Here is a 57,671-nt window from a genome sequence, read left to right as displayed (position 1 = left end):
ATCATGTCAATATGGCGCAGTCGTCGAATGACACCTTTCCAACGGCGATGCATATCGCCAGCGCGCTGGAGGTGAAGAGGTATCTTTTACCTAGAGTGGAAGCTTTGACTTCGGCGATCGAGGACAAGGCAAAGCAGTGGCATGATGTCGTGAAGATTGGCCGTACGCATCTGGAAGATGCTGTGCCTCTTACGGTTGGCCAGGAGTGGTCGGGCTATGCGGTTCAACTTCGCGATGCGATGGCTTTGATCGACAGGTCTCTGGAGGGGATCTATCAACTGGCTGCGGGCGGTACCGCAGTCGGTACCGGGCTGAATGCTCCTCCACACTTTGGGGAGGATATCGCTGCGAAGATAGCGGAGCTGACGGGGATGCCCTTTATCACCGCGCCAAACAAGTTTGCCGCGCAAGGTTCGCTCGACGCGATGGTAAACGCGCATGCCGCGCTACGCTCTCTTGCTGTTGCTCTGATGAAGATTGCAAACGATATGCGGTGGCTGGCTTCCGGTCCGCGCTGTGGCCTCGGCGAACTGGTGCTGCCGGCGAATGAGCCTGGCTCTTCGATCATGCCCGGTAAGGTAAATCCGACGCAGTGCGAGGCAATGGTGATGATCTGCATTCAGGTTATCGGAGATGATTCGGCCGTAGCTTTTGCCGGCTCGCAGGGCAATTTTGAGTTGAATGCGATGCGGCCGATCATCATCAACAACTTTCTTCATTCGGCGCGGATTCTGGCCGATGGATGCGAGAAGTTTCGGATATTTTCAGTTGAGGGGACCATGCTGAATGAAAAGCGCATCGCCCAGTTTGTCCAGAATTCCCTGATGCTGGTGACCGCGCTCAGTCCCGTGATCGGCTACGACAAGGCTTCGAAGATTGCCCACAAGGCGCTCGATGAAGAGACGACGTTGAAGCAGGCGGCGCTGGCGACCGGATGGATCGACGAAAAAACCTTTGATCAGGTGATTGATCCGAAGAAGATGGTCTTTCCCAATGGCTGATGTAACGTAGTTTGTTTTGCGAACCGAGGCCTGTCCGAGGTAAAGTTCGATAAACATCAAAATTTCTGTGTTCGCCTGAATCTTTATAGATGTTGAATTCATCTATTAATACGGTCGTACATATTGCATCCAAACTAACGATCGGTAAAAGGAGAGATTCATGGCGACGCAGACTTATTCGAAGCTTTTTGAGCCGGTAAAGCTTGGTGCGATCGAACTGGGCCACAGGGTAGTAATGGCGCCGCTGACGAGGCTTCGTTCTGAAACACCAGGTGATATTCCCGGCGACCTGATGCTTGAGTACTATACGCAGCGCGCGTCAAACGGCGGGTTGATTATCTCGGAGGCCACGACGGTCTCGGTTACGGCCCGCGGATATCTCGGGGCTCCTGGAATTTATTCGGAGGCGCAAGTGGCAGGGTGGCGGCGCATTACAGACGCGGTCCATGCCAAGGGGGGAAAGATCGTTGTTCAACTCTGGCATGTGGGACGAACCAGCCACGTGGACTTGACCGGCGGGGCTATCCCCGTTGGACCGTCCGAGGGTGTTCCGTACGAAGGAGTGTCCTTCACCAAGAACGGGTGGGTTCCTGTCACACCGAACCGCGCCTTGAAGGTCGAGGAGATTCCGGCGTTGCTGGAGGATTATCGTAAAGCCGCTCTCAACGCGAAGGCTGCCGGGTTCGATGGAGTTGAACTCCACGGTGGCAACGGCTATCTGTTGGACCAGTTCCTGCAAAACGGCAGCAACCGGAGAACAGATGAATACGGCGGCTCCGCAGAAAATCGGGCGCGCTTGCTCTTTCAGGTGCTGGAGACGGTTCTCGCAGTATGGGATAAGAGCCAGGTCGGAATCAGGCTCTCACCCAGCACGCAGTTCAACGGCATGTCAGACTCTAATCCAGCTTTGATCTTCGATTACGTGGCGGAACAAGCAAACAAGTACTCCATCGCCTATCTTCACGTCATCGAGCCTCGCATCAACGGGAGTGCTGAGATCGGTGAGGGACTTCCGCCAGTGGCTGCGGGACAGTTTCGAAAGCACTTCAAAGGACAGATTCTGGCGGCGGGCGGTTTCGATGGAGACAGCGCGGAAGCGATTCTCGAAGAAGGCGATGCGGACCTGGTTGTGTTTGGCCGATTCTTCATCGCCAATCCAGATCTTCCCGAACGGCTGAAGCAGGGAGCGTCGCTGAATCCTTATGACCGGGACACATTTTACGGTGGGGATGCTCGTGGGTACATCGACTATCCGTTTTATGAAACGGCAGTGGCCTGAGCGGCACGTAGCTTCAAGACAGCCACCCGTTGAACAGGGACCAGCCTCACGATCGAGGCTGGCAACCCTAACGATTACGCAGCAGCTTTTGATCTTCAGCGTTGATCTTCGCGGCTAGTTTGGCGTGATCGGTTACAGTCTGATCGCCATACGCTTCGGCCCATTCCGCATAGGACTCACGCAATACACCGGATCGGCCGCAATAGCCAGCGATGATCGCCGGTTCGCTGGTTCGTGCATGAGCTCGGGCCAAAAGAGCCCCACATGCCCAGCAATAAAAATTGAAGGCATCTCCACTCATCCACTCGATGGGAACAGAAGCTTTCAGATTTTTCATTTGTCTGACGTAGTAAGGCCGCTTTTCAATCTCAGTCCATCCCAACATTACATCGCTCGCTGCCTGAAGCGTTCGTTGTCCGACGACAACGCGCTGACCCTCATGGATGAACTCTGCTTTTCTCGACGGAAGGTAGGCCGCATGCGCGGGTGATAAAGCTTCCTTGATTTGGAGAAAGAGCGGATCGTCATCGTTCTTGCCCATCAGTAACGCGAGATACGTCCTGGTGCCAACTGATCCCACTCCCACTACCCGGTGAGCGACATCCGCAACACTGTAACGAGAGAGCATGTGCCGGCGCTCACGGGAGAGCGTGAGGGAGTAATCCTCCAGTGCTGTGATGATCTTGTTTCTCAAAGCAGCGCTAACGTGGGTCAGGATAGGAGGATCTTCGCGGAAGTGCCACTGACCATTGGCATTCTTATCTGCAACTTTTGTAAGCAGAGTACGGTTGTCCGAGTGGAGTGCTTTGTCGGTAACTTTCCGCATGACTGCAAGCGCCTTTTGGGGAACTTTGCGCAGAATATTCGCCTTTCCCGGAGTTGCATGCAGGTACCAAATGTCCAGAGTTCCCATTGGCTCCAGTCTCTCCATATTCTCCTGATATCCTTCAACGGCCAGCATCACCGCTACTCGCCGCTCGTTCCTCGTCAGACCATTTTCGCGGCCAGCCACATTGACGCTGGCCGTCAGCCGCTTAAGGTCCCACTCCCAGGGGCCGATTACGGTTTCATCGAAGTCGTTGATATCGAAGACGAGTTCTCGTTGAGGCGTTCCATAAAATCCGAAGTTGCTCAGATGTGCATCGCCAGCAAGCACTACGTTGCAGCCGATGGTGGGAGTCGTGGACAGGTCATACGCCATTACGGCTGCTGCACCTCGCAGAAAGGCAAAGGGAGAGGCCGACATTCGTTGCATGCGAAGAGGGACCAGATTCTGCTGACGGTCAACGTTACTTTTAGCAAGGATCGAAAGGACGTCGCCGCGTTTGGCTGAGGGCTTCCATTGTCCATGTATTTCACGCGGAACGTGTTCTCGCATTTCGGTTCCTTGCTTGTGGAGAGCTTCGATCGTTGGCTGCGGCTTACGGAGGTTGACGCGCTCCGTCGTGACCTTTTTCTTTGCGTGGTGAACCGGCATATTGATTCCTGCTCCCAAGGTTTTTTTCAGAGAGGAATATATCGGAGTTCAAGCATAAGGGATTCGTTCACCTCACGCTCAGCTTTAACCTTCCAAGCGACGCATTACGGTGCGAAGTTTCCACTTGCGGTTTTGCTACCGAATAAACGAAAGTCCTAACCTGGATGAGGTGCTGATGAGATTCAGATAGCTTTGCGGTCCGTCCGTAGCGTACTGCTCTCGTTTGCAGGATATGGCGTCCTCTTCCCGGGACCCTTTCCGAAAGGGCCGGCCGCAGGGAACTGATGGGCCTTCGCTGTGCTGCGATACACTAAACAGGCGTCTGTCTCGTGCCTAATGACAATTTTCCTAATGCGAAATGTGTTTCTCGGAATTGCTGCGATCCCCTTCATCTACTACGCTCTCGCGATCTTCAGTTCGCTCCGTTTTTTTTTGGCTACACGAGCTAAAGGAGACAGGGCCGGCGCGTTTTTGCCGCCAGTCAGCAATCTGAAGCCGGTGCGGGGCCTTGATCCAGAGGCTTATGAGAATTTCGCCAGCTTTTGCCGACAAGACTATCCGAACTACGAAGTTTTGTTCTGTATCGGCGATACCAACGACCCTGCTTACCCTGTGCTACAGCGAATCGTCAGCGACTTCCCGGACTGTCAAATCCGCATTGTGATTGGGTCGGGCCGCATTGCGACCAACGACAAAGTTGCAAAGCTGGCACGACTCGTCGAGGAAGCCTCCCATGAATACCTTGTGATCAGCGACAGCGACGTGCGGGTTGCGCCGGACTATCTGCGCAAGGTCGTTGCGCCATTGGAGGATCTTAAGACAGGGGCGGTGACGTGCTTTTATGTCCCGATCAAAGAATCGACCTGGGTGCAGCGTCTGCAGGATATTGGGATGCTTTCCGACTTCTATCCCGGAATTCTTGTGGCAAAGCAATTGGATGGAGTGAAGTTTGCTCTCGGTCCGACGATTGCGACAACCCGCACGCGGCTTCAGGCCTTTGGCGGCTATGCCTCGATCGAGAACCGTCCAGCAGATGACCTGCTGGTGGGGCGATTGATCGCTGAGCAAGGCTACGAAGTGGAGCTTCTCCCTTACACCATCTCCACAGTCGCAGACTATCAGTCACTCAATGAACTGTTTCACAAGCGTTTGCGGTGGATCACGGTCATGCGTCACATGCGCCCTTGGGGACATCTTGGCCTGATCTTCACGCTGGGGCTGCCCTGGGCGATTTTGGCAGTGGCGCTGCTTCCTACGTTTCTGGTCGCCGCGATTTATCTGGGCGGATATCTCGTCGTCCGCGCTGTGTTGACCGTGCTGGTGGGGTCCTGGGGACTTAACCAGCCGGGTATCTGGAAAAAACTGGCGCTCATTCCGCTGTGGGACGGAATGGCCAGCTTGATCTGGTTGACGAGTTTCACGCGTAAGACGATTCGGTGGCGAGGACAGAATTACCTGATGCGTGATGGAGAACTTGTCCTGCCTCTTGAGGTGTGAGCTCAGAATGCGGAGTGGGCGCGTGCTTAGATGGCATTCTTTACCAGCAGCGGCTGTTTGCTCATTTCGCTTCCGATGCGCCGCTGGTTTTGCGTGCTCCGCCAATTGACTTGAGGCGCGAACAACGACGGGTCGATCCGATCGCGATAACGCAGTGCGATATTGATCAGCGAATCGACAAGCGAATCTGAGAGTGTGTGCGGCTGTAGCCCGAGATCGGCCAACTTGGAATGCTTCGCGTTGTAATAGTGCGATTCGGCTTCGACACGAGGGTCGGGAAGATGATCAATTTCCACCTTGAGACCCATCTGTCCGGCGACTGCCTGGACGGTCTCCGCCAGGTCGAGGACCGAGAACTGCTCGGTGAATTGGTTGAAGACACGGAATTCACCTGAGTTGGCGGGGTTCAGGCAAGCTAGCTCTACGCAGCGGACCGTATCGCGAAGGTCGAGAAATCCGCGTGTCTGGCCGCCTTTTCCGTATACCGTGAGTGGATAGCCAATCGCCGCCTGGGCGCAGAAGCGGTTCAGAACGGTTCCAAATACCTCGTCGTAATCAAAACGGTTGATCAAAGCCTCGTCCATCGATACTTCATCGGTGACGGTACCGTATACAACTCCCTGATTGAGGTCGGTCGCGCGCAGGCCCCAAGCCTTGCAGGTGAACATGATGTTGTGGCTGTCATGTACTTTTGAGAGGTGATAGAAGGAGCCGGGTTGTTTGGGGAAGGGGAGGGTATCTTTTCGGCCGTTGTGCTCGATGGTGAGGAATCCTTCTTCGATATCAATATTCGGCGTGCCGTATTCACCCATCGTGCCCAACTTGACGATATGACAGTCCGGTTGCAACTCACGGATGGCGAAGAGCAGGTTTAGAGTCCCAACCACATTATTTGTCTGGGTATAAACCGCGTGCTTGCGATCGATCATTGAGTAGGGCGCGGACCTCTGCTCCGCAAAGTGGACGACTGTGTCGGGCTGAAAGGTCTTGATGGTAGAGGAGAGGAAATCATAGTCCGCGACATCGCCAACGAAGAGTTCGATTGGGATGCCTGTCAATTGATACCAGACCGCTAATCTCTCAGACAAAGGACGGATCGGCGTTAGGGTCTGAGCTCCGAGCTCGAAGTCCCATTGCCGGCGGATAAAGTTGTCGACGATCGCAACGGAATGCCCCTTGTTTGCAAGATATAGGGCAGTTGCCCAACCACAATAACCATCACCACCGAGAACAGCAATCCGCATTTTTTCTCCTAATTTATGGGCTTCTACCAGTATACCGACGTAAGATTGAAAGCTTTGGTTTCAGAAACTTTGTATATTTCCGATCACAGCGACCATTGAGCAATGAAAACACAAGTCGAAGTGTGCCTATGGGGCGTTAGGAAGCACTGAAGACGAAACGGGATGATTGGTGATCAAAACCTTACCCCCGCTCTCTTCAAGTAAATTCAGTTGATCTTTGCCTACTAACGACTCTAGATGATCGACGCCTGTGTCTTTGGCGAAGATGTAGTACCTTTCGGGTCTTTGCCAGAGGTCCCGGAATTGGTTGTCGTCCAGAAAAACGCTAGGGGCATTTGGAGCGTAGGAACCGTAGACGAGATTATTGAATCTGCCATTGAGGAGCAAGGCAGTCCTATCCGTATAAAAGAACACGGACGAGAACCAATAGTAGTGATGGTCGACGATTAAATTTCCCTCGGGGGACTGCAGTAGCTTATTGACCAGAGGGCGGGAAGAGAGATAGGGGTCGAAATCGATCATCGCCAGGCGGGCAGCGTGAAAGAAGACCACCATCATTATGGCCACGGTCACGTATACTTTTTTGCCTGCGGTTTGGAGTGTGCCGATGGCTCCAATTAGAAATGAAGCCGCAGCCAAGGCAAGCGGTATCCTCAGGTAGGCAAATGACTTAAGAGTCAAATCCTCCATGTGTCCGAGCGACAGCGTGTACGCCTCCGGGTTGGAACTGAGAGCCTGTGAGATATCCCCAGGAGTAGGGACGTGGCGTACTGCAACCAGGATGGCGATCGCAGCCAGCGCCGCGATCGAGCAGATCACGGTCAGGAATCGCGTTCCATGCCGGACAATTCTCCCGTTAAAAGCGATGCCAGAACCGATCAGAAGCGCTAATGCCGGATAGCACGGCATAGAGTAGTACTCCTGCGTCGTGGAGAAGGTGAAAAACACGAGGACGAAGCCCGTCCAGCAGAGGGCGAGGAGTCTGGTTCTTCCCGCTCGATCAACGGGGCGGTATGAGAGCTTTAGCGCTGCGGGCAGGTATACGCTCCACGGGAAGAGCCAAACCAGGTTGAGCAGCCAGAAATAAAGGCGCGGCACCGTGTTGTAGTCACGCGGGGAACGAAGATTGAGGAATCGGAGGAGTTGCTCATTGATAAAGAAGAACCAGAAAAAGCCGTGATACTCTCCCGGAACACTCTTCATCGTGAAACTGAAATAGGGTGGATTCCGGAGCGTAGCAAGGATATGCCATGGTGCAGCAATCAACAGGATGATGGCCAGGCCACTGAGCGGCCGAAGTCGTTTCCACATCCGAGCGGAGAAGAGTTGACGGGTGCACAATAAATAGATGATGGCCGCAGCGGCCGGGAAGACAATTGCAATAAGGCTTTTCAGAAGCAAACCGACGCCCAGGCTTGCGGCAAGGATTGCTGCCCATGCTCGTGGATTCGGCTCCTCCTCATCGAGAACTCGAAGAAACGCCCACATGGCCAAGACGATGGTTAGAGTGAGCACTACATCCGGCACGAGGATGCGTGTGAAGAGAAAGAGTCCGATGCAGGTGGACATGCAAAGGCCAGCATAGAACCCTGCGCGGCGTCCGAAGGCCCAGACTCCGAATGCAGCAGTTGTGACGCAAAGAGCAATCGCAGAGAGTGCAATCGGAATACGTGCGGCCCAGTCATGGACGCCGAATACTTTATAAGCGACTGCGATCATCCAGTAGATGAGGGGAGGTTTTTCGAGATAGGCCACTCCATCCAGGCGCGCTGTGACCCAGTCGCCGGAGCTGATCATATTGTGAGCAATCTGCGCCTGCACTGCATCGACGTCGTCCATCAGTGATGGAGGAGAGAGAATGCAACCGAGATAAACGGCCGCTGCGAAAAGTACGACGAGCCAGAAAAGCTGGCTCCGATTTACAGCCCTGCTGCGATCACCTGTCTCTTGGAGGCCAGAGACGGTTTTGACTGGATTTTCCATCGTTTCATCCACATGAATAACATGATCAGCCCCCACAAGTGATAGCCGATGTTTATCCTTCTGTTCAAGTGTTGCTCGGTGTAGTTACGGATCGCTTCAAAGTTAAACAGCTCCGAGTGCTCCGATTCCGCCGATGCCAGCGTCTCCATTAACATCGCGCGGAGAGGTCCTCGAAACCATTCGTGTGCCGGAATATCGAAGCCTATCTTCGGACGCTGAAGGATGGGTGTGGGCAGCTTCGATCTCATCACTTCTTTGAGGAGATACTTCTGGTTTGTGCCACGGATCTTGAGGTCAACTGGCAAGGTAGCTGCAAACTCGACGATGCGGTGGTCTAGGAATGGAGGCCGAACCTCAACGGAATGTGCCATGCTCACGCGATCCGACTTAACCAGGATGTCGTCCGGAAGATAGTACTGCTGGTCGAACTCAAGGAATGGAGAGATCCCGTCCCCGGGAAGGCTGGCTCCCAAACGAGCGAGGACATCCCGAAGGGCACCGGGTAGCGGAACGCGCAGGAGGGTAGCCTTTTCTGCATCGGAGAAGGTCCCGTTCCAATACACATGGGCTCGCTCTGGCGGCATGAGACTACCTTGAAGGAGGCGTTTCAACTTGTATTCGATGCTGATTTTTTCCTTCGAGGCAGGCCAAAAACGTAAGGCGCGAAGAGCTAGATCGATTGCCGAGGGAGGGATATTTTTCAGCTGGCGGGCGATACGGTTTGCGCGATAAGTAAGGTAACCACTGAAGATCTCATCGGCTCCTTCTCCGCTGAAGGCCACCGTACATTGTGTCTTGCATAGTTTCGAAAGAAACCAGACTGGCAATGCCCCGGAATCCGCGCTGGGTTCATCGGAGTAGTAAGTAATGTCTTCGATGGCCCCCTCTAAGTCCTCCTCCGGGCACAGATCCAGCTGCTGGTGATCGGTTCCGTAATGCTCGACCACTTGGCGGATATATTGCGACTCGTCGAAGCTTTGGCCGTTGAATGTAATTGAAAAGGTCCGAAGTTGTGAGCTGGACGCCTGCGCGGCGTAGTGAAGGACGGTTGAGGAATCCACTCCTCCACTAAGCCACACACCAAGAGGAACGTCGGACATGAGATGCTCACGAACCGACTGATTCAAGAGGAAATCGAGCTCTGTTTTTGCGTCTTCGAACGAGATCGGTTTGGGGATGATCTCCGGGATGCGCCAGTATGCGTGTTTGTTCGTTCGGCCGTCCCGCCATTCGAGCCAGTGGCCGGGCGGGAGCTTCTCAATCCCATCGACCAGAGTCCATGGACACGGGACATAGTTCATGGACAGATAACAATCCAGTCCCTCAAGGCTTAGCTGGCGCTCGATTTCGGGATGGACGAGAATTCCCTTGAGCTCGGAAGCAAAGAAGATGTCCTCGCCCCGCTCGGCGATATAAAGCGGCTTGATCCCCAGGCGGTCGCGCGCGAGAACTAGACGCTGCTTGGAGTTGCTCCAGATGGCAACCGCGAACATGCCACGCAATCGCTCGAAACAATTGGTATCCCACTCGAGAAACGCCTGAAGAACAGTTTCCGTATCACAATGGGTTTGGAAGCGGCGGCCGAGGGATTCGAGTTCGCGGCGGACTTCGAGGTGATTATAAATTTCACCATTGAAGACGATTACTGAATCGCGGTCTTCGGAGAAGATAGGCTGATCGCCGGAAGCCAGGTCAACAATCTTGAGGCGGGTTGCACCGAGGGAGCAGGCTCTCGATCGAAACACTCCCTGCTGATCCGGGCCGCGATGAAAGAGGGTACTCGTGGCACTCTGTATGCGCTCTTGATCAGGGCGCCAGTCTTTCGTTGTGAATCCAACAATGCCGCACAAGTGTCTATGCCTCTTCCATGCACGCTGGTGTTGAAGTCCAGACATGCTGAACGGATTGACGTTTGGACCAGTGGCCGTATAGTTTGTGCCGAGAACCCATAACCACCATCATGCTACCATCACATTCTGCCAAGCCCATTCAACTAAAAGCACACACGTCCCACTTTGTGGATTAACGCAACTGCAGCGAAGCAGATGTGGCGTAGATCAAAAAAGAAGAGAAGCAAGAGCTTTCTAAGGGTGGAGCAGCGATCTGACCAGATATAACCTATAAAATAAAAGATGTCTGCCGAGCGGTGGCAGCGAACCACACCAATGACGCCACAAAAGCCTTTGCATCTTAAGACCTACTTACTGATCGCAGTAATGGTGATCGCCGGTCCACTGGGCAACGTTCTGCTAGGCAAGGGAATGAAGCATATCGGTGAACCAGTCATCTGGCCTCCCTTGCAACTGCTCCACACTGGGCTGAATATCTTTACATCCGCGTCGATCTGGTTGGGAATCACGTCGCTGATTACATTCTTCGTAGCCTACATGCTGGTGTTGTCGTGGGCCGATTATAGCTTCGTGCAGCCTGCATCCTCGCTGGCTTACGGCATGGTCGCGCTACTCGGGTATCTGATGTTGGGTGAAAGAGTCTCTCCGTTGAGATGGGCCGGCATCGCGGTTATTTGCCTGGGCGTTTTTGTGGTCGGCCGCACCAATCCTCGCACGACGAGGCAGGTTTAGGTTGCCGCATTTCATTCTGTTCACGCTGATCGTTGTCGCCGGAACGGGCGGCGAGTTATGTGTCTCCCGCGCGATGAAGGTTGTTGGAGAGGCCCCAAGTTTGCGTCCAGCGGAGGTCGCAAAGGTAATTCTGAGAGCACTGCGCGTCCCTTGGATGTGGCTTGGGGGTGGAATGATGGCGGTAGCGTTCTTTGCCCTACTGGTAGCCTTGTCAATCTACGACGTGAGTTTCGTCGTCCCTGTAACGGCGTTGAGCTACGTGGCGGGTGCTTTTGGAGGGGTCGTGTTTCTGCGCGAACATGTAGACTTTCAACGCTGGATCGGAGTCTTGCTGGTTGCGATCGGCGTCACACTGGTGTTTTTGGGAAAGAACTAACCGCCTCGAGGTTGTCGCTTTGTGTTACGGCTTAGGCGCGGCCGGCTTAGGAATTCGCAAGGTCCACGAACCTCCGAACACAATTGTTCTGCCCTCGGGACGTGAGATCGCTTTGTACTCGTTTAGGTACTTGAAGAAGAAGTTGAGATTTTTGGGGGGAAGTATGAAGTTGCTCTGGAGGCCTACTGCGTGAACGGAGTAGAACGGCACGCTACTCGCAGGTAGATTGCCTATCGTTCCGCTGTTAGCAGAGACCTGCCACTGGTCGTATCCGATTACACCGAGTTGAAGCAGTCTGCTAAAGTCTTTTTTGAGTGGAAGGACTTGGCCCGCTCCCCACTCAGTAGTAAAGGTTTTTCCCGGCGTCAGCGCAGTTCCTGTCTTCTGTCCATGTGTCTCCCAATCGGTGGACAAGTTTAAGCTGGTTCCCTTGTTCTTTGTAACGTAAACAGTTGTGCCAAAGGTTAAATCGTTGCCCCAATATCCCGAGCCTACATTGTTACTCGCTCCAGCAACGAAGCGTCCGGTCGGGGCGACGAACGCGTAGCCGGCGACGATGTCGGCCCGCTTGAGATGCCAGCCGAGGTTGACGGGCTGGACCCACAAGTCTCCAAATCCTGATCCTCCACCAGAAGCACCCAGATTAGTTCCGGAGATGTCGGCAACCAGACTGCCGTTTGCGACATTGACAGAGATGTAGGGAGCGAAAGATGCGCCTAAAATCTTCTTCTTTAGGACAAAGTAGAAGATGTTTTCGTCGGCCCAGAAGCCGTAAGTACCGACCACATTGGGGCGATGGTTTCCATTCGCGTCATTCAGTGAGCTTGCGGAGTAGTTGAGCGCTAAATTGGCGTAGGTCAGTCCGGGGGAAGGAACTACGCCAGCATTCAGCCCGAATTGTCCGGGCACATACTGGCCCTTCTGTTGAGCATGCAATGTCGCTACGCTTATGAACGCAAAAATCGTAAGAGCCCAAGGTGAAGATGAACGACGGTTCAATATTTTGTCCATGTCTTTTCCTTTACTTTTGCGACGTTTCCTGCTCACTCAGGGCCACAAGCTCCGGGTAGCTTAATAAAGTAGGTTGCGAGCTACGAGTGTATTCCGCACTACGATCGTTCTGTGCCGATGCGCTGCAACACAAGATTAGTGTCAGGAGCAGGACAAAACGGGCCAGGACAGCAGTGTCAAAGACGCAATCCGCTACTGGAAGATAGACGATCTTGCTTTGAGCTGCCAAGGCTTTGTCAAACTTCGCCACCGATTCCTCCGATTAAACAGGATCTGACAGGGAGGCTATCTTCAGCGAAGCTTCGGAGCTACTAGCAAAACTTCTAGCCTCTGACTGGTATTCATTGAAGTCAAAACTGGGGTGAATGTCGGATTGTAGATGTCACTTATTCACCTACCAGGAAGCAATCTCTTCGCCTTGTATTCTCTGAGGACAGCATCACTATTCGTATCGATGACGTGATTCTAGAAGGCCGAGAGAGTGTGTGATGGACTGCGTTCCGCCTATCGCGATCTTTCATACATACGTGATCACTACTGTAGAGGCATACAGAAACTGCGATGCTTTGTGACTCAATCCGTCCGCATAGGCAAGGTCATGAACAGCAACAATTGAAGATTCTCCTTGTCAGGAGCTAGCCGCTCTGACGGCAGGCGTGAGGCCTCAACGCCGGTGGATGAGGAAGCATGTCGACTCGAGTCGATGGCTTGGCTTCCAGGAATTCGTGTTGGGTCATACGAGATAGTCGATGTGCTCGGCGACGGCGGAATGGGTAAGGTGTTTCGCGTGCGGCATCTGATCTCAGACCGCACGGAGGTGATGAAAGTACTGCTCGCAGCGTCTTCCGCGAGCCAGGAGATGCTGGATCGGTTTACGAGAGAGATTCGGGTGCTGGCCACACTGAATCATCCAAACATTGCCGTGCTGCATACTGCATTTCATCATGAAGACAGCTTGTGATGATTATGGAGTGGAAGGGATGGATCTGCGGCGCGCGCTGGCAGCGGGTATCACGCTGGACCAGGCGGTGGCCTATATACGTCAGCTGCTCACTGCGTTGGAGTATGCGCACTCGCGCGGAGTGATTCATCGGGACATCAAACCGTCGAATATCATGGTGACGCCCGGGGGATAGGTTAAGGTGCTTGATTTCGGGCTGGCGCTAGCAGCCCCCGAAGCGCGGTTGACGATGACCGGGGCGCTGGTCGGGTCGATGCACTACATAGCGCCGGAGCAACTATCGGGCGAAGGGCACGATGCGCGGTCGGATCTGTATGCGGTGGGTGTGACGCTGTACGAGATGGTTACGGCAAACTGCCGATTGAGGGCACCAGCTACGCGCAGGTGATTAGTGGGCTTCTGCAGCACAGTCCGGTATCGCCGAGCCGGATTAACCCGCTGATCCCCGCCGAGTTTTCGGCCGTAGTGATGAAGGCGCTGGCTAAAGAGAAGCGAGAGCGGTGGCAAACCGCGAGGGAGTTTCTTGCGGCGCTCGATGCCTCGCAACTGGGCCAGGCTTCACAAGTCAGGGTTTTTGCTGGTTCGACGCCTACGTTGACAGGTGCGGCAGAGGGAGTGATTGCAGAGAGTTCGAAGTACGAACCGGATCAGTTGAGCGAGATTACGCTGAAGCTGGCCCACTATGTCGGGCCGATCGCGAGCGTGCTGGTAAAGCGTGCTTCCAGTAGTGCGAATGATCTGCAGGCGCTTGTGGAGCAGGTAGCGCAGGAGATTGAGGAGGCGGATGCGAGACGGAGATTTCTCTCCTCGGTGGGCGGACGGTTTCGCAAGAGCGGCCTATTGTAGCTAGCCGAGCATTCGCAAGGCCTTTACTACGGTGACTACCAGGCGATTGAAGGATGCGGTGAGCTGGGCCATTTCATCCTTGCCGCGAACGGGTAGTTCGGGCTGGTCGAGCTGGCCGAGACTGACACGGTCGGCGACCGCGGAAAGCTTGCGCAGCGGCAGGATGATGAGGTAGTAAAGCACGAGATCGATAGCGAGCAGTATGGCAGCAAATGTCGTGACCAGAGACCAGAGGAGAGTTTTGAACGCCCTTGACGCAATCTGGATAGGGACAGCCATCGGCACGGAGACGATTTGGGCACCAACGATTTCGTTGAGTTTCCACCCGAAACCGTTCGTCGATCCATATTTTTCGACCATGGTTTTTGGAGCGACGGAGGGCAGTGTATGGCACTCCAGACAGCCTGACTCCGTCTTGATGGGGTGAGCGAGATAGAGCGAAGGGCCAGTAGCGGTTTCCCGCTCGCCGACGAACTCCTTCAAGTCCGCCTTGTTGCGAAAGGCATCAATGACATCGATCTCCCAATCGACGGCACGGTCCTGGAGGTTGGTAGGGTTGAGCGTGGCCTCCTTGTACATGTATTCGGGAAATTTTTGGCGCAGGCGAGCGAAGGTGACCGTCGCACCGTAAAACGGAATGGCCTGCGGGGAAGGAGTGAGCTACCCAGGAGACAATGGCGAGACCGATGGCGACAACGGCGACGACAATCAGGTTGAATTTGAGTAGAAGTTTCATGGTTTCTCCAACAACGCATTGCTCTTACAGCGTCAGGCGGTTCTGTCGATGACCAGGAGGGTGCAGTCGTCGTCTGCCGGGGCACCCTCGCAGATCGCCACAAGCTCGTTGACCCTCGGCTGAATGTGACGCCGAATTCCGTGTTCGCTCGCACGGAATCTCGCCCGCTCACAACTCTGATCATGGAGATCAACCCTCTCTCCGGGCTAAGAGAGAAGCCGTCTTTCATGAAAATGTTCAAGATGCTCTCTTCGATTACGACAGCGCAGAGATCAGAGCCGACGCCCAAGCTGCAATCGAACATGCTGCTCAGTATCTGAAAGAAAATCCATCTATTCGGGTGCAGGTTGGCGATTACGCGGATGGGCGCGGCTCAGCCGAATACAACCTGGCGCTTGGGGAAGAACGCGCAAACGCCGCGCGCAACGCGCTGATTGCAGCAGGGGTTGATGCAGATCGAATTCAGGTCATCAGTTACCGAAAGGAAGCAAATATGCACCGCTGAGACCGAGAGCTGCTGGCAGCAAAATCGCCGTGCTCTGCTTTCCAAATGCATCCCTAACGGGAAGCACGGCCATTCCCGGCTTCCGCGGAAAGCAATGACGGAAACAGTTCGAGCATGAGCCTTCACAGGGTTCGGCTGAGAGGGGCTCAATCGTTCCAGGTCAACTGGTCGGAGGTCTTCGGTTCCGATCCCGCACGCGATAAGCTGCCACTTTGTTGCGGTTTCCACATATTTCCATGCTGCACCAGCGCCGATTGTGTGACTTAGTCTGGTCGGAGAACCAAAGCGAGCAGGTGTCATCCTCGCAGCGTTTTATGAGATCAAAATCGGCTGTCGTGAGGAGTTCGGCAGCAGCTTCCGCTACAGGCGCTAAAATTGATCCGGCCGTCTCTTGCCGTCTAACCGTCTCAATCTCCACTGCGTTGGGTCCTCTCCAAACCAACTGTGGGTAGCTCCGGCTAGCCGCTAAGATACTGTTAAGGATAAAGGGATCTCCCCGCTGTCCCATCTTTCGCGATTCGACAAGGGACCGGACGCTCTCTCGCAGCCTTCGTGCGGAGCGTAGCAGCGCGACCGATCCGGTCCTGCCGTCAATTCGTGGAGTTCGTGGAGTCGGATATCCGGCTTGCCTTAGCCAGATGAGCACATCCTCGTCGCTCTGCAAGAGGTCCAGAAACGCTGCATTCACTCTCATTCGAGTATTGAGGAAGTCCAAAGCAGGGTGCCCCGCTAGAAACAGCGCGTGAGGTCTCCCTGATTCTTCGGGGCTCACGGTGTGTGCATTCATATCAGCGACTGTAACCGGCAAAAGGAACGTTTGCAAGTGTTATAAATCACTCTCAGACTACAATTAAGCTCTCTGCGCGAGCGGGACATGGTGCCTGCAGACGGGCATTGAGAAAGGAGGGCCAATGGAGTCAGCAATAAAATCTCCCGCGAAGCTGGCATCGAACACGCAAGGCGAGCAGAATACTTCAGGCCTGCTTTCCTCCGACGCGGTGCTCGACATTCTCCGATTGATTCGACTGATTGGAATGAGATTCGTCTCTATACTGGCATGGGGAGGCAGGACGCCCATGGACGCAGATGACTTGAGGATTGTGGACGCCGTGGCAAGAATCGGCAGCATGAACCGGGCGGCAGCTGAACTGAACATGGTGCAATCAAATGTCACCTCCCGCATTCGCCTCCTGGAGGAAGAGCTCGGTGTTCAGCTATTCGTCAGGCATAGCCGTGGTGTGGAGCCGAGTGAAGCGGGTCTACGCCTTCTTTCCTATGTGGAGCAGATACGTGCACTGTTCCAGCAAGCCATCACGGCGGTCAAAGAGGATGGAACTCCAAAGGGCAAACTGCGTATCGGAATGCTGGAGACCACAGCTGGATTGCGGCTTCCCACACTCGTAGCCCAATATGCACAGGAATATCCGAGGGTTGAGTTGGCCGTCATGACGGGGACTACGACATCTCTGATTAATCAGGTGGTGGAACACGAATTGGATGGTGCCTTTGTGGCTGGACCTGTTCACCATCAAGAACTGAGCGAGGAATTACTATTCCTAGAAGACCTTGTCCTCGTAAGCCCTTTATCCGTACGGAACTTCGGTGACCTCGCCAAAGTTGAAAACCTCAAAGCAATCGTGTTTCGACAGGGTTGTTCTTACCGTCAAAGGCTCGGCTCTATCCTCGATGGGCTAGGTATTCGTTACACGGTGATGGAATTTGCATCTCTCGATGCGATCATTACCTGCATCACCGCAGGCGTTGGCATAACGTTGCTACCGAAGACGCTGGTGGAGAGACTCTGGACAGATCAGTCCGTCACTGTGCACGAACTCCCAGTGGATCAGGCACAGGTAGAGACTGTATTTGTTAGACGACATGATCGCTATTCGACGAGCGCACTCAACGCTTTCTTAGGAATGAGTCGTCAGATCTCGAACATTGGGACCCTCGATCGACAAGTGGAAGCTATCGACTAAAGCGATAGCGGGTATCAGAACAAATCGGGCCTCGTAGCCCCCTCCTCTCACATCTATATTGGAGCTTGAACGCAGCAGGTGGCCGCATCAACGCGCGGCATCGTCAACGTCGAGGATCGTCCTCATGTTGCCATCTGCGGTACTGGCAGTATTGGTTTCGATAGGAGCAATAAATGGCAAACACTCAAAAGACGGTAATCGTGACGGGCGCCTCCCAGGGAATCGGCGCTGCAGTCGTAAAAGCGTTCCTGGAACGCGGCTATAACGTAGTGGGCACCTCTCGCAGCGCGTCAAAGTCGGCTGAGTTAAAGGCTTCCGACAAGCTTGTGTTGGTGGACGGAGATATCGGTCAGGCTGCCACGGCAAAGAAGGTGGTCGATGCAGCTGTTCAGAAGTTTGGCTCGATTGATGCGGTTGTCAACAACGCTGGCATTTTCGTGGCGAAGCCCTTTGTTGATTACAGCGCCGACGATTTCCGTTCGCTGGTCTCGACGAATCTCGAAGGCTACATCTACATCACCCAGCTCGCGGTCAAGCAGATGCTCGCTCAGAAGTCGGGCGGAAGCGTCGTGGCCATCACGACATCGCTGGTTAAAAATCCCATCGCTGGCGTATCGGCATCCGTGCAAATGATCACGAAGGGCGGTCTCGAGTCCATCACGGTCAGCCTGGCGTCAGAGTATGCGAAGGAACACATTCGCTTCAATGCGGTTGCACCCGGGATCGTTGATACCCCCCTTCACAAAGACAACCCAAAGGACTTCCTCAAAACCTTGTCGCCGATGGGCACGATCTCCACTTCGGAGGAAATTGCAAGCGCAGTGGTCTATCTCACCGAATCGCGTCAGATCACTGGGGAGGTGCTGCACGTAGACGGCGGTCAGCACAACGGCAAATGGTAAGCCCAAAGGGCACGCAGCCGGCTAGCGCGGAGCGCCGGCTGCAGGACCTTTGGATCGTGCTCCCCAATGCGCCCCACCCCCTTGGCGCCTACGTTGAGGCCGTCCAGGCAGGCAGCCTTCTCTTCCTCAGCGGAATGCTGCCGGTCAAGGATGGCAAGCTTCAATTCGTTGGGCGGCTAGGCAAAGAGCTCGACGAATCTGCCGGGCGGGATGCTTTGCGAACCGCGACTCTGAATGCTCTTTCCGCTGCGAAGGCGCACGTAGGGTCGCTGGACCGCGTGACGAGGGTTGTCAGCGTGAAGGTCTACCTGGCAACACACGGAGACTTCTACAACCAGCCTATCGTCGCCGATGCAGCATCAGAGCTTCTCCGCGATGTATTTGGAGAGGACAAGATGTCCGTGCGGTCCGTATTAGGAGTAACCGCCTTGCCTCTCGGTGCGCCGGTCATGCTTGAGGTAACGTTCGAAGTCGAGAACGAAGAAGGCGGAAGCTAAGCTCCCGCCTTCTTTGTGGAATATAGAGGATCCTTATGGCAGCTCGAGTGGGCTCAAAATTGTGGACGGGCAATCGACTGACTTCACGCTTGGGACTTCAATATCCAATTATTCAAGGCCCGCTCGGAGGGTTGTCCTCTCAGCGGCTTACAGCATCTGTTTCGAACTATGGGGGACTCGGGTCGTTCGGTGCTCATGGACTCAAACCGGAGGCTATTCGCAATGTCATTCGCGAGATCAAGGCCCTCACAACAAAACCATTTGCGATGAACCTGTGGGTCTCCACGGAAGACGAAGGGGCCGTCGCCTCGACGGAAGAGGCATTTCATCGCAGCCTCTCTCCTCTGGCAAAACATATTGAAAGTGTCGGAGGAGCCACGCCCTCCTATCGCCCGTACGAACCGATTCGTTTCGAAGATCAGGTGCAGGTTCTCCTGGACGAAGGGATCTCCGTGTTCAGTTTTATTTATGGCATTCCCTCCAAACAGATTTTGGATGAGTTCCGCCATCAGGGAATCGTGCTGATTGGAACGGCGACCACCGTAGACGAAGCGATTGCCTTGGAACAAGCGGGAGTGGACGTGATTGCGGCCTCCGGCTTTGAGGCAGGCGGCCATCGCGGCTCTTTTCTGCAACCGTCCGAAGATTCCCTGACGGGGACGATGGCACTTGTGCCGCAGGTCGTCGATGCCGTACGACTTCCCGTCGTCGCCGCAGGCGGAATTGGAGATGCGCGCGGGATTGTGGCAGCCTTCGCTCTCGGAGCCGAAGGTGTGCAGATGGGGACGGCCTTTCTCGCGTGCGAGGAGTCGGGAGCGAACACGCTTCACCGTAAAGCGCTCCTCAGCGGTCAAGCTAGGCAGACTGCTCTTACTCGAGGGTTCACCGGAAGACTTGCTCGCGGCATCAAGAACCGCCTGCTCGACGAACTCAACCAAAATAATATAGAGATCCTGCCTTACCCCCTTCAACGTGCGCTCGTGCGGCACTTATCGATTCCGGCCGAGAAGGCAGGGAGACCCGAATTGCTTCCTCTCTGGTCCGGACAGAGTGCGAACCTAGCGCGGTGTACGCATGTGCGCGCACTACTAGACACGCTGGTAAAGGAGATTTCTGAGATTGGCGGTGCCGTCCAAAGTTGGAGCGCACATCGTCAGCTTGAAGAAGCGCAAGAGTGACTGGGTCCTCCACTGACCGGATACCATCATCGTCCAAGAGCCGTAGACGTCCTTTCAGGATGATGTGATCGCCGTGAAGCTTATCCTTGCACTGCAACACGGACCGAGCATCCTTGTCGCGCACAGCTATGGAGGAGCGGTAATTACGGAAGCGGGAAACGACCAATCGGTTGTTGGTTTGGTGTATCGCGGCCCACATGCCGGATTCAGGCGAGAAAGAGTCGGACGACGAAAAGCGCTTTCCGAGCGACCTCGCCAAATCGGGCGCCATAAAGAAATGCCCGACGGTTTCACATATATTGACCCGGCACAGTTTCGAGAATTGTTCGCAGCCGACCTTCCCGGCGACAAAGCCGCATTCATGGCGCGCGCGCAGGTGCTCAACTTTGCGTACAACTTCTCAGCGACGATCACCACGGCTGCCTGGAGAACCAAACCGATCAGTCTACGTCTCGCATCCCAAGGAAGTGGCAGATGTAATTGAGAGTGCAGCGCGTGCGGTCTCGAAGTAGCTCGGTCTCCGTAGGGAGTCCCCCGCACCCGGAGGACCAAGTGAAACTTCTCGAAATTCAGTCGTCACCAAAAGGCGAATCTTCCGACTCGATCACTCCAAGCGTCGGAGCGAGGCGACGGAGGACGAAGACTTAAACTCGGGAAAGCGCTGATTTATGCAACCGTATATTGATTGAGGAAGCCATCGCGAAAGGCAGAGTCACGGTAGGCTTCCGTGCCTCCGGGCCGTAGTGTAGACAATGCACCCGTTACGTTGCCCATGGCTGCGGCACGCAACGGGTTCTCGTCTTTGAGGTAGAAGTTCAGGAAGCCTGCGTTGAAGCTGTCCCCAGCGCCGATCGTGTCGACCGGTTCCACTCGGAGCGAAGGCACCCAGTCCCGCTTCTTCCCCTGTTGCACGACAGCACCGCGAGCGCCACACTTTACAACGATCAAAGGAACGCGGGGGGCCAGAGAGTCGAGCGACTCTTCAAGGGTGGGTTTTCTGGCGATCCGCAATATTTCATCTTCATTTGGCAGAAGAACATCGATTCGGTCGAGGAGCTGATCGAGAACGCCACCCCAAGTATCGTTAGGGTCGTCATTAGTATCCAGGGAAAGTGTCAGCCCAGCCTTTTTCAATTGGTCAAAGAGCTCGGGCAAGTCGGGTTGAAGACCTGTCTGTAGGAAAAGTGAGGAGAGATGAAAGTGACGCGAGGAGGTAAGGTAGGCCAAATCCAGATCCGCGATGGTCATCTCGGCCATAGCTCCGAGATAGGTCAGAATGTGACGTCGCTGCCCATGAGGCAGAAGCACGGTTACGCCGGTTCCCACGTCCTCTCTGGAGGTGATATGGGATAGATCCACGCCACTTTCGCCTAGACGGGCTAAAGCTATGTCTCCCATTTCATCGCGACCGACCTGGGAGATGAATCCTACCCGGCCGCCAAGCGCAGCAAGGTTATGAGCAAGAATCGAGGAGGATCCCCCAAGAGTCACCTTGAATCCGGAGCCGAGAAGCTCTCTTTCCGTGGACATCTGCTCCGGCAGGCCATACAAGATGAGGTCGAGGTTGGTTTCGCCTGCAATCGTGATGTCGAAACGTCTTTGATGTTCGCCTCGTGGCCTGGTGAGCATAAAACCTCGTATTGTTTTGTTGCGTTATGCTGAGTATAGTTATTATTATTACTTTTGTTTAGCTTCGATTTTGATTCAGTATGCATTATTTTCCACTATAAAGGAATCCTGTGATATCCCTTTCAAGTTTTGTTGATTTGCCTGTCGAAGAACAAAAGGCCCGCGGTCTTTTGTTTACGCCGCGTGAAATAGCGCAACAGCCAGCCACTTGGGAGACGACGGTTCAGATATTTCGGCAACATCAGGAACGGGTCTGCAGCTTCCTGGAAGAGGCAGGTGTTCGGGACAAGCTGGAAGACCGACCAGTGGTTATGCTCGTTGGAGCCGGCACTTCGGATTATATTGGCCACGCACTGGAGCTTTTGCTGAGGCAAAAGTGGGGCTGCGAAGTGTCAGTATGTGCAAGCACGGACCTGTTGCCCAATCTCGAGGAGTATGTAGTTCCGGGACGAAGATATCTCTGGATTTCGTTCTCGAGGTCGGGAGATTCGCCTGAAGGGGTTGCAGTAATGGAACAAGCCATCCAGCAATATCCCATGATCTCTCAGCTGGTGGTGACTTGCAACGCGCAGGCTCGGATGATTGCGATCTGCAAAAAAGCAGCCCTGTCTTGCGTAGTGGTGTTGGATGATGCCGTGAATGACCGTAGCCTGGCGATGACGAGTTCTTTTACGAACATGATCGTAATGGGGCAGTGTCTGGCGCACGCCTGGTCGATTGAGGAATATTCGACGATCGTCGAGCGGCTGGTTCGGGGGGGCCGACGATTTTTACAGAACGCAGAGAAGGAGGCCGAACGTGCCGCATCGCTGGGATTCTCGCGGGTGTGCATGGTCGGGACCGGCTCGTTGGCGAGTGTCGCGGAAGAGTCTGCGCTGAAAGTTCTGGAGATGACGGCGGGACAAGTCAAAACTATGTCGGAGACAGTGCTTGGACTTCGGCACGGGCCAATGGCGGCGCTCGATAAGCAGACTTTATTTCTGTGCTTTGTTTCGGGCGAGAAGCGCAGGGCAAAGTATGCAAGTGATCTGTTGCGTGAGATCGGGGAAAAGGGAATCGTAGCGGAGCGGATCGCGATTGGGCCGACGTCGGAGAAGTCGGAGATTGAACCTCACTGCGAGTCGTATCTCGCCATTGAGGAGGATATTGCGGATGCGTATCGGCCGGTATTAGATGTGATCTTCGGACAACTGCTCGGTCTATATTGCTCGGTAGCCCGCGAGCTAAAGCCTGATTCGCCCAGTCCGAGTGGGGTCATTAATCGAGTTGTTCAGAAGTTCAGGATCTATTGACAGCGATGCGATCGCCGCTTCAGGATTTTCCCTCAAGGCGCAGGTCGGGAGTTTCGACTGGAATCTACTCTGTCTGTTCCGCACATCCATGGGTAATTCGTGCGGCGGCTGAGCAGGCCGCGGAGGCACATTCGCTATTACTGGTCGAGGCTACAAGCAATCAGGTGAACCAGTTTGGTGGCTACACTGGCATGCGGCCGGCAGGATTTCGAGACTTCGTGCTGGGATATGCAGCCGCGGCGGGACTCGAAACAAGATCGCTAATACTTGGCGGCGACCATCTCGGTCCCAATCCGTGGCGCACCATGCCTGCGGATGAGGCGATGAAGCATGCTCAGGACATGATCGCGGAGTACGTTCAGGCTGGATTTACAAAGATCCATCTGGACGCGAGCATGTCCTGCGCCGGTGATCCACCGCAGCTCTCTGATGAAGTTGTAGCGCAGCGTGCGGCGCAACTATGCAGAGCCGCAGAAAATGCAGGTACTCCGGGCGGCGGCCCGGTATATGTCATCGGAACTGAGGTTCCCGTGCCTGGCGGTGCGATGCACTCTGTCCAGGAACTCGATGTGACCTCGATCGAAGCTGCGGAATATACGCTCGCAGTTCATAAGCGAGTCTTCGAAGAGCAGGGACTGGCTGAGGTTTGGCCGCGGGTAATAGCTCTTGTCGTGCAACCGGGCGTTGAATTCGACCATGATTCGGTTGTTGCGTACGATCGCGTAAAGGCGAAACCGCTCGTGGATTGGCTTCGAGTGCAACGCGAAGAATTTGTATTTGAGGCGCACTCGACTGACTACCAGCTACCGAATGCGTATGCGGAGCTGGTCGAAGATGGTTTTGCAATCTTGAAAGTAGGGCCTGCACTCACATTCGCCATGCGAGAGGCGCTTTGTGCGCTCGAAGATATAGAGTCGCAGTTGATTGCGGAGAATCAGCAGTCCTTTCTCACTTGCACGATCGAGAAGATCATGCTGCGAGAGCCAGCGAACTGGAAACCCTACTACCAGGGCACTCCCGCAGAGCAGAAACTATTGCGGCTCTACAGCTATAGCGACCGTATTCGTTACTACTGGCATCTACCCGAGATCGATGAAGCAGTTGATAGGTTGATTGCGAATCTCTCTGCGGTGACCATACCCGAGAGCATGTACAGCCGCTATCTGCCGTTGCAATACGCGCGGCTGCGAAATAAAGAAATAGAAGGTGACCCAGTGTCCTTGATCGTAGACCGCATTCGGGACGTGCTGCGTGTCTATGCTGCTGGCTGCAACCAAGTCGCACCTCTTTAGTCTTTCCTTTTAATTCGGAATTGCCTATGCGAAAGCTCCGTGGTACTGTTCGGAAGTTGTCACATTGGTAAACTGAACTTTATGCAGCGAAAAGTCGCTCCGAAAGCCTCGTCAAAAGTGCCTCCTGCGGAGTCCGAGAGTGGCACGCAAATGCTCATCGAAGAACGTCGCCAGCATATCCTTTCGCTGGCACAGCAACATGGCCGGGTTCTCGTCGAGGATCTGTCGGAATCCCTGGGAATATCCCGGATAACAATCCGTAAGGATCTCGACTATCTTCAACGCAGAGGCGTGTTGCAGAGAACTCACGGTGGTGCCTTGCTTCCACAGTCGGGGACGCTTTTCGACCCGTCGCTCAAGGAGAAGGAAGGGCGTCACCTGCAGGAAAAGCAGCGGATAGCGGTCGCTGCCGTGAACCTTATCCAGGAGGGCCAGTGCGTTCTGCTCGACTCAGGGACGACTACTACGGCGATCGCCAGGACGCTGAAGAAGTTTTCCCATCTGACCATCATTACCAATGCGGTAAATATCGCCGCTGAGTTGAGCGGGACTGATTTCGAGGTGCTCCTCACCGGTGGCTCGCTACGCAAGAACTCTTTCTCCCTGGTCGGCCCGCTCGCAGAGGAGATGCTTCATGACATGCATGCCGACATCCTATTTCTAGGGGTCGACGGATTTGACCTTGAGGTGGGGCTTACGACGCCGAATGTAATGGAGTCGCGGGTTAATCGTGCGATGGTCAAAGCCGCCAAGACGATCGTTGCGGTTTGCGATTCCACTAAATTCAATCGCCGGAGCCTATCGAAGATCGTAGACGCAACTTCGATTCATCACGTCATTACCGACCACAATCTTCCGAATGAGACGGCGGACGCCCTCCGCAATCTCAACATCAAACTCACACTCGTTTAGGCCGAATCTGGGAACCGGGACAGCCGCTTATGTGGCAGGCTTCGCATTCAGGCTGATTTTACTTTTGATTTGCCTAATCGGCGGGCACGGCCTCAAGAGTAATGACCTCGAACGGGGCGAGATGAATCGAGAGTCTCTGATCTCTGCGCATCTCCGCGGGGAATTTCTGGTCCGGGTCTTTTTCGTCCTTCCACACACTGTGCACTTTGTAGTTCGCTGGATCTGACGGCTGGAGTTCAAAAAATTTGGATACATCTACGTTGAATTCCTGCGGGCGATTCGACGGATTTCTCAGCGTAATCAAACCCTCTCGCGGACTCCATGCCGCCCATCCGTAGATCTGCAGCTGGTCCGGATCACCGCCAATCCAGTGAACGTCTTTGAGAGTGTCGGCATGGGAACGGCTCCATCGAGCCGCCTCGGCAAGCGTGTCCCAATTTGTTGGCGATAAAAGCGAAGGCGTGATGTACATCTCCTGTAGCTGCGTGCCCGTGCCGAAGTAAGAGTGAACCTCGTCAGCGAAGTCGTTGCCTGGATCGGTGGTTAGATCCTTTGCCTGTTTGGCGTAGACAATGCCGTGGAGCATCAGCGAGTTGAGCGGAAAGAGCGGGCCTTGGCGAACAATGTTTTTGTAGGTCTGTGCATCGCGATACGTGATCCAACGCTGGCGAGGTGTACCTATCCCTGAGAAGTCGTGATCTTCTCCGCCGCGCCAGATAGAATCGGCGTAAAAAAGCCAGAACGGAGAGGCCGTCGTCCCCGTCGTGAGATTGATAAAGATGGCTGGCTTCTCTTTACGGAGCCGTTCGATGAGATGGATGGCGGCATCGAAGTCACTGTCAAAGGCGCTTCCCGGAAAAACACTGTCCGCATTGCCAGTCCCGTCAAACTTAAACTGATTGACGTTGTACTGATCGATCATAGTGAGACAGGTGTCCTCAAACCTCTCAAAGTACTTTGGCCCGGAGAGCGCATAGCCATCGTGAAGAATCTCGTATCCATGTTCGCGACCGTACGCGATGCGCTGTTTTTTCTGATCGGAATAACCACCCCATGGCGAGAGCCAGACACCGATGCCGGTCTTGTATTGAGCTGCCGCTGCACCCGCCTTCGTGAACCCGTTCGGGAATCCTGAGTTAAAGCCCCACAGTGTAGTCGGATCGTCCCATCCATCATCGAAGAGGAAAGAATCAAGCTGAACGTGCCGCGCCACTGTCATCTGCTGGCCGAAGGCGTTGATCCGATCAAGAACTCCTTTTTCGTCGAATCGGTTTTGATAGCCAAGATCAAACCAGGAGTTGTAATGCAAAAATGGTTGATAAGGCCGCGGACGCTCACTCTCTATATAGCTGAGAAAGGCACGACGGAGCTGGCCGGATCTCGAGGTCCCAATCACGGAGGAATATGTGATGCTTTGGCCAGCGCGAAGAGGTAGATCGCGAAAGAGAGAAGCCGTAACCTCTCGGTCTTGCACTGTGCTGACGGAGAGTGGATTTTCAAATCCGAAGAACATGTTTTTGCTAACCACCGGGGAGCCTTTGACCGTGCCTTCCACGTGCGCGGTCGGGTCGGCAAAGTGAAGCAACCGAACCTCCGTGATGGGCAGGTCCTGAGTGGTGGCGGTGATGCTGAGCAACTGTCGGGCATAAACTTGTCCCGGACGCACGATAACGCACCATTGAAGATGAGCGGGCAACCGTGGCGTAGCGAAGTTCCAGCAAGCGTTTGTTGAAGCCTCTCCAGCATCATGCGACATTCGCAGGGACTGATGCGGGTCCGTTGCCAGTATCGTGTCCGATGCTCGGGTCACCTGCATCTCCGTTGAACGAAGCACACGCTTGTCTTTCAACACAAGGATGAAGGATTCTGTCAGATCAATTGTTCTATTTGAAAAGCCATCATGGACGTGAAGACCGGCAAAATGATGGTTGACGACCCCGATGTCGAGAGACAGGTCACCGGCGTGCAGCATGGTGTTGTCTTTGGCAGAGAAGCTCTGCTCCTGAGCAAAGCCGAATAGACCATTGCAAAGCAGAATGGGAAACAATGAGCCTAACAGCTTGCGTCTAAATCGACAGGAGAGGAAGTTGAACATAGTGCGTTAGCCCCGAGTTCGGTGATTGAAGTGATTATCTTTTAGCATAAACGAAATATATAGAAATAATGATATGTTTCGTTTTATAGTCTCACTTATCGTATCTCTCCACGTGCCGGAGCCTGACAGGAGCTAAACGGCGACGAAAAGAGACTCTCGAATCGAAAAAGCAAACGCCTCAAGAATGAGGAAATGATGTCGGAACAGAACACACAGGACAAGTTTATCGCCATGGTATCGGCAACGGCCGATGTCACGCTTCCGCTCAGCGACTTTCATCCACGCTGTATGCTGACCACGCCACGCCACCAAGTGTTACTTCCACGCTTTCCGGTCATTGACTATCACAACCACCTTGATGCACAGGATCCAAAACATGTGCTGGATATCATGGATGCTTGCGGAATCGAGCACATCGTCAACATCACGATGAAGGTGGGAGAAGAGGCTATCCGCATGATAGATCGTTACCGATCGGCGGATGCTACACGCTTCTCGACCATCGGCTGGATGGATTGGACAGGCGTCGAGCGCGACGATTTTGTTAGCGTAAGCATCGACAGGCTTGAGTGTTTGGTAGAGCATGGAGCCATCGGATTCAAGTTCTGGAAGGATCTCGGCTTGTCCGTGCGTGATGCAAGCGGACAGCTCCTACACGTTGATGACGAACGTCTTGCTCCGATCTTTGACAAAGCCGGGCAGCTCGGCATTCCGGTGATGGTGCATATTGGAGACCCCGAGGCTTTTTTCCTTCCAATTGATGCGAACAACGAGCGCTATGAGGAGTTGGCTGCTCATCCCGACTGGAGCTTCTTTGGCGCCGAGTTCAGCAAACATGAGTTGCTCGACCAGCGGGATCGCGTCTTCAAGAGACATCCGGGGACAACTTTCGTCGCCGCTCACATTGCCGAGAATGCAGAAGATCTTCAGCGTGTATCTGCGATGCTGGATGCAAATCCAAATGTGCTGGTGGATATCAGTGCGAGGGCATCCGAACTGGGGCGGCAACCCTACTCGGCGCGGAAGTTCTTCCTGCGTTTTGCAGATCGGATTTTGTTCGGCGCCGATCTTGTTCCGGAAGTCGAGATGTATCGTCTCTATTATCGGTTCCTGGAGACGGCGGACGAATATTTCGAATACCCCACCCACGCATCTCGCCAAGGACGCTGGAACATCTATGGAATGGACTTGCCGGCGGATGTTCTACGGAAGGTTTATCGAGACAATGCGCTGCGTTTGTTGCCAAATCTAAAGTCAAATTGGGAGCAGGAATGACCCCTGAGATACTGCTGGCGGGAGCAAATACGACCTATGATCTCTGGAGCTAGTTCCTCTTCCGCATCAGCCTCAAGTCAACACAGCTATAACGCTTTGCTCTTGTGTGTAGCCGGACTCGGCGGCCTGCTCTATGGGGTGGACATCGGAATCATCGGGGGAGCGCTGCCCTATCTGGAGGCGACCTCAGGATTGAATGCCGGACAGCTCTCGGTGATTGTGGCGGCTGTCTTGCTCGGTAGCGTCATCTCGACCATCTTCGCCGGGCTGCTCGCAGACTGGATGGGCCGCAAACCGATGATGACCTTGAGCGGCCTCGTCTTTGTTGTGAGCATTCCCGTCATCGCGCTGTCCCATGGCTACGGTCCTCTATTTGTTGGACGACTCCTGCAGGGCATCAGTGGGGGATTTATCGGTGTGGTGGTTCCCCTCTATCTCGCGGAATGCCTCGCTTCAACCAATCGCGGTAAAGGAACGGGCATATTTCAGTGGCTGCTTACGCTCGGTATCGTAGCCGCAGCATTGATCGGAATTTACTACAGCTATCGCGTTGAAGCTGTGGCGCGTGCGTCCGATGCCGCGGCGTTGTTTCAGGTCAAAGATCGTGCGTGGCGACACATCTTCTGGATCTCGCTGCCGCCCGGAGTCCTATTCGTTCTCGGTAGTATCTTCGTCACGGAGTCTCCGCGCCATCTATTTCGCGCTGGCCATCGTGAACGTGCTATGGCGGCACTCCTTCGCTCGCGAACACCGGCAATGGCGGAGCTCGAGTTCGGCGAGATGGAAGAGCGTTCGCTGAATGTCGGGATGCCGGATGGATCAGGTCAGAAGAACACAGAGAGTCTCTTTCGCAGAAAGTACCTCATTCCATTTCTACTTGCTTGCGTGATTCTCTTCTGTAACACCGCGACCGGCGTCAACTCGATCATCGGCTACAACACAAGCATTCTGCTACAAAGCGGCCTCTCCGATTTAGCAGCGCATTGGGGATATGTCATCTTTACTACCGTAAACTTCCTGATGACGATCGTAGGAATGACACTCGTCGATCGCAAGGGACGCAGGTTTTTGCTCATTTTGGGTAGCACGGGCCTGATGGCGACGCTGATCACAATCGGAACGCTATTTTGGAAAACGGAAAAATCCAATTTGGAGTGTCGCGGCGCTGTCCAATCTCTCGTAGGGCCGCAACAGGAGTTGATCCTTAAGTTCGATCAACCGGAAGCCGATCGTCTACTAACGGCCAGCGGTCACGAAGACACGACCTCGCTTGGTGCCCATGCATCGCTGGCGGTGATCTACTCCTACGGAGGCTTTACCGGGGCGACTACTTTCGTACGCTCAGACGACCCTGCGGCAGAACCCCTCCGGGTTACTCGGGCAAGCTCCATTCCTGCGACCAGGATCGAAGCCTTCTTCAAGAATCCTTTCTCTGATCTCGACGCTGCTCGGACCGCGCCTTTGACAATTGAACGAGCGCGAATCGGTCAAATTCCCGATCGGACTCACGGATACCTGGTGGCGCTCGCGCTGTTTGCGTTTATCGCTTTCTTTGCAGTAGGGCCCGGAGTCTGCGTCTGGCTTGCGCTTTCGGAGTTAATGCCAACGCGAATTCGCTCCATCGGAATGAGTGTCGCGCTAGTGATCAATCAGCTCGTATCGACCACACTGGCGGTTCTGTTTCTCCCTGTCGTAAGTAAATACGGCTACTCGACTATGTTCTTTCTGTTTGCCGGGTTCACAGTGATCTACTTCATCACCGCAACCTTCTTCCTGCCGGAGACCAAAGGAAAGACCCTGGAGCAGATTGAGCAGCACTTCGAAGCCTTGGGAAGCTAACCGTGCCGCTCCTCATGAAGCGGCTGCTCACCTAGCAGCGGCGCATTTTTTAAGAACTGCTTCGTTTGTGATCGAGGGGACCCGATTGCAAGTCCGGACAGGTTAAGCCCTGCACCCAACCAACAGTAAATTCAACAATATTACGTTAGATTTCTTTTAATCTTGACATCGCTGTCATATCTGTTACTGTTCCTCTCTATAAACCATAAATCGTAATAAAACGGAATATAAGAGAATGCCGACGGCCGTAGCAATCAGGCCAATGTATCTCAGGTAATGGAGTAACTAAACGGAGGAACTGTCCAATGAAAGCCGAATTCGCGCAACGGATTGCTAGTGGCGCCCGCCAACTCCGTCTATGCCGGCAACTGTGGCAATCGCTTTGCCTCGTCACGCTTGCCCTTCTTCTGCTTTGTTCGCCGCTGCTCGGTCAGGGAACGGAAGGTGCTATTACCGGAACCGTTACCACGCAGGATGGAGCCGTTTTGCCCAATGCTCAGGTGACTGTTACGAACGACGGCACCAACATCAGCCGAAGTGTAACCACAAACTCGAAGGGCGATTACGTTGTTGCAGGTTTGAACCCCGGCACCTACACCGTCAAGGTTGAAACTCCCGGCTTTGCCGCGGTCATAGATACAGGAGTGGTTCTCGCTTCCCAGCAAACTCTGCGCACTGACGTGACCATGAAGGTTGGAAGCACCAATTCGACAGTTACGGTCACTGCGGGAGACTCGGTCATCGAGACGGAGATGCCTTCGATTTCAAGTACCGTATCGGCTCAGACTCTGACTAATTCTTCGTCAAATCTGTTGAGCACGTCGGACTCGACAGGCGACAGCGGCTTGCTCTTCTATACCTCACTGTTACCTGGCGGGTCCCAGGCTGGGGGTTCCTTTGATTGGTCGATGTATGGATCGCGCGGCAGCGAGGCTTATTACAACGTCGATGGAATCAGTTCAAATTCGGCTCTCTACGGGAATATGGTCGGTCCGTCGCTTCCTCCGTTCGGAATGATCCAGGAGGTTGAGTACACTGCGGTCAACAATAAAGCCGAACTCGGACAACTGCTCAACGTGAGCGTCATCACAAAATCCGGCACAAATGCAATCCATGGAGATGTATTCGAGAACTACGCGAGTAACGCCTTTCAGGCAAGGAATTATTTTGCGAACAGCGTAGGCGGCCTTGTCCAGAACGATTTCGGCGCCAACATCGGCGGACCAATCATCAAGAACAAGCTATTTCTCTTCGCCTCGAGCGAATTCCTAAGAGAGGCGCAGCCGATATCGATCAACCCTAGCGTGCCCACTCTCGCAATGCGCGGCGGCGACTTTAGTGCGCTGCTCCAGGGACCGAATCCGATTGTCATCAACAACCCGTACACTGGAACTCCGTTTCAGAACAATACGATTCCCAAGCCTATGCTCAACGCAGGGGCGCTGACCTGGCAAAATACGTTCTATCCTTCGCCAAACTTCGGATCGCCAACGAGCTACATCGCTAACTTCAGAGGAACATATCCTCAGCATATCTATACCAATCGCTACTATCTAAGGGGCGACTATGCGTTCTCGCCGCACAACACAATCTTTGCCCGTGTCGGATACATCAGGTCTTCTCCAGAAGTCCTCGATAGTGGCCTTCCGCCTTCACTGACGGGATACCGCGTCCAAAAGCGACATACTTGGCAAGGGGTGTTGTCCGATACCTGGATACTCACTCCCCACATGATCAATGTCGCCAAGTTTGGCCTGACGCACACAGCGAATGATTTCGGCGGAGAAATTGCGGGACAGCCGCTAGTAGACTCCCTGGGAATTACAGGTCTCCAGGTCGCACCCGATGACAAAACAGGTATCCCCTCTGTCTCCCTGAACAATTTCACGTCGCCCTACCAATTGCCAGACAGTCAGCCCACAGAGCAGACCGTTCAATTCGTGGATCAGGTGACATACGAGCGCGGCGCACATACGTTCAAGGCGGGAGCAGAGTACAGGCCCATGCAAGCTGAGCAGTACTTCAATCCGACCTTCGGAAGCTATAGCTTCACCGGGTCTTTTTCGAACTTCGATTACGCAGACTTTCTTCTTGGTCTGCCCCAAACGACTGGATATACCTATCCGCGCACGCCCCAGTACTCACGGCTATGGGATCTCAATGCCTTCGTTCAGGACGATTGGAAGATCAAGCGAAATCTGACGCTGTTTCTCGGGGTGCGTTATGAGTACAACAGCCCGGCAGTTGACAAGTACAACGTAATCGCATCATTCGATCCCAAAACCGGAGCTATCGTCGTTCCCAATCTCACCATCGCACAGCAAAACATCAATCCAGTCTTTCCGTCTGAAATTCCTATCGAAACTGCCCAGACCGCTGGCTTCCCTGATCGCAGCATGAGGAACTCGTTCAAGCTGGCCGCCTATCCAAGGTTTGGCTTTGCCTATCGGCCATTCAAGGATGAGAACACCGTGATCCGTGGCGGGTACGGAATCTTCAATGATGAGATCAGCGCGGCCCTGTTCTCGTATCTCTACGGAGGACCCTATGGAGTCACCGTTGGCTACACCAACGGTCTCGTGAACGGCGCTCCACTTGTCGACTTTCAGCATCCAATCAACAGCGCGGCGGGGGGCATTGGAGCAGGGGCTGTCAGCATTCAGACCTTCGACCATAACTACCGCAATCCTTATGTACAGCAGTTCAATCTCACGCTTGAACAGAACCTCGGCTTCGCTACCAGCCTCCGCTTGTCGTACATCGGCACGCGAGCTGTAAAACTGACCTATGCCACCAACGTCAACCAGGTCCCTGCGAGCACGACGCCATTCTCGCAAAGTGCGACTCCTTATCCTCTCTTCTACTCTGCCTATCTCTTCCGAAACGGCGGATACGAAAACTACAACGCGTTGTCGGCTGAGGTAAACCGCACTTTCCGCCATGGTCTCAGCTACGAGGCTGGATTCACCTGGGCGAAAAATCTCACCGACGATGACGACACTCTGGCAAATGGCATCGAGGGCGGCGTCACGGCTGAGAATAGTTACAACCTCTCGCGTCAAAAAGGAAATGCAAAGTACACACCCCGGGTAAGCTTCGTATCCAACCTGATATGGGAACTCCCCTTCGGTAGAGGCGAGCGTCTGTTGAACGCAGATAACTTCGCGTCGCGCTTTATTGGCGGCTGGCGATTAAGCGCAGCGTACTTGTCTCAAAGCGGCGATTTCCTCTCTCCCGGCTTTAGCGGGCCAGATCCTTCAAACACCAATCAGTTCGCCGGCGCGGCTCAGCGTGTGGGTGGATCTCTCGCTCCTCAAAGTAAACGATCGATCACCAATTGGTTCAATGCGACGGCCTTCGCAGTCCCTCAAAATGGAACGTTCGGTAGCGGATCGTTCGGTACTGTCGAGGGTCCCAACATGAACGCGCTCAATGCTGCTCTGTTCAAGAGCTTCCCGGCGTTCAGGGAGACTAGCTTCGAGTTGAGAGGAAGCTTCACAAACGTACTCAATCACACAAACTTCGGAGATCCAAACGTCACCATCACTGATAACAGCGTCGGACAGATCACCAGCACAACGGCCAAGAGCTTCGGTGGTCCCAGGTCCGGGCTGGTCAGCGGCAGATTCGTCTTCTAGAGTGGGAGTGTCCGGTTAGCTATCGTCGAACCCACAACCTGCTCGGACGAGAAAGCCTGGGATGTTGGTGAGCACAGGCAGCACAGGATCGATCGTGGCTCACATCACGCACTCGTGTCTCCGGTGGAGACACAAGCATTTGTGCCTAAGTCCAATCAAACTCCAGTCTCTGTGCATGCGCTACCTGACAGGTGAGTTGGGATCGTCGGCTGCCCAGCTCTTCGTCATGTCGCCGGGAGAAAAAACATCGCATGCGAGTGCCAGACCTTATCCCGGTCGTTCAAGGACTGCTGCTTCGACATCATGTAAGCCATCGCGCCAGACTCCAGCGCGGGCAGCTCCTTCCAATTCAGTGCCGTCGCGATTGCCTGCGCGATTTCAGCCTTCGATTTTCCTGCCAGTACAAGCCTGGTCTTCATCAGGTAGATCGGCGCAAAGCTCCTCGCGGCTTGAGCATTGAGCAATGGGGGCGCATCTTCGGATTCCAGAACTCCGCCTGATCTGTGCTCTGCCCCACGACCTTTCCACGATGCAGAGAAAGCCATTCGCGCCCTTCACCCCAGCACCATCACTTCGGCTCCATCGGAAATGGAACCGGGTGCAGCATTGCGAGCCAGAGCGATCTCGGATTTCTCGTCAGATATCAGGTACTGATCGAGGGGAGCCACCGCCGGATAGGCGGCCTTTCCGGCCTGTGCAACTGCCTGCCGACCTGCGTCAGGTAAGGCGATCTGCAGAGCAAATGCCAAAGCAATGACCCTGACTTGATTATTCCGCATCCGATCCTCCCAATCCGCACGTTTCGCGCCAGTGAACATCGACCCCGAGATCGATTCGCAGATTGTAGATTGGACCAAAATGGGCGGCGTCAAGCCGATTGGCGCAATTCACGATTCAATCATTCCGACCGGTCAGAACCAGACTGCCTGGATCATGCGCACGGGACCGAAGACCTTTAGTATTCGAGCTTCAGAGAAAACTGAATCTGACGGGAGTTGCCATTCGTTCGATTGATCTGGCCAAAGCCCGACCCAAGGATTGTGTTCGACGGAAGCCCCATGTTCACGATGTTGAACATGTTGAAAAACTCAGCCCTGAACTGCAAGTTGGTGAGTTCAGCTCCAGATCGTCTTCTTCCGATCGGCGTGTCTTTGACCAAAGAAAAGTCATAGTCGTAATAAGCCGGTCCTCGAAAGGTATTCCGTCCGAGAGTTCCAAAGCGCCCTTGATTAGGGCCCGTTCCTCCCGGAACGTTATTTGGGATTGAGAAAAACGAAGCGTTGTCGCTTCCGCGCCCGAAGTAGTCCTCTCTCTTGGGCCTCGCAGTGGATAGCGATGGCTTTGCGATCTGATCGGGCCTGTCCGCATTGGCCGACCCTGCACCCGTTTGCTGAATTCCTGTATAGACGGTAAAAGGTGTACCGCCAGACAGCGATGAAATACTGATCAACTGCCAGCCGCGAGTAAGTTTACTGCTCACGTGATTCAACGGGTGGATCGCATAAACCGGAAGAGACTGCGTGAGACTCAGTGAGAATGAATTCCTTGTATCGAATACTGACGGACCGCGTTCCGGATGAGTATCGAAAGGATTCTGTGGCGCTGCCTGCGCGATTGCTCCCACAGTACTGGTGGCAGAGGTCCCGCCTACACTGCTGGCATCGTCAATCGACTTCGACCAGGTATAGTTCGCCTGGAAGCCAGGTCCGCCATGCGGCGTTTGACCTTGACCGGAGACCTGTAGAGCGTTGTACGAGGAGTGCGAAGTCGCCGTCATCTCGCTTTCGGTCCCGAACCCGCCGACAGCCTGGCCGGCGGCGTCGAAGTGCGTATATGGAGCAAACTCTGCTGTCGCGCCAGGATAGGCGTTGGGAAATGCGACGCGCGGAAGCTTATAAGCGGTTGTGCCGACATAAGCGGCAGAGAGCGTCACTTGTCCTATGGACTGTTCCAGGCCAAGAGACCACGTGCCGAGACCCGCGTTCCCAAAGTTCCTGCTGATCGCTCCTACGTTGAGCGGAGTTGTTTCTCCTTCGGAAGCATCTGCAATTCCTTGCTCCAGACGATCGATATCAACTTCCGTGTTGGCGGGGACATCGTTGGGCCGTCGATTGGCAAAGATGTCGGTACCGTCCGGCGTATAGACGCGGGGTAACTGCGCTGGAGTGAACTGAAATCCGTAGGGGACAAATGCCGTCGGTCCAGCCGTCACTCGAGGGTAGAACACGAACGGCAGATTGCCCGTTAGCATGTTATCTTGCCAGATATTGGGCGGAATCGTGGTCAAAGCTGCACCGGCATGGAGTACCAGGGTCGGGCGTAAGCGATAGTCAGCTTGCAGACGTGGCCCCCAATTATTCATTCGCGTACGGTACCTGGGTTCAGGATTAATCAAGAAAACTTGACCACCGCCGGGAGAGGGGAAAAATCCGGAAGTACGATGGGCCCGATCCGATATCGGTGTGTAGAGTTCGAGACGCATTCCATAGCCGATCGTGAGGCGGCTTGTGGCTTTCCAGGTGTCTTGCGCGTAGGCTGCGATTGCCGTCCGGTTTATCGCAGTGGGGCCTATATTTTTGCCGTTCGAGAAATAGCTGGGTGCAACAGCTCGTGTATACGCAAACGCGCTACCGGTAAGGAACGCTGATAAGGTATCGGGCAAAGGATCTCCAACATTGATAGTGTGAGAACCGCTTGCAGATGTGATTTCAACTGCGGAGTACGCTGTTCCTCCGCCAAAGTCGTATTCTCCGTTAGGGCTGGATCCGTAATAACCGGAGTCACGGTTCAGTCGAATCTCAGCGCCAAGCTTGACCGTATGGGCGTTGCGCGAGAACGTTACATTCTCTCGAGCCTGGAATAAGTTTCCGTAGTCTCTGGAAACGGAACCGCCTGGTGCATTGAACGGCTCGAGGAGAGCGTCGTTGAATTTGACGGCTGGGTCAGTTGTATTGGGAGTTGGAAAAGAGGGGGTCGTTCGAATAGCACTCAGCGATGATTCGAACGTGAGACTCGGCGATGCAGTGTGTATCCATGTCAACACGCCATTACGCTGGTGATCGACATATTCCACACCGAAGCTCGGATCTATAACCGTTTGATCTGGATTCGTCGTTGGGCCGCTGAGATTGTCGAGAGAGAATCGCGCCATCCAGTGGTCCTTGGCGCCGCTCTGAAAATCAAGCCTGCCGGAAAACTGATCTGCGTCCGTATTCACTTTGGATGAAGTTGCGTACGTGTTCGCGCCAAATGTTCCGGCTGGATAATTAGGCAGCGGATATCGCGCCAGTATCTGGCTGATCGAGGAGTTCACCGGAACAAGGAGCGTGTCGCCTGGGAATGCCGTCGTATCCATGCCCGATCGCTGTTCTGCGGTTGGAACAGAAAGAACCTGGGTCGTTCCTAATACCTGGCGGAAGCCTTGGTACTCGATGAAATAGAAGATCTGCTTGCTGTTGCCGAGCCAACGAGAAATCGGAACAGGACCTCCATTTGTAAATCCAAACTCATTTCTTCTGAAAGGTGGAATGCGTCCCGGACTTACCGGGGAAGGATGATCGAAGTAGTTGCGGGCATCGAGAGCGGAGTTTCGCAGAAACTCGAAAAACGATCCATGCAGGTCGCTTGTTCCAGGTCGAGTCAAAATATCGGTATAGCCAGATGCGCCACGACCTATTTCGGCCGGCATCACCCCGGACGACGATTTCAGGTCAAGTATTGCGTCAACATTGAAATTAGTGAACGTCCCGCCACCCATTTCCGGGTCACTGATGTCCGCTCCATCGAGAGAGAAAGTTGCCTCCACACCTCGCTGGCCGTTGATCGCGAACTGCTGGGTGAAGTTTGAGGCTCCATTGGTGTCGCTGGACGTTCCGGCAGCGAGTAGCAGAATTTGGCTAAAGTCCCTTTTGTTGAGCGGGATTTCACTCACTCCCTTATTCGTGAGTTGATCGGTGTCAACTACTCTTCCGATCTGCGTGTTGGCCATCTCCACCGAGCCGTCGCGGCCCAGCTTGAGCGTTACGCCTTCAACCGCTGATGGGATAGAGACTTGGGTCGCGCTGCGGTAGAAGTTCCCAGCGACACGCACAGTCACTGAGTAGAGGCCGGCATTAAGGTTCTGGAACGAAAAAGCCCCTTCTTTATTCACAGCTGCGGAATAGTGATTCGTGCCCGAATCGAGCAGCACCGTTCCCTCGTTTGCGGCCAGGAACCCGTCCGTGCGCAGTACACCGTTCCAATTTGAGGTTGGCGCCTGCGCCCAAACAGCAAACGAGAGAGCGTTATTACAAGGAAAAAACATTCTCAAAACGACACAAAGCGAGAAAAAAATGCCGATTCTGTATGAGCTGCTGTTGGCCGACATGGGGAATCTCGTGACCACTTTCGTTCCGCGGAATCAGAAAGGATGACTCTATTCACTACGGCACAACGTCATAAGAGCTAACGGGTAGGGACCAATTCGTTGCTGGATAGATACCTTCTTTTGAAGGACTTACCGTGGGTGGCCACGTGATCAAAAAGGAATGTATGATACCTCCAAATCCTAGTTGTCAATATGGAATAATGAGGGGTTGATGTTGGTCCCCGGCTCTATGCCGTCGCCGGTGGGCTCTGCGTCCCTGCTTTTGCGCAGCAACGCGTCGAGGTGGACGCAGCGCCGGTCGCCAAACCCGAAAAGCAGGAAGAGAATCAGCAGAACTCACGATGCCATTGTTGCCACAATCCGAAAAAGAGGCTGGACACAGTTTCCCGCCAGATGCCAGTGCTGTCCGCGATCAGCTGAAACGGCTCCTTGCGCACCCGCTATTCGCAAACAGCAAGCGCTATCCCGTGTTTCTGGCTTACACGGTCGAGCAAACGCTGCTTGGCAATGCGGGCGAATTAAAGGAACGGACGATAGGTGTGGAGGCCTTTGGACGTGAGCCAAACTACGATGTAAACCTTGATCCAGTAGTCCGTACGACAGCGGCCGAAGTCCGGAAGAGGTTGATCCAGTACTTCTACAACACGGATCATTTCGGAGAGCTGATAGTCGAACTTTCGGTAGGCTCATACGTTCCCTCGTTCCGGGATCCAACGGTCTCCGTGAACCTCGAATCCGGATCGTTGGTCTCGCAGAGGAACGGGGCGACGCCTCAGGACTCTCCCACAACCGAGTCTAAATCTGCTGAGGCAGCTCTACCTCCTCCAGTGCTGACCAGGCATCGATGGATCTCTATCGCAACATTATTGTTGTTGGCCCTTTTCGCAGGATTCGGAATGGGCCGTATCCAAATCCCCCGGAAACCGTCGAATTTGGAACGCTTTTGGGAACCGGTGACAGCAGCTTCAGGAAAGGTCACGTACTGCCTTGGGCAACCGATAGATGCGGTAGATCGAGAGCGCACCACGCCGAACGGGATGCCCCTCTATGGCCGGCTCGATGTCTCGGACGTGATCACGTTGGCGCGATCCATTGTTCCTCTGGTCCCAAAGGGCGGCGATTTTCGCGTTGTTTCCGATTCAGAAATCGGCTATACGCAGCTACGCGAAGGCCCCGTCGTGCTCATTGGCGCCTTCGATAACGTTTGGACCATGCGGATTACCCAGGATCTACCCTTCGGATTCGAGTACGATTCGCAGGTGCGAAGGCTCGTAGACCGCAAGAGTCCCGAGAAGAGGTTTTGGACCCTCCAATGGCAGGTGCCTTACACAAAGTTGGCAAAGGACTATGCCATCATCGCCAGGATCCATGACAGCGTAACGGGCCAGCCAGTCATTATCATTGCGGGGATTCTAGGGGAAGGCACCGAAGCTGCCAGCGAGGTCGTCTTTAAGCCTGCGTATCTCGATGAGATGTTGAAGAAGGCGCCTAAGAACTGGGACCAACTCAATCTGGAAGCTGTGATCGAAACGAATGTCATCGAAGGCCACGCAGGCCCTCCCACGGTGCTCGCTGTCGAGACCTGGCGGTAGGTCACTAGCCTCTTCATCGACAGCGCTATGGCTCCATGGTCGGCTGCGACCGATCCCTCGAGGCGTGTCTCACTAACTTTGCCGTATGATACGTGCCATGTGACGGTCCAGCCTTCTAACGATAACTTCAAGATAAATACATGGTTATTGGGATAGAACTGTGCTCGTACCCGTTGGAGCTTTTACCTCACCTCATTCCACTAGATTCTGTAATCGTAGTCGCCCTTCTCGCACTGCAGCGATTTCTTCTGGCCTTGATTCTCGCCAGCGCAGCATCGCTGGGCGACCTGGAGACCCGATGCAGAAGTGCAACTCGCAACTTCCCCTTTTGATTGTTACGGCAGCCATCATTGGAGTCGGCATAGCGCCGGCTCAGCAAACGAACCGGCCTTGGATGGATTCACACCTGTCTCCAGGGGACCGCTCGGAGCTGGTCCTCAAACAACTTACTCTTGATGAAAAGTTGGCTCTGGTGCATGGCAACGGTATGTCAGGCGAGTCGCAGTGGAGGATGCCTCTAACCCCTCTCACCAATGGCGGCGCTGGTTACACTCAAGGTGTCGAGCGCCTGGGTATTCCTCCCCTGATCATCTCGGATGCCGGCTACGGCGTGAGAGCCAGCGGCGCGAATGGAAGATACTCGACGGCGATGCCTTCCAATCTGGGTGCAGCTTCGAGCTGGGATCCAGAGTCCGCTTGCCAATTCGGCGAAGTGATCGGCGGCGAACTTCGGGCTCAAGGTTTCGATGTGACTCTGGGAGGCGGCGTGAATCTCACTCGCGAGCCCCGAAACGGGCGGACCTTCGAGTACGCGGGCGAAGATCCGCTTCTGGCCGGCACTCTAGTTGGAAACATGATGAAGTGTGAGCAGGGTCAACACGTCATCGGCGATATCAAGCACTACGCCGTCAACGACCAGGAGACAGGACGGTTCGTTGTGAATTCTGTCATCTCGAAACGTGCGATGCAGGAGTCCGATCTATTGGCCTTTCACATTGCGATCTCTATCGCCAATCCCGGCGCCGTGATGTGCTCTTATAACCGCATCAATGGAGACTTCGGTTGTGAAAATTCTTACACGCTGCAGGATGTTCTCAAGAAGGACTGGGGATTCAAAGGCTTCGTGATCTCGGATTGGGGCGGCACGCACAGTACGGAGAAGGCGTCCTCTGCCGGACTCGATCAAGAGCAGCCTATGGCCGACTATTTCGGGCTGAAGTTAAAGGAGGCGGTAGACGCAGGGAGAGTACCTCTGTCCGAGATCGATGACCATGCTCGCAGGGTCTTGTACGCAGAGTTTTTAGCTGGAATCGTGGATGATCCTCCGCATAAGGGTGTGGTCAACGTAGAAAAAGGGCTTGAGGTTGCGCAGCGTATCGAAGAAAAGAGCATAGTTCTCCTAAAGAACAACCAGGCCGTGCTCCCAATCATTCCGTCCAAGGTCCACAGCATCGCAATCATCGGCGGCCATGCGGATGTCGGAATGATCTCCGGTGGTGGTTCTGCACAAGTTGACCCGCCGGGCGGCAATGCCATTATGCCCCCTGGTAAAGGCGCAACGCATTGGCAGGATCACATCTGGTTTCCGACTTCCCCCTTACAGGCGCTGCGAGCGAAATTGCCGAACACGAAAATTGACTTTGATCCGGGGACGGATCTGCAGTCAGCGGCATCTTTAGCAAAGACCGCGGATGTGGCGATTGTCTTCGCCTATCAGTGGGAGTCCGAAGGTATGGACCTGCCGAATCTTTCGCTTCCGGACAACCAGGATGCGCTGATCGAGCAAGTAGCGGCAGTCAATCCGCGTACGATCGTTGTTCTTGAAACAGGAACTGCCGTTACTATGCCCTGGCTCGACAAGGTGGCCGGGGTTGTTGAGGTTTGGTATGCGGGCAGCGCCGGGCACAAGGCGTTAGCAAACATCATTCTCGGGGACGTCAATCCGTCTGGCAAGCTGGCGATGACCTTCCCAAAGAGAGAGGCGGACCTTCCTCGCCCTTCGATCGCGCCCCTTCCTCCGAATGACGAAGGACAAGGACATTATGCTGTAAACTCCGAAACGCGCGTCTCCAGCTATGCGGTCCACTACGATGAAGGTTCCGAAGTCGGCTACAAGTGGTACGAAGCCCAGCATAAGCAACCGTTGTTTCCGTTCGGTTTTGGCCTTTCCTATACGTCCTACGCGTATTCCGGCCTAAGCGTCGATTCATCCGCGAAAACAGTCCGCTTTACAGTCAAAAACATGGGCAAAAAAACAGGGACTGAGATTGCGGAAGTCTACGCCACTCTTCCCAAAGAAGCTGATGAATCGTTCAAACGCCTGGTCGGTTGGAAGCGTGTCACTCTGGCGCCTGGCGAGTCACAGGATGTCACCGTTGCCATCGATCCACAGGAACTGCAGACCTTCGACGAATCGAAGGACACATGGATGCTTACTAATGGCGAATACGGCATCCTGGTTGGACCGTCTTCAGAGAGCACCCCTTTGAGGGCGAGCCTTCGGATCCATTGAGATTGATCCCTCGTCGAACCCACCCCGCGATGAACCTATGAGAACCGCAATGTATTGATTCCGCTCTTTGACGCTCGCGTGCGCTGCGCTGTCACTGGCGTGGCTCTCTAGAGGCCACGTCAGTGACGAAACCAATTCTCGACGCCAACGCCGAACAGATAGTCTGTGCTAACGGTTCATATCAGCCGAGTTGAAGCTCGAAAAGATAAGGAGACCTCTCAATGAACGACGTATCAACTCTGGGTCAGACGGGCAGTGCAGTTCAAGCTGACCGGACAAGCACCGGGAAAGAACACTTTGAAGTGCTGGATGGATTGAGAGGGAGTGCGGCCATCCTGATTGTTATCTTTCACGTCTTCAATTACTCATTTGGCTGGGACACTCCTCTGAGCCTGATGCACCACGCCTATCTGGCAGTCGATTTCTTTTTCGGGCTCTCCGGTTTTGTCGTCGCCTATGCCTACGATGACCGATGGACTCGAATGTCTACCCTCCAATTCTTTCGGATCCGGCTCATTCGGCTTCATCCGCTGGTGCTGGTCGGCGCGACCCTGGGTCTTCTCGGCTATCTTCTCGATCCCTTCGGCAAGGGAATAAACCAGACCTCAGCGCCGATGTTACTGCTGGCCTATGTGACCTCACTTCTCCTGTTGCCTTCTCCGCCAGTAGGGGGCCGACAGAACGAAAGCCAGGCACTCAATGGACCAGCGTGGTCCCTCATGCAGGAGTATCTCGGAAATATCGCGTACGCTCTGATTCTTCGCCGGCTGCGTGCGCTCACACTTGGAATCATCTTCGGAGTCTCCGGGTTGCTGCTCATATGGGTCGCGAATGTGAAAGGTTCGCTGGATGGAGGCTGGGGATACCCGGAGATATGGATGGCACCTCTGCGGTTGACCGTCTCTTTCGTGATGGGCCTTTGGCTATACCGTATTCAGGGTCGCATCCGCCGTCCCAAAATTGGACTCCTGGTTCTCTCGATTCTTCTTGTGGTCATCTTTCAGGCGCCGAAGTTCCCCAACGCAGGCGGCCTTTCCTTCAATGGTCTCTATGATGCTGTGTGCGTGCTGTTCTTATTCCCGCTCATCATCATCTGTGGCGCGCACTCTGATGCTGGTGCGGGCATGATGAGGTTGTGCAAGTTCAGCGGCAGGCTCTCCTATCCCCTCTACATCACGCATATCCCGTTCGTATATATCATTGCGAACTTCGCCCACACGAGACATCCAGCCAAGTCCGTGCTGTTGACTTATATCTTCCTGCTTCTGCCAGTCGTGATCGCTTTGGCATGGCTAGTTCTTAAGTATTTCGATGAGCCTGTTCGTGCGTGGCTGACCCGCCGCTACGGCATAAAGCGGGCAGCAGCATAATGCCCGACATAATCGCAGCAGAGAAGCCGATTTATTTTCAAAAACGGAGGACGGAAATCATGATGTTGAAGAGGTATCCTGCAATCGCTCTTTTTTTTGTCGCATTCTCTGGTGTCATTTCCGCCGGGGCACAGACAAGTCCCTTCAGTGCTGAGGCCAAGCAGAAGGCCGAGTCTCTCCTGAAGCAAATGACTCTCGATGAAAAGGTCGGTCAACTCAATGAATCGTCCGGTCTCGTGATGCCTGGTATCGCTAAAGAGAAACCAGATGATCTCATTGCCAAAGGCGGAGTAGGCTCGATTCTTTGGCAGATGGACGTCAAGGAGATCAATCGCCTTCAGCATATCGCGGTCGAAAAGTCGCGTCTTCATATTCCAATCATCTTTGGTTTTGACGTGATTCATGGATATAGAACCGTCTTTCCAGTACCGCTGGCGATGGCATCTTCGTGGGATCCATCGGTCGAGGAGCAGGCACAACATCTGGCGGCACAGGATGCACGCGCTGCCGGGATTGATTGGACTTTTACGCCCATGGTCGATATTGCACGTGACGCTCGGTGGGGTCGCATCGTGGAAGGTGCCGGAGAGGATCCAGTTCTTGGTTCCGCAATGGCTCAAGCACAGGTCCGCGGATTCCAAGGCTCGAAGCTTGGACAGGACAGCGTACTCGTGACCGTAAAGCATTTTGCCGGTTACGGTGCAGCCGACGGCGGCCGTGACTATGACTCTTCCTATGTGCCGGAGGAGTTGCTTCGCAATCTTTACCTGGTTCCTTTTCATGCAGCGGTTCAGGCTGGGGCTGGTGGAATCATGAGTGCCTATATGGACCTGAACGACGTGCCGGCGAGTGGCAATCATTGGCTCCTGACCGACGTTCTCCGGAAGGATTGGGGGTTCCAAGGCATTGTGCTTTCGGATGCATTTGCAGTCGGAAACCTCGTTACCCATGGTTACGCGAGCGATGGCAAAGATGCGGCCTACAAGGCGATCACCGCGGGCCTAAACATGGATATGGCGAGTCTCACCTACTCACACAATCTTGCAAAGGTAGTGCAAGAGGGCAAAGTCAGGGAAGCCTACATCGACCAGATGGTGTTGCCGATTCTGGAGGCGAAGTTTGATCTAGGACTCTTCGACCATCCCTACGTCGACGAAGCTAGTGTCGATACGGTCCTGAACCGACCCGAGGGTATCGCGCTCGAGCGCAAACTGGCAGGGCGTTCCATGGTGCTGCTTCGCAATGAGAACCGAACTCTTCCCCTGTCGAAGGAGCTGAAAAAGATTGCCGTTATTGGCCCTCTCGCAGATGCTGCCCATGATATCGAGGGCGGATGGACGGTGGAGGGCCTATTCGGAAAAGGGTCCAAGAGTCATCCGGTTACTGTGCTTGCCGGTATCAGGAATAGGCTGGGTGCCGATGCGCAAATCACGCTTGTCGCCGGGCCTCAGCCGTCGAAGGTCTATACCGGTATGTTGGAGCAGTTTACAGGTACGAAGCCTTCACCTCCACCTACTCCTCAAGAAACCGCCGAATGGATTGCCAAGGCCAAGGCAGCGGCCGCCGACGCTGACCTCGTCGTGGCCGTCATGGGTGAGACGGCGAATATGAGCGGCGAAGCGGCTTCGCGAGCCAGCCTGGATCTGCCAGGAATCCAGGAGCAGATGTTAGAAGCTGCTGTTGGTGTTGGCAAGCCGGTGGTGCTCGTGCTTGAAAATGGTCGCCCACTCGATATTCACTGGGCCTCGGAACACGTGCCGGCAATACTTGAGGCCTGGTACCCAGGCACACAAGGGGGCAATGCCGTGGCCGACGTACTATTCGGAGATGTGAATCCTGGCGGGAAGCTGCCGGTAAGTTGGCCGAGCGCATCGGGCGTCGAGCCACTCTACTACAACCACACTTTGACACATGATCCCGAAGATCGCCTTGGCTTCACGTCACGCTATTGGGATGTCGCTTCCAAACCGCTTTACCCTTTCGGGTACGGTCTCAGCTATACGACGTTCAAATTTTCCAATCTCCATCTCAGCAAGAACAACATGAGCGTGAGCGATAACAACGAGGTAAGCGTCGACGTAACGAATACGGGCTCTATCGCGGGGGATGCTGTTGCACAGATTTATATTCATCAACGCTATGGTTCGGCATCTCGCCCCGTTCGCGAACTCAAGGGATTTGAGCGGGTTCTCCTCCAAGCGGGAGAAACCAAAACTCTCAGGTTTCCTCTTGGAGCGGAACAACTGCATTTTTGGAGTCCGCAGTCGAAAACTTGGGTTGTAGAACCCTCCGATTTCGATGTGTGGGCCGGAGGAGATTCAACTGCAAGTCTTCGCGCGGAATTTAAGACCACGCAATGAACGTTCGATGCAGAACTGGAGTTGGGAGCCGGTGCGAAGCGAAACCGGTACGAACACAGTAGGGGGAGCTTGCAAGCCGTTCGGACGCCGTCAGATATAGGAGTATAGAGTTAACAATCATTGCCGCTTCGTTCCTCCCCGCGGCGGACCATCCTTGCGATATGCCTTGTTGGATCACACAAGCTCTGAACTCCGTTTTTCCTGTGATAAAGCGCGTCGCCTAGTCGTGTTCTCTCCCCACTCTTTCGGCTCTTATGCACAGGCCTCCCGGAGTAGGGTTTGAATTTCGTTAAACTGATCGACGACAACATCGGCTCCGGCGCGAAGCAGTTCGGACTCTCCGAAACTCGTGGTCAATGCGACGGTGAAGCACGGGACTTCTCTCGCTGCCGCAACCCCATTGAGGGCGTCTTCTATGATCCAACAGTCGGACGGTGCCATTTCCATCCGCGCGATCGCCTTCTCAAAGACTTCCGGAGACGGTTTAGGGTGCACAATGAAACTGCTGTCGATGGCAACTTCGAAGAGTGAGGTCATTCCCAGAGACGCAAGGGCGCATTTGCGATTTTGTGCGGTTGCAGAGGTGGCAATAGCCAACCGATATTTCCGATAGGCCCAGTACACAAAATCGATGGCGCCACGGACCGGCCTCAGGTCGCGTTGACCTAAGGCATAGAGACGGTCTTTCTCTGCCAGAATTGCTTCGATTCCGTCCTCGGAAAGACCATGGATCTTGGCAACGTCCGTTATCATTACTCGATCGCTGCGACCGATGTATCGCGAGAACACCGTCTCATCAACCTCGATGCCCGCTGAACGCAGGGCTTGCCGCTTCGTAGATTTGTGGAGAGCCTCCGAGTCGATCAGAACTCCACCCATATCGAGGACTAGCGCTTTCGGATTATTCGTTGGTGTGCGGCGTGATGGCCAATAAATCCCCATGCTGTCTCCATTCTGGCGCGCGAAGTCGCCTCTATGACCCATTCACACTCTTGTTCAGGGCTGGGACGAGGCACATAAGAAGTGCGAGAGAGATAAACGCTCCCCGCAACCCAACGGAATGAGCTATAAAGCCCACCAACGCGGGCCCTGCAAGCAGGCCTGCATATCCCGCACCTGTCGCGGCAGCAAGAGCAAGCGGGGCGGGCATTTCCCGCTGATTTACCGCTCGCCGAAACAGAGTTGGCACTATGTTTGCCGCTCCAAGGCCGATAAGGACGAACCCGGCCAGAGCGAGCGGAGTGTATTGCGAAGCAAGCAAGACCGCAAAGCCACAGACCGCCGTCAGTCCACTTAACAGAAATACCTTGCGATCCCCCAGCCGCATTATCGCGCGATCCCCAGTGAGACGTCCTGTTGTCATGGCTATCGAAAACAGCATGTAGCCGACTCCGCCTCTGGCAGCCGCGACCATTTTGGTGGTTACCAGCAGTAGAGCACTCCAATCGAGCAGCGCTCCCTCAACCAGAAATGAGACAAACGCAAGTAGGGCAATCACCAGAACAATACCGCGGGGCAGAACAAACAAGGGACCTGGGGTTTCATTACCTGTTCGCAGCAGATGCGGAGCCGCCGCACTGACAGCGGATGCGACTGCGATGGAACTGATGGCGCAGCTGTGGAACGGGGAGATATGGTTGGATAGCATGAGCGTCATAAATCCCGACCCTGCGAATCCTCCGATACTGAACAGAGCATGGAATCCCGACATCAGCGGGCGCGATAAAGCCCGCTCCACTTCCACTGCATGGAGATTCATGGCGACATCCAAGGAACCCAGGGACGCGCCGAACATCATAAGTGCTGCCCCGAGAGAGGCTGGACGATCCACGACCACCAGAAGCGGAAGAAAGAGCGATACACCATAGCCACCAGCAAGGATGACGGGCTTGCTGCCAAATTTCGTCGCGAGGATTCCAGTAATTGGCATTGCGGCGACCGAGCCGGCCCCAAGGCATAGAAGCAGAAATCCCAGGGTGCCATCTCCAATCCCGAGTCGGGTCTTGGCGAAAGGAACAAGAGGAGCCCAACAGGCCACCGCGAAGCCAGCCGCGGCAAAACAGAGTCGCGTGGCTAGACGTGATTTTGAGTGATCAGCGACGGATGACATGTCATACTCCCGTCGCGACGGGTTGAGGTGGCTCGTCGGCAGTCAGAACGGTGATACCGGCCTTTTCGAGTGTAGCTAAAAGATGGGAGGGAGTATCGTGTGGAACAACCAACTCATGGACGAACTCCAGCGGGCCGATGACGTGCGGTGCTCGGGTCTCAAGTTTGTCGAGCGTCACGAGCGCAGTTACTTTCTGGCTGCGGGATAGCAGGACACGTTTGAAGAGCGTATCTGCAGGGTTGAATCCTCCAAGGCCTAATTGCGAAGAAACTGCGCAGGCGCCAAGAAAGCAGTGATCGATATTCATTTTCTGCACAGCGAGAACAGCCTCGGCATCGACGCACGCGGCTAGTTCAGCTTCTACTGCGCCGCCGACCATAAGGAGTCTCAGCCCCTCCCGGTTAAGGACAGCATTCGCCACCGGAACTGAATTAGTCGCAACGGTCAGGAACTTGTTCTCCGGCAATTCTGCTACCAGTGCCAGATTCGTGCTGCCCCCGTCCAAAAAGATCAACCCTCGCGGTTGAATCAGGCGCGCACCAGTCCGCGCGAGCAGAATCTTTTCACTTGATTGAACCGGAATGCGTTCTGTCAGCCATCCAGAGGCAGACGACACAGGAAGGGCGCCCCCATACACCCGCTTGCAACGACCTTCTGCGGCGAGTGCGCGCAGATCACGCCTTATCGCATCTTCAGAAAGCTGGAACTCTTCCGCCAACTCGGAGGCGATAACAGAGAGTCCCGCATCGAGTCTTTCCGCGATCACTTCTCTTCTGGATATGGGCAGTGACGAATCATGCATAAACAAGAAATATCATGAACAAACATGTATTTTCAGGTGCGGGTTTGCACGGTTAGGAGAAAAAGTTCACCAAATCTCGAAGCGCCAACCTTCAGGCGAGTTGGCGGGGCCAATTCGCATTTAAAGCTCAATTCCAGGGAGACTGCTATCTGTTCTTTGCCTCATGAAGCATGGGCGGGATCTACGGCAGGTACCCGGAACCGAGCATGTGGATGGAGCGACGCCGCTTCGTGAGGTGATAACTCAGCTCGTGACTCGCGGCTAACTCCACTGTCCTCAATTCGACTCTTAGGACCGAATTCCTTTCTCTTGCAATTTGCTGGCTCTACAGTTGAGCAGAATTGCCGAGCGGCATCGACGAGTCGTCCGCAACAGGGCTTTGCCAATCGGAAGAGTTTAACCGCAGTCGCCAAATACGATCTGTCGCATCGTTAGCAACGAGGGCTGCGGGCGCGGCTTCTTGTCGTCCTGAGGAACGGCCGATGGTCTTCAAAGAGCTTGCGTCCTCCCTGACACTTCTGATCAGGAAGAACATTTTTATCTATAGGTGCAAGAGGCCGCATTGACCATCATCCAGGTCCAATGCAGATAGGAGGTCGGTTGGCCCTCACCGGCGCGGAGAATGGTCGAGGATTCTGAGGGCAAGGCAATCGGCAGCGGCGATTGTCACATGACGCCAGTTCGGGAGGGCCCAGTCAGCGGGCCAATCCATCGTCTCCAATTCTTCGATCCAGTCCTGCGCCGACTTCCTCGCTTCCTTCAGGCCATATCGTCTGAATACTGTCTCGTAAAAGGCGGCGAGTTCCGTTTCCGCTGTCGTCATAAGCTCGGCAACTCGTTCGACAGGCGTCTGCTGAGCGTGAACAATCGAGCTGGTTTTTTTATCGCACATGTAACCCTATCTCCTGATTGAAATAACGCAGCACTTTAAAAGTGCAATTTCGTCCGGCAATACTGGCCTGATGGTGAGGTGCGTCGCTAGTGCATTGCTTCTCCCGCAGGGGCGCCCTGTCCGGGCTTGTTCTTACTTAGAACGAAAGCGCACACCACCATGCCCATTGCCATCCAACAGAGCAGACGGTAGATGTCCTGATAAGCCTGCGCAGCAGCCTGCTGATTGAGTCGCTGGTAAATTGCAGCTCGCGCCATGAGGCCGGGTCCGGGTCCTTTGCCGCTACCGCCAAAGTAAGAGGTAAGCGCGTTGACCCGGTTGACGAAGGCGGGATTGCCCGGCTGCATGGACTCCTGCAGGCGTGCCTGGTGAAAGAGAGAACGGTTGGTGACGATCGCTCCAGTGACGGCGATAAAGATACTGCCGCCAACGTTGCGAACGAAGTTGATGATCCCAGAGACCTGATTGCTCGCCTCTTTCGGAAGTCCGACATAAGCCGCGGTAGTGATGGCGATGAAGGCGAAAGGGATCGCGAACATCTGAAGAATTCGCAACCACGAGGCAAAACCGAAGGTCATAGTGAGCGTGAAGTGCGTGGAGGTGTAATAGAACGCGCCGGCGAAGCAGACGAAACCGAATGCAGCCATGTTTCTCGCCGGAAACCTGCCGGTAGCAATTCCTGCCAGCGGCATAACGACGAGCAGGGCGAGTCCGCCGCCGCCGAGCGCTTCTCCGGCGCGGGTTGCCGTGTAGCCCATCAACTGCTGCAGGAACTGGGGCTCGAGTACGGTTGCGGCATTCAGGACGCCGCCGACCAGAATCATGAGGAAACAACAGATAGCGAAATTCTTGTACTTGAATAGCCGCAAATTCATGATGGGATTCTTAGCCCGCCACTGCCACCAGATCAGGCCGGCCATACCTGCAACGAATAGAAAGCAGAAGATGCGGATGAAGGTGGAGGCAAACCAGTCGTTCTCTTCCCCCTTATCCAGCATGACTTGCATGCCGCCCATGGCGACCGTGAGCAATCCGAGGCCGATGTAGTCCAGTTTCCTGAGATTGGCACGGTCTGCTTTGATCCAGGGCGGATCCTGCACCAGGCGGCTGACCAGAAAGAACGCGAGGATGCCGACGGGAAGATTGATATAGAAGATCCATCGCCAGGAGTAGTTGTCGGTGATCCAACCGCCGATCGTCGGCCCAAGGGATGGCGCAAGCACTGCCACAAGACCGTAGAGCGCGAAGGCCTGGCCACGCTTTTTTTCTTCGAAGGAATCCGCCATGATGGCCTGCGCCATAGGCTGGAGGCCGCCACCTCCGACTCCCTGAAGTACCCGCGAGATGAGCAAGATCGGTAGCGTTGGGGCGATACCGCAAAGAAAACTTGCCGCGGTGAAGATGGTGATGCATAGCAGAAAGAAATTCTTGCGGCCGATGACACTCGACGCCCACGCGCCCACCGGCAAAATGATTGCGTTGGAGACCAGATAGCTGGTGAGAACCCAGGTTCCCTGATCGGTGCTGGCGCCGAGATCACCGGCAATGTGGGGAAGGGCGACATTGGCAATGGAGGTATCGAGAACCTCCATGAAGGCAGCGAGGGCAACTGTGGCCGCGATCAGCCAGGGGTTGACTTTAGGCTTCCATCGCCCGCTGTCCCGGCTTCATCTGACATCCGCTTTCCTTTCCGGCGGATTGGGCGTTGTCAGATTCAATAACGTGAGCCCAACCAACCGCGGTCACATCGCAATACTTTGCGAGCCGTTTCCACTCAATGCTCTTCTTAGAAACTGAGCATTGGCGATCATTTGATATACATACTGTATCTAAAATCATATCGTATGTATAGAGCGCGAAAATTTGTGGAGGAAGCTACGATGGCTGACACAGGCACAGGCCGCACATTGGCGACCAAAGTCATACCCCCGATTCAAAGCTATGATCGCGGTACCCGCAGTCTTCACAAAGATGTTGGACACCCCAGCCGCGAACGCACTTCGGGTGCCAGACAGGGTGTGAGGGAGAAGAGAGGAGGCGAACAAGAGAGCGCTCAGCGCAAGACGATTGTTGTTATCGAGCAGTGGATCTGTCTCGTATTGGGCCTGGTCTGCATGGCCTTCGGGATCTGGGGGATTTATATGAAGCCCGAACAGGATGCTCTTTCTGCATACATTGCTTGGCTGGGATCGCTATATATGCCGACGTTGCGGGTAACGGCATTGGTTTGCATCGGATTGGGCGTAGCACTGGCACGCCGGGGGTGGGCGCATCTCTGAGTGCCTTTCGATTTCCAGCAGCCTGAAGATTACTGCGATCTTCTCGCAGGGACCGGTGTGTCATACCGCTTTATCTCCCCGCTCGCCGGACAGTTCCAGTTCCACGTGAATGGCTAAGGAGCCAACATGGAAACTAAAATGACAAGATGATCTGGAAGACATCCCAATGGCTACCTGTGGTATGTCGTTCCCGCAATCATGGCGATTGTGGGTGTGGTCATTGAATTGTTCTAGAGGCCTGAAGGTTTGTGGATCGAACGCTTAGATTCATCACAGATTGCGTCGATGTGAGGCCGGCAACTCTCGATATCTTCGCGTCAGTGCTCTGGAGTATAAACTATCCTCGTATCAGGATACAGAGTGTTCATTTGTGTACACAATCGTGTTGGCACAACCTCGATTCTGACGTTCGCGTCATCTGGAGCGTGTCTTACGCTTCTTAGAGCCGTCAATGAATAGCTAGACCAACGATCGGGAGGAGCTAAGTATTCAAATGCCTGTGAGCGGGACAACACCACGAAAGCGACTCACCCGCGAGGAGAGCCGAGCACAGACTCGTGCCACATTGATCGCCGTAGGACGCAGGCACTTTCTGCGTTACGGGCTTGGCGGCGCTGTGGCGGAGAAGATCGCGGAGGATGCCGGATATTCTCGGGGCGCTCTCTATTCCAACTTCGACGGTAAGGAAGATCTGTTTGTCGCTGTAATCCATGAGGAACAGGCGCGCCACTTGAATGTCTTCCGTTCTCTACTGAACGAAGAGCCTTCAGGCAAGAAGCGGTTGAAAAAAATGCGGGACGCCATTGCCGACCTGATGACGGACCATGATTGGATCGTGTTTCGTGCTGAATTCGAGGTTGGAGCTCTTCGAAGCGAACGTATCCGGCAAAGCTTTGTTGAATTGCATCGGCAGCAGCTTCGCGACGGAAGTGAGCTTATCAAGGACCTCTTGCGATCTCCTGAAGTCACTTCGAGGTTGAAGCCGGAAGACTTCATCACGGTCATCATCAATCTCGCTCATGGTCTGGCAGTCACCCAGAGAATCCTCGGCACAGAACTCTCTCAGAAAAACACACGCAGCCTGATTCAATCCCTGTTTGATCATTTGATATCGTCCGCATGAATAGTCGAAATCGGCATCTTTCTTCTACGCACAGAATCGCAACGGATTCTCAAAGCCGCCAGGTCGGTCATTGCATCAACACGCGACTCATTTCCCAAGAATGAAAGCTCTGGAAAAAGGGCTGGCGTCGCTGATTCTCCGACCACACATCGTAATCAATTAAAAGGACTTAGAGCATCGGGTGATGTAAGGAAAGCAACGCACGACCAATACGCGACCAGCACCTGAAATTCACAAGACACTGAAAATACAAGTATTTAGCCAATGAACGCAAAAGCCATCTCAGATGGGAGGCTTCGGTTCAATGCTCTTATGTTGTTGATTATATGGTGGCCAGAGACGGGATCGGTCTCCCGCTCAGCTAATGGAATCTGTAAGTTACAGATTATAAAAGGTTCAGGAAGCGCCAAAAGTGCCAAAATGCCCCATCGTTCTTGCAAATCTCTTGCAAATATTCGGTTGTCGAGTTCAAGGAAGCTGGCTGCATCGAGTTTTCTTGCGGGGGACGGACCCGATAACTCAACACAAGCCGACTTTCTATGAGCAGGTCACTAGTGTCAAGGTTCATTCCTTATGGGGGTCTTTGCTTTTGCGGTTGTTGTTGCTCTCCACCTTGTTTCTATTCGCACTCTGGATGAGCTGTCTTGATGCAAGCTCGGTGTCGGTTGGGGTTCGAGAGGAGAGTCGATGCTGCCATTTATCGGTCGGCCTTGAAGACCAAAGTCGGCTCGCAGTCATCGGAACACGGTATCGTCGCAACGGGTAAACATCGTCATCGTTCAGGCGGCTGTGGCATAGAACGGCATGTACGGTTCCTGAGTGGTCCAGAGTCGATGGAGCAGAACAGCAAGCTTGCGAGCAACGGCAACGACAGCCTTGCTCCTGGCCTGCTTGCCACCTCTGGCTGCGAGGTGAAGTCCCCACTGTCGAAGCGCCGAATCCTTACCGTGCGGTCGGAGGATATGGTTCGAACACTCGATCAGCAGACTTCGGAGATAGGCGTTGCCTGCATGGGTGATGCCGAGCTGAGGATCATGCTCGCCAGACTGGCTTCGCATCGGTCGAAGTCCCAGATAACAGCCCACATCGCGACTGCGCTTGAATCGGTCCTTGCTGCCGAGAGTCAACACGAAAGTCAGAGCGGTCAGATGGCCGATACCATGGACCTTCAACAGCGCCTGGGTCTCCGGGTACTCGGTCTGGCCGAGCAGCTGGATCTGGCGGTCGTACTGCTTGATCTTCAACGTCATCTCTGCGATCTGCTGAAGCACTGGGCCAAGCGCCTGCCCTAGTCCGGGCGGCATCGCCGCCATGCTGCGCTGAGCAAAGCACGGAGTTGCAGAGGCGGGCATACGATGGCCGCAAGCCTTCGTTAGGCCACGAACCGCGTTGATCGCCGCTGTGCGGAGCCTGACCATGAGAGCGCGTGCACGGATCAGCGTCAGGGCTTGTTGCTGCTCGACGGTGCGGTGGGCGATCGGCCGGAGTATGTTCGGATCAAGCCGCGCATAGCGCGCCAGCTTCTCCGCATCGACCTGATCGCTCTTACGGTCGCTGTGCGAGATCGCCCGCAACTCACGCACGTTCGCAACGATCACTTCATGGCCAAGCGTTTGGAGCCATTACTGCACTCTCAACCAGCAAGGTGAAGTAATCGATCGAGGTCGCTTCAGGACCGCACCGAAGGCCATCGAGAAGTGGTTCGTTGATGTGCCTCACGCTCGCGTTGCGATGGAGGCCGGCGTTCATTCGATCTGGATCAGCGAGCAACTGCAGGAGCGTCGCCAAGGTCGATGCCGATCGTCAGCTCGAACTGACCACGCTTCCTGAGTACTTCTGCGATAAGGTGTTGCGCTGGCTTCTTCATGGGAACAGTCTGCTCCTCCTCAGCAGGACCTGCTCATCCCATTTATCGTTACTAAGCAGATCTTGATGCGACTTGGTGATGGTGATCTCGTCGACCCTGCGAGAGCACCTATGGCTCGAGCTGCTCCAACGTCGCTGTTCTAGCGTGCCTCTGCGGCGCGACGGACACCCCAAGCTTGCCGCAAATGCCGCCTTTCGTGAGCGCTGATAACGTGAAGTCCGGTGGCGATACTAAACCGGATGCCGGGCACCAGAGGATTTGGGAATCGAATTGCCGCCAGGTCCAGATCGGCGTTGTCACGGATGTAGTCTCTTATTTCGTTCTGTGATCTCAGGAAGCGGTCGAAAGCATCAGCGAGTAAAGACGAAGAGTCCGGCTTGATCTTCCTTGGCGCTTTCATCTTGAAGGACTCCTTGAGAGATGGCTCCATCTTTTTCACAAACCATCGGCCGACGAATCCGGGAAGCGCCGGGCGCCGCCTCATCTGGCCTGCTGTGCGAGCGCGGATCGCGGGTCCCTTCATTGCACTTAGGTAGACCTCATTCGCTGTAGCCAAGTGGTCGAGGCACTGAGCCACACTCCATGAATCGGCTTCGGCACGCCAGCAGCCTCGCTCGTCGCTAAGATTTTGCATGAGCAACCGTGCGTCACGCTCCGCAGCGTCAAGTTGCTCCTGCAGATTTACGATGTCCGACAAGAGTTCTGTCATGGCTCCGTACTCTACGGTATGGGAACAGCGCCTGTCAATACTCTTGGGTATGGGAAAATGTCACCATGCGCAAAGGTACTGGTGCGAAGCGACTCGACGAGCCTACTCTAACTTCTTCCGATTGGATTGAAGGTGCGCTTCAACTCATCTCAGAAGCTGGTCTCCGGGCACTTACAGTCGAAGCGCTTGCCGCTCGTCTAGGCGTCACTAAGGGCAGCTTCTATTGGCACTTCAAGGGCCGGTCAGAGCTCTTAGCTGAAGCGCTCAGGCGCTGGGAGCATCGCGCCACGACGGAAGCCATTGCAGGACTATCGGTAATTAGCGAGGCTCGTCAGCGGCTCATTCTCATGTTGGATGCTGCCAGCCAGCCGCCAAGATCTCGCTCCTTGTATGCAGCGCTTGCCGAAGCCGCACAAGATCCGATTGTGAGACGCGTACTAAACCGCGTGGCTTCAGCACGAATCGGATTTCTTGAAACCTGCTACCGTGAACTCGGGTTGCCAGCATCGCAGGCTAAAGCTAAGGCTGTGCTCGCGTACTCCGCGTACCGTGGGCTTCTGCAGTTGGCGCACGAGGCCCCAGCAGTGCTACCTGATGACTGGCCTTCCTATTCCGAAGGAGTCCTCCAAGCTCTATGCCCGGCACCGAAGACGAAACGCAAGCTCCGTTAGTTCGGCTAACTTGAATTATTCCTGTCTACGGATTTGCTCAACAAAGCTTTTCCAGGCTGCTTCGTTCCAGAAGTTCCATCACGATGAACGGTATCTCGGCCGACTCATTCAGCTCATAAACAGTCAAGATTCCGGGATGATTCAGCGAAGAAGCAACTTGGGCTCTCGTCAGAACCGCTTTATAGCAGCACTCTTATCGCGTGACGCTTCGGTCAGCAATCTACTGGCGACATGGCGCCCAAGTTCTTGATCTTAGCTCCCACACTACGCCCGTTACGGCCTGACCAAGGCGGCGAACGGTTTTATAGTGGCCGAGGAGAGCGTCGGGAGAAAGTTCCAGCACTTCATCATGTTGCCTCTAAACATCTAATACCGCAAGAAACCATTACTCCGTCCGTCGTAACACGACCCAGCCTGTGACGCGTAGCCATTGAACATACGTGGAGTATACGAACTGAGGCCAGATGACTAGTTTGTTGATCCATTTGTTATTGCACAGTCAATGTCATCGGTTGAGTGTGGGCTAGCCCTCCAGCTGTCACGGCGGTCACCAGAATTGAGTAGTTGCCTGTAGCAAGTCCGGTGCCGGTGGATGTTCCGATCGTCTGATGAACTCCGGATCCACATCCCGAGATGAGTAGCAGGAAGACTGCCGTGGCGAAGGCTGCGCTCAGTCTTTTGTATCGTCCTCGGAGGACTAGAAGCACGCCGGAGAATGGGAGAAGGAGTGCAGCAGAGGCTGCGATGGATGAGGCCATCGTGATTGTCATGTTGCCGGTAGCTGTGGTAGCCGGAGTGAGCGTTGTGGGGGAGAAGCTGCAGCTTGCACCGGCGGGCAGGCCGGAGCAGCTGAGTTTTAGTTGCTGGTTGAATCCGTTTTGCGGCGTGACTATGAAGCCAATTTGTCCCGAGGTTCCCGGAGCAAGGGTGATCGCAGTCTGAGCAAGTTGTAGCGCGAAGTCCTGTGGTGGCGGGGGCGGCGGTGCGGATGC

The 57,671-nt window shown here is 54.5% G+C and carries 45 protein-coding genes and 2 pseudogenes (2 of these 47 running past the window's edge); 27 read left to right on the top strand and 20 right to left on the bottom strand.

Features of this window, described 5'->3' with window-relative positions; genetic code table 11:
* Both fumC and HDF12_RS21390 read left to right on the top strand, forming a co-directional pair.
* On the top strand, nt 1-1,001 hold the 3' portion of the coding sequence (gene fumC, locus HDF12_RS21395; protein ID WP_179586783.1) for a class II fumarate hydratase. 445 nt of this gene lie to the left of the window's left edge; the window shows 1,001 of its 1,446 coding nt (coding positions 446-1,446); the start codon falls outside the window, past its left edge; the stop codon is at nt 999-1,001.
* A 160-nt stretch (nt 1,002-1,161) separates the two neighbouring features.
* Nucleotides 1,162-2,280 (top strand): alkene reductase, encoded by a 1,119-nt coding sequence (locus tag HDF12_RS21390; RefSeq protein ID WP_179586781.1) that lies wholly within the window; start codon nt 1,162-1,164, stop codon nt 2,278-2,280.
* A gap of 67 nt (nt 2,281-2,347) precedes the next feature.
* On the opposite strand, the gene HDF12_RS21385 is transcribed toward HDF12_RS21390, so the two are convergent.
* Nucleotides 2,348-3,757: a DUF2252 domain-containing protein gene (locus HDF12_RS21385; protein ID WP_179586779.1), complete on the bottom strand. Its 1,410-nt coding sequence runs from the start codon at nt 3,755-3,757 to the stop codon at nt 2,348-2,350.
* A gap of 351 nt (nt 3,758-4,108) precedes the next feature.
* Between HDF12_RS21385 and HDF12_RS21380 the strand changes: the two genes are divergently transcribed.
* Entirely contained in the window at nt 4,109-5,254 is a 1,146-nt protein-coding gene (locus HDF12_RS21380; protein ID WP_179586777.1) for a glycosyltransferase, read from the top strand.
* 26 nt (nt 5,255-5,280) lie between these two features.
* On the opposite strand, the gene HDF12_RS21375 is transcribed toward HDF12_RS21380, so the two are convergent.
* The 3 genes from HDF12_RS21375 to asnB all read right to left on the bottom strand — a co-directional run bounded on the left by HDF12_RS21375 (nt 5,281) and on the right by asnB (nt 10,376).
* Nucleotides 5,281-6,498 (bottom strand): NAD-dependent epimerase/dehydratase family protein, encoded by a 1,218-nt coding sequence (locus tag HDF12_RS21375; protein ID WP_179586775.1) that lies wholly within the window; start codon nt 6,496-6,498, stop codon nt 5,281-5,283.
* Nucleotides 6,499-6,624: 126 nt separating this feature from the next.
* Nucleotides 6,625-8,481, bottom strand: a complete 1,857-nt coding sequence (locus HDF12_RS21370) for an ArnT family glycosyltransferase (RefSeq protein WP_257025767.1) — start codon at nt 8,479-8,481, stop codon at nt 6,625-6,627.
* On the bottom strand, nt 8,418-10,376 hold the full coding sequence (gene asnB, locus HDF12_RS21365; protein WP_246373750.1) for an asparagine synthase (glutamine-hydrolyzing): 1,959 nt from the start codon (nt 10,374-10,376) through the stop codon (nt 8,418-8,420). Before asnB ends, HDF12_RS21370 begins: the two co-directional genes overlap by 64 nt.
* Nucleotides 10,377-10,664: 288 nt before the next feature.
* Here asnB and HDF12_RS21360 point away from each other — a divergent pair, with 288 nt between their 5' ends.
* Together HDF12_RS21360 and HDF12_RS21355 are read left to right on the top strand one after the other, a co-directional pair.
* On the top strand, nt 10,665-11,063 hold the full coding sequence (locus tag HDF12_RS21360; RefSeq protein ID WP_179586771.1) for an EamA family transporter: 399 nt from the start codon (nt 10,665-10,667) through the stop codon (nt 11,061-11,063).
* Between the two features lies 1 nt (nt 11,064).
* Nucleotides 11,065-11,439, top strand: a complete 375-nt coding sequence (locus HDF12_RS21355; protein WP_179586769.1) for an EamA family transporter — start codon at nt 11,065-11,067, stop codon at nt 11,437-11,439.
* Between the two features lie 24 nt (nt 11,440-11,463).
* Here the strand turns inward: HDF12_RS21355 and HDF12_RS21350 are convergent, their stop codons facing one another.
* Nucleotides 11,464-12,348 carry a SphA family protein gene (locus HDF12_RS21350; protein ID WP_179586767.1) on the bottom strand — a complete coding sequence of 295 codons (885 nt, stop codon included), beginning with the start codon at nt 12,346-12,348 and terminating at the stop codon, nt 11,464-11,466.
* An 805-nt stretch (nt 12,349-13,153) separates the two neighbouring features.
* Here HDF12_RS21350 and HDF12_RS22605 point away from each other — a divergent pair.
* The 3 genes and pseudogenes from HDF12_RS22605 to HDF12_RS22595 all read left to right on the top strand — a co-directional run bounded on the left by HDF12_RS22605 (nt 13,154) and on the right by HDF12_RS22595 (nt 14,257).
* On the top strand, nt 13,154-13,411 hold the full coding sequence (locus HDF12_RS22605; RefSeq protein ID WP_257025765.1) for a protein kinase domain-containing protein: 258 nt from the start codon (nt 13,154-13,156) through the stop codon (nt 13,409-13,411).
* Nucleotides 13,395-13,799 (top strand): annotated as a pseudogene (locus HDF12_RS22600) (serine/threonine-protein kinase). The gene HDF12_RS22605 and the pseudogene HDF12_RS22600 overlap by 17 nt, the downstream one beginning before the upstream one ends.
* Nucleotides 13,796-14,257, top strand: coding sequence for a DUF8082 domain-containing protein (locus tag HDF12_RS22595; RefSeq protein ID WP_257025764.1), 462 nt, complete (start codon nt 13,796-13,798; stop codon nt 14,255-14,257). Before HDF12_RS22600 ends, HDF12_RS22595 begins: the two are co-directional and overlap by 4 nt.
* On the opposite strand, the gene HDF12_RS21340 is transcribed toward HDF12_RS22595, so the two are convergent.
* Nucleotides 14,258-14,836, bottom strand: a complete 579-nt coding sequence (locus HDF12_RS21340; protein ID WP_257025763.1) for a c-type heme family protein — start codon at nt 14,834-14,836, stop codon at nt 14,258-14,260.
* 314 nt (nt 14,837-15,150) lie between these two features.
* Between HDF12_RS21340 and HDF12_RS23015 the strand changes: the two genes are divergently transcribed.
* Nucleotides 15,151-15,498, top strand: a complete 348-nt coding sequence (locus tag HDF12_RS23015; RefSeq protein ID WP_353073889.1) for an OmpA family protein — start codon at nt 15,151-15,153, stop codon at nt 15,496-15,498.
* A gap of 160 nt (nt 15,499-15,658) precedes the next feature.
* On the opposite strand, the gene HDF12_RS21330 is transcribed toward HDF12_RS23015, so the two are convergent.
* Nucleotides 15,659-16,285 carry a CGNR zinc finger domain-containing protein gene (locus HDF12_RS21330; protein WP_179586765.1) on the bottom strand — a complete coding sequence of 209 codons (627 nt, stop codon included), beginning with the start codon at nt 16,283-16,285 and terminating at the stop codon, nt 15,659-15,661.
* Nucleotides 16,286-16,574: 289 nt separating this feature from the next.
* Between HDF12_RS21330 and HDF12_RS21325 the strand changes: the two genes are divergently transcribed.
* From HDF12_RS21325 to HDF12_RS21305, 5 genes are all read left to right on the top strand, one after another.
* A complete protein-coding gene (locus tag HDF12_RS21325) occupies nt 16,575-17,477 on the top strand; it encodes a LysR family transcriptional regulator (protein WP_179586762.1) in 903 nt (300 codons plus the stop codon).
* 173 nt (nt 17,478-17,650) lie between these two features.
* Entirely contained in the window at nt 17,651-18,379 is a 729-nt protein-coding gene (locus HDF12_RS21320) for an SDR family NAD(P)-dependent oxidoreductase (protein WP_179586760.1), read from the top strand.
* Nucleotides 18,373-18,876: a RidA family protein gene (locus HDF12_RS21315; protein WP_179586758.1), complete on the top strand. Its 504-nt coding sequence runs from the start codon at nt 18,373-18,375 to the stop codon at nt 18,874-18,876. Before HDF12_RS21320 ends, HDF12_RS21315 begins: the two co-directional genes overlap by 7 nt.
* Before the next feature lie 35 nt (nt 18,877-18,911).
* Nucleotides 18,912-20,054, top strand: a complete 1,143-nt coding sequence (locus HDF12_RS21310; RefSeq protein ID WP_179586756.1) for an NAD(P)H-dependent flavin oxidoreductase — start codon at nt 18,912-18,914, stop codon at nt 20,052-20,054.
* 64 nt (nt 20,055-20,118) lie between these two features.
* Complete coding sequence (locus tag HDF12_RS21305; RefSeq protein ID WP_179586754.1) at nt 20,119-20,538, top strand: alpha/beta fold hydrolase; 420 nt, start codon at nt 20,119-20,121, stop codon at nt 20,536-20,538.
* A gap of 182 nt (nt 20,539-20,720) precedes the next feature.
* On the opposite strand, the gene HDF12_RS21300 is transcribed toward HDF12_RS21305, so the two are convergent.
* The gene (locus tag HDF12_RS21300) at nt 20,721-21,683 is read right to left on the bottom strand and encodes a carbohydrate kinase family protein (RefSeq protein WP_179586752.1); all 963 of its coding nucleotides are present in this window, start codon (nt 21,681-21,683) and stop codon (nt 20,721-20,723) included.
* Between the two features lie 509 nt (nt 21,684-22,192).
* On the opposite strand from HDF12_RS21300, the gene HDF12_RS21295 reads away from it, so the two are divergent.
* The 3 genes from HDF12_RS21295 (at nt 22,193) to agaR (ending at nt 25,179) form a co-directional block, all read left to right on the top strand.
* A complete protein-coding gene (locus HDF12_RS21295) occupies nt 22,193-22,975 on the top strand; it encodes a phosphoheptose isomerase family protein (RefSeq protein WP_246373758.1) in 783 nt (260 codons plus the stop codon).
* A gap of 5 nt (nt 22,976-22,980) precedes the next feature.
* A complete protein-coding gene (locus HDF12_RS21290; protein WP_179586749.1) occupies nt 22,981-24,267 on the top strand; it encodes a D-tagatose-bisphosphate aldolase, class II, non-catalytic subunit in 1,287 nt (428 codons plus the stop codon).
* Between the two features lie 150 nt (nt 24,268-24,417).
* Complete coding sequence (gene agaR / locus HDF12_RS21285; protein ID WP_179586747.1) at nt 24,418-25,179, top strand: transcriptional repressor AgaR; 762 nt, start codon at nt 24,418-24,420, stop codon at nt 25,177-25,179.
* A gap of 73 nt (nt 25,180-25,252) precedes the next feature.
* Here the strand turns inward: agaR and HDF12_RS21280 are convergent, their stop codons facing one another.
* A complete protein-coding gene (locus tag HDF12_RS21280; protein WP_218892526.1) occupies nt 25,253-26,989 on the bottom strand; it encodes an enterotoxin in 1,737 nt (578 codons plus the stop codon).
* Between the two features lie 477 nt (nt 26,990-27,466).
* On the opposite strand from HDF12_RS21280, the gene HDF12_RS21275 reads away from it, so the two are divergent.
* From HDF12_RS21275 to HDF12_RS21265, 3 genes are all read left to right on the top strand, one after another.
* Nucleotides 27,467-28,549: an amidohydrolase family protein gene (locus HDF12_RS21275; protein WP_257025762.1), complete on the top strand. Its 1,083-nt coding sequence runs from the start codon at nt 27,467-27,469 to the stop codon at nt 28,547-28,549.
* A gap of 36 nt (nt 28,550-28,585) precedes the next feature.
* Nucleotides 28,586-30,388: an MFS transporter gene (locus HDF12_RS21270; RefSeq protein ID WP_179586743.1), complete on the top strand. Its 1,803-nt coding sequence runs from the start codon at nt 28,586-28,588 to the stop codon at nt 30,386-30,388.
* Between the two features lie 305 nt (nt 30,389-30,693).
* Nucleotides 30,694-34,026, top strand: a complete 3,333-nt coding sequence (locus tag HDF12_RS21265; RefSeq protein WP_179586740.1) for a TonB-dependent receptor — start codon at nt 30,694-30,696, stop codon at nt 34,024-34,026.
* A gap of 224 nt (nt 34,027-34,250) precedes the next feature.
* On the opposite strand, the gene HDF12_RS21260 is transcribed toward HDF12_RS21265, so the two are convergent.
* The 3 genes from HDF12_RS21260 to HDF12_RS21250 all read right to left on the bottom strand — a co-directional run bounded on the left by HDF12_RS21260 (nt 34,251) and on the right by HDF12_RS21250 (nt 38,215).
* Nucleotides 34,251-34,571 (bottom strand): hypothetical protein, encoded by a 321-nt coding sequence (locus HDF12_RS21260; protein ID WP_179586738.1) that lies wholly within the window; start codon nt 34,569-34,571, stop codon nt 34,251-34,253.
* A 9-nt stretch (nt 34,572-34,580) separates the two neighbouring features.
* Complete coding sequence (locus HDF12_RS21255) at nt 34,581-34,805, bottom strand: hypothetical protein (protein WP_179586736.1); 225 nt, start codon at nt 34,803-34,805, stop codon at nt 34,581-34,583.
* Between the two features lie 176 nt (nt 34,806-34,981).
* A complete protein-coding gene (locus tag HDF12_RS21250; protein ID WP_373563979.1) occupies nt 34,982-38,215 on the bottom strand; it encodes an outer membrane beta-barrel protein in 3,234 nt (1,077 codons plus the stop codon).
* A 518-nt stretch (nt 38,216-38,733) separates the two neighbouring features.
* Here HDF12_RS21250 and HDF12_RS22080 point away from each other — a divergent pair.
* The 4 genes from HDF12_RS22080 (at nt 38,734) to bglX (ending at nt 46,226) form a co-directional block, all read left to right on the top strand.
* Complete coding sequence (locus tag HDF12_RS22080; protein WP_218892525.1) at nt 38,734-39,984, top strand: hypothetical protein; 1,251 nt, start codon at nt 38,734-38,736, stop codon at nt 39,982-39,984.
* Nucleotides 39,985-40,282: 298 nt separating this feature from the next.
* Entirely contained in the window at nt 40,283-42,496 is a 2,214-nt protein-coding gene (locus HDF12_RS21240; RefSeq protein ID WP_179586730.1) for a glycoside hydrolase family 3 C-terminal domain-containing protein, read from the top strand.
* A gap of 221 nt (nt 42,497-42,717) precedes the next feature.
* Entirely contained in the window at nt 42,718-43,866 is a 1,149-nt protein-coding gene (locus tag HDF12_RS21235; RefSeq protein WP_179586728.1) for an acyltransferase family protein, read from the top strand.
* Nucleotides 43,866-46,226, top strand: coding sequence for a beta-glucosidase BglX (gene bglX, locus HDF12_RS21230; protein WP_257025760.1), 2,361 nt, complete (start codon nt 43,866-43,868; stop codon nt 46,224-46,226). The genes HDF12_RS21235 and bglX overlap by 1 nt, the downstream gene beginning before the upstream one ends.
* A gap of 252 nt (nt 46,227-46,478) precedes the next feature.
* Here the strand turns inward: bglX and HDF12_RS21225 are convergent, their stop codons facing one another.
* From HDF12_RS21225 to HDF12_RS21205, 5 genes are all read right to left on the bottom strand, one after another.
* Nucleotides 46,479-47,168: an HAD family hydrolase gene (locus HDF12_RS21225; protein WP_179586726.1), complete on the bottom strand. Its 690-nt coding sequence runs from the start codon at nt 47,166-47,168 to the stop codon at nt 46,479-46,481.
* Between the two features lie 31 nt (nt 47,169-47,199).
* Nucleotides 47,200-48,336, bottom strand: a complete 1,137-nt coding sequence (locus HDF12_RS21220; RefSeq protein WP_179586724.1) for an MFS transporter — start codon at nt 48,334-48,336, stop codon at nt 47,200-47,202.
* Between the two features lies 1 nt (nt 48,337).
* Complete coding sequence (locus tag HDF12_RS21215; RefSeq protein ID WP_218892524.1) at nt 48,338-49,102, bottom strand: DeoR/GlpR family DNA-binding transcription regulator; 765 nt, start codon at nt 49,100-49,102, stop codon at nt 48,338-48,340.
* A 643-nt stretch (nt 49,103-49,745) separates the two neighbouring features.
* On the bottom strand, nt 49,746-50,030 hold the full coding sequence (locus HDF12_RS21210; protein ID WP_179586721.1) for a hypothetical protein: 285 nt from the start codon (nt 50,028-50,030) through the stop codon (nt 49,746-49,748).
* An 86-nt stretch (nt 50,031-50,116) separates the two neighbouring features.
* Entirely contained in the window at nt 50,117-51,622 is a 1,506-nt protein-coding gene (locus HDF12_RS21205; RefSeq protein ID WP_373563978.1) for a DHA2 family efflux MFS transporter permease subunit, read from the bottom strand.
* A 288-nt stretch (nt 51,623-51,910) separates the two neighbouring features.
* Between HDF12_RS21205 and HDF12_RS21200 the strand changes: the two genes are divergently transcribed.
* Together HDF12_RS21200 and HDF12_RS21195 are read left to right on the top strand one after the other, a co-directional pair.
* Nucleotides 51,911-52,309, top strand: a complete 399-nt coding sequence (locus tag HDF12_RS21200) for a hypothetical protein (protein ID WP_179586719.1) — start codon at nt 51,911-51,913, stop codon at nt 52,307-52,309.
* Nucleotides 52,310-52,802: 493 nt separating this feature from the next.
* Complete coding sequence (locus HDF12_RS21195) at nt 52,803-53,432, top strand: TetR/AcrR family transcriptional regulator (protein WP_179586718.1); 630 nt, start codon at nt 52,803-52,805, stop codon at nt 53,430-53,432.
* 779 nt (nt 53,433-54,211) lie between these two features.
* On the opposite strand, the pseudogene HDF12_RS21190 reads toward HDF12_RS21195, so the two are convergent.
* Nucleotides 54,212-55,042 (bottom strand): annotated as a pseudogene (locus HDF12_RS21190) (IS110 family RNA-guided transposase); the annotation flags it as partial.
* Nucleotides 55,043-55,438: 396 nt separating this feature from the next.
* On the bottom strand, nt 55,439-56,008 hold the full coding sequence (locus HDF12_RS21185; RefSeq protein ID WP_179586714.1) for a DinB family protein: 570 nt from the start codon (nt 56,006-56,008) through the stop codon (nt 55,439-55,441).
* A gap of 65 nt (nt 56,009-56,073) precedes the next feature.
* Between HDF12_RS21185 and HDF12_RS21180 the strand changes: the two genes are divergently transcribed.
* Complete coding sequence (locus HDF12_RS21180; protein WP_179586712.1) at nt 56,074-56,679, top strand: TetR/AcrR family transcriptional regulator; 606 nt, start codon at nt 56,074-56,076, stop codon at nt 56,677-56,679.
* Nucleotides 56,680-57,167: 488 nt separating this feature from the next.
* On the opposite strand, the gene HDF12_RS21175 is transcribed toward HDF12_RS21180, so the two are convergent.
* On the bottom strand, nt 57,168-57,671 hold the final stretch of the coding sequence (locus HDF12_RS21175; RefSeq protein WP_179586710.1) for an Ig-like domain repeat protein. Its footprint extends 2,748 nt past the window's final position; the window shows 504 of its 3,252 coding nt (coding positions 2,749-3,252); the start codon falls outside the window, past its right edge; the stop codon is at nt 57,168-57,170.

Origin of the sequence: Tunturiibacter gelidiferens, assembly GCF_013410115.1 — a bacterium.
Taxonomy (GTDB): domain Bacteria; phylum Acidobacteriota; class Terriglobia; order Terriglobales; family Acidobacteriaceae; genus Edaphobacter; species Edaphobacter gelidiferens.
The sequence above is the reverse complement of the archived record's forward strand: the minus strand, read 5'-3'. Positions and strand labels throughout refer to the sequence as shown.

What these genes read in the sequence shown, in the direction of transcription:
- HDF12_RS21390 (WP_179586781.1), top strand. Translation starts at nt 1,162, where the DNA reads ATGGCGACGCAGACTTATTCGAAGCTTTTTGAGCCGGTAAAGCTTGGT.
- HDF12_RS21385 (WP_179586779.1), bottom strand. Translation starts at nt 3,757, where the DNA reads ATGCCGGTTCACCACGCAAAGAAAAAGGTCACGACGGAGCGCGTCAAC.
- HDF12_RS21380 (WP_179586777.1), top strand. Translation starts at nt 4,109, where the DNA reads ATGCGAAATGTGTTTCTCGGAATTGCTGCGATCCCCTTCATCTACTAC.
- HDF12_RS21375 (WP_179586775.1), bottom strand. Translation starts at nt 6,498, where the DNA reads ATGCGGATTGCTGTTCTCGGTGGTGATGGTTATTGTGGTTGGGCAACT.
- HDF12_RS21370 (WP_257025767.1), bottom strand. Translation starts at nt 8,481, where the DNA reads ATGGAAAATCCAGTCAAAACCGTCTCTGGCCTCCAAGAGACAGGTGAT.
- asnB (WP_246373750.1), bottom strand. Translation starts at nt 10,376, where the DNA reads ATGTCTGGACTTCAACACCAGCGTGCATGGAAGAGGCATAGACACTTG.
- HDF12_RS22605 (WP_257025765.1), top strand. Translation starts at nt 13,154, where the DNA reads ATGGCTTGGCTTCCAGGAATTCGTGTTGGGTCATACGAGATAGTCGAT.
- HDF12_RS21340 (WP_257025763.1), bottom strand. Translation starts at nt 14,836, where the DNA reads ATGTACAAGGAGGCCACGCTCAACCCTACCAACCTCCAGGACCGTGCC.
- HDF12_RS21330 (WP_179586765.1), bottom strand. Translation starts at nt 16,285, where the DNA reads ATGAATGCACACACCGTGAGCCCCGAAGAATCAGGGAGACCTCACGCG.
- HDF12_RS21325 (WP_179586762.1), top strand. Translation starts at nt 16,575, where the DNA reads ATGGACGCAGATGACTTGAGGATTGTGGACGCCGTGGCAAGAATCGGC.
- HDF12_RS21320 (WP_179586760.1), top strand. Translation starts at nt 17,651, where the DNA reads ATGGCAAACACTCAAAAGACGGTAATCGTGACGGGCGCCTCCCAGGGA.
- HDF12_RS21315 (WP_179586758.1), top strand. Translation starts at nt 18,373, where the DNA reads ATGGTAAGCCCAAAGGGCACGCAGCCGGCTAGCGCGGAGCGCCGGCTG.
- HDF12_RS21310 (WP_179586756.1), top strand. Translation starts at nt 18,912, where the DNA reads ATGGCAGCTCGAGTGGGCTCAAAATTGTGGACGGGCAATCGACTGACT.
- HDF12_RS21300 (WP_179586752.1), bottom strand. Translation starts at nt 21,683, where the DNA reads ATGCTCACCAGGCCACGAGGCGAACATCAAAGACGTTTCGACATCACG.
- HDF12_RS21295 (WP_246373758.1), top strand. Translation starts at nt 22,193, where the DNA reads ATGGAACAAGCCATCCAGCAATATCCCATGATCTCTCAGCTGGTGGTG.
- HDF12_RS21290 (WP_179586749.1), top strand. Translation starts at nt 22,981, where the DNA reads ATGCGATCGCCGCTTCAGGATTTTCCCTCAAGGCGCAGGTCGGGAGTT.
- agaR (WP_179586747.1), top strand. Translation starts at nt 24,418, where the DNA reads ATGCTCATCGAAGAACGTCGCCAGCATATCCTTTCGCTGGCACAGCAA.
- HDF12_RS21275 (WP_257025762.1), top strand. Translation starts at nt 27,467, where the DNA reads ATGATGTCGGAACAGAACACACAGGACAAGTTTATCGCCATGGTATCG.
- HDF12_RS21270 (WP_179586743.1), top strand. Translation starts at nt 28,586, where the DNA reads ATGATCTCTGGAGCTAGTTCCTCTTCCGCATCAGCCTCAAGTCAACAC.
- HDF12_RS21265 (WP_179586740.1), top strand. Translation starts at nt 30,694, where the DNA reads ATGAAAGCCGAATTCGCGCAACGGATTGCTAGTGGCGCCCGCCAACTC.
- HDF12_RS21260 (WP_179586738.1), bottom strand. Translation starts at nt 34,571, where the DNA reads ATGGCTTTCTCTGCATCGTGGAAAGGTCGTGGGGCAGAGCACAGATCA.
- HDF12_RS21255 (WP_179586736.1), bottom strand. Translation starts at nt 34,805, where the DNA reads ATGCGGAATAATCAAGTCAGGGTCATTGCTTTGGCATTTGCTCTGCAG.
- HDF12_RS22080 (WP_218892525.1), top strand. Translation starts at nt 38,734, where the DNA reads ATGCCATTGTTGCCACAATCCGAAAAAGAGGCTGGACACAGTTTCCCG.
- HDF12_RS21240 (WP_179586730.1), top strand. Translation starts at nt 40,283, where the DNA reads ATGCAGAAGTGCAACTCGCAACTTCCCCTTTTGATTGTTACGGCAGCC.
- HDF12_RS21235 (WP_179586728.1), top strand. Translation starts at nt 42,718, where the DNA reads ATGAACGACGTATCAACTCTGGGTCAGACGGGCAGTGCAGTTCAAGCT.
- bglX (WP_257025760.1), top strand. Translation starts at nt 43,866, where the DNA reads ATGCCCGACATAATCGCAGCAGAGAAGCCGATTTATTTTCAAAAACGG.
- HDF12_RS21225 (WP_179586726.1), bottom strand. Translation starts at nt 47,168, where the DNA reads ATGGGGATTTATTGGCCATCACGCCGCACACCAACGAATAATCCGAAA.
- HDF12_RS21220 (WP_179586724.1), bottom strand. Translation starts at nt 48,336, where the DNA reads ATGTCATCCGTCGCTGATCACTCAAAATCACGTCTAGCCACGCGACTC.
- HDF12_RS21210 (WP_179586721.1), bottom strand. Translation starts at nt 50,030, where the DNA reads ATGTGCGATAAAAAAACCAGCTCGATTGTTCACGCTCAGCAGACGCCT.
- HDF12_RS21205 (WP_373563978.1), bottom strand. Translation starts at nt 51,622, where the DNA reads ATGGAGGTTCTCGATACCTCCATTGCCAATGTCGCCCTTCCCCACATT.
- HDF12_RS21200 (WP_179586719.1), top strand. Translation starts at nt 51,911, where the DNA reads ATGGCTGACACAGGCACAGGCCGCACATTGGCGACCAAAGTCATACCC.
- HDF12_RS21195 (WP_179586718.1), top strand. Translation starts at nt 52,803, where the DNA reads ATGCCTGTGAGCGGGACAACACCACGAAAGCGACTCACCCGCGAGGAG.
- HDF12_RS21185 (WP_179586714.1), bottom strand. Translation starts at nt 56,008, where the DNA reads ATGACAGAACTCTTGTCGGACATCGTAAATCTGCAGGAGCAACTTGAC.
- HDF12_RS21180 (WP_179586712.1), top strand. Translation starts at nt 56,074, where the DNA reads ATGCGCAAAGGTACTGGTGCGAAGCGACTCGACGAGCCTACTCTAACT.